At 46.5% G+C, this 57671-nt stretch carries 52 protein-coding genes, 1 pseudogene and 1 riboswitch (1 of these 54 running past the window's edge); of the genes and pseudogenes, 20 read left to right on the forward strand and 33 right to left on the reverse strand.

Features of this window, described 5'->3' with window-relative positions; all coding sequences use genetic code 11:
- Positions 1-170: 170 nt before the first annotated feature.
- The gene (locus AC6ESP_RS19815) at positions 171-488 is read right to left on the reverse strand and encodes a phasin family protein (RefSeq protein ID WP_497098469.1); all 318 of its coding nucleotides are present in this window, start codon (positions 486-488) and stop codon (positions 171-173) included.
- Between the two features lie 176 nt (positions 489-664).
- Here AC6ESP_RS19815 and AC6ESP_RS19820 point away from each other — a divergent pair, with 176 nt between their 5' ends.
- Both AC6ESP_RS19820 and AC6ESP_RS19825 read left to right on the forward strand, forming a co-directional pair.
- Complete coding sequence (locus tag AC6ESP_RS19820) at positions 665-1246, forward strand: Crp/Fnr family transcriptional regulator (RefSeq protein WP_497098470.1); 582 nt, start codon at positions 665-667, stop codon at positions 1244-1246.
- Between the two features lie 60 nt (positions 1247-1306).
- A complete protein-coding gene (locus AC6ESP_RS19825) occupies positions 1307-2152 on the forward strand; it encodes an SDR family oxidoreductase (protein ID WP_497098471.1) in 846 nt (281 codons plus the stop codon).
- On the opposite strand, the gene AC6ESP_RS19830 is transcribed toward AC6ESP_RS19825, so the two are convergent.
- Positions 2046-2897 carry an ATP-dependent DNA ligase gene (locus AC6ESP_RS19830; RefSeq protein ID WP_497098472.1) on the reverse strand — a complete coding sequence of 284 codons (852 nt, stop codon included), beginning with the start codon at positions 2895-2897 and terminating at the stop codon, positions 2046-2048. The genes AC6ESP_RS19825 and AC6ESP_RS19830 overlap by 107 nt on opposite strands.
- Before the next feature lie 152 nt (positions 2898-3049).
- Here AC6ESP_RS19830 and AC6ESP_RS19835 point away from each other — a divergent pair, with 152 nt between their 5' ends.
- Together AC6ESP_RS19835 and fabV are read left to right on the forward strand one after the other, a co-directional pair.
- Positions 3050-3259, forward strand: a complete 210-nt coding sequence (locus tag AC6ESP_RS19835; protein WP_497098473.1) for an alpha/beta-type small acid-soluble spore protein — start codon at positions 3050-3052, stop codon at positions 3257-3259.
- A gap of 197 nt (positions 3260-3456) precedes the next feature.
- On the forward strand, positions 3457-4653 hold the full coding sequence (fabV, locus tag AC6ESP_RS19840; RefSeq protein WP_497098474.1) for an enoyl-ACP reductase FabV: 1197 nt from the start codon (positions 3457-3459) through the stop codon (positions 4651-4653).
- Between the two features lie 71 nt (positions 4654-4724).
- Here fabV and AC6ESP_RS19845 read toward each other — a convergent pair whose 3' ends face one another.
- Positions 4725-5480 carry a DUF3891 family protein gene (locus tag AC6ESP_RS19845; protein WP_497098475.1) on the reverse strand — a complete coding sequence of 252 codons (756 nt, stop codon included), beginning with the start codon at positions 5478-5480 and terminating at the stop codon, positions 4725-4727.
- A gap of 119 nt (positions 5481-5599) precedes the next feature.
- On the reverse strand, positions 5600-7978 hold the full coding sequence (locus AC6ESP_RS19850) for a glycoside hydrolase family 95 protein (protein WP_497098476.1): 2379 nt from the start codon (positions 7976-7978) through the stop codon (positions 5600-5602).
- Positions 7979-8124: 146 nt separating this feature from the next.
- Between AC6ESP_RS19850 and AC6ESP_RS19855 the strand changes: the two genes are divergently transcribed.
- Positions 8125-8952, forward strand: coding sequence for a helix-turn-helix domain-containing protein (locus tag AC6ESP_RS19855; RefSeq protein WP_497098477.1), 828 nt, complete (start codon positions 8125-8127; stop codon positions 8950-8952).
- Between the two features lie 174 nt (positions 8953-9126).
- Here AC6ESP_RS19855 and AC6ESP_RS19860 read toward each other — a convergent pair whose 3' ends face one another.
- The 5 genes from AC6ESP_RS19860 to AC6ESP_RS19880 all read right to left on the reverse strand — a co-directional run bounded on the left by AC6ESP_RS19860 (position 9127) and on the right by AC6ESP_RS19880 (position 14554).
- Positions 9127-10152: an LLM class flavin-dependent oxidoreductase gene (locus tag AC6ESP_RS19860; RefSeq protein WP_497098478.1), complete on the reverse strand. Its 1026-nt coding sequence runs from the start codon at positions 10150-10152 to the stop codon at positions 9127-9129.
- A 129-nt stretch (positions 10153-10281) separates the two neighbouring features.
- Positions 10282-10602 carry an ArsR/SmtB family transcription factor gene (locus tag AC6ESP_RS19865; RefSeq protein WP_497098479.1) on the reverse strand — a complete coding sequence of 107 codons (321 nt, stop codon included), beginning with the start codon at positions 10600-10602 and terminating at the stop codon, positions 10282-10284.
- 823 nt (positions 10603-11425) lie between these two features.
- A complete protein-coding gene (locus AC6ESP_RS19870) occupies positions 11426-11560 on the reverse strand; it encodes a hypothetical protein (RefSeq protein WP_497098480.1) in 135 nt (44 codons plus the stop codon).
- A gap of 422 nt (positions 11561-11982) precedes the next feature.
- On the reverse strand, positions 11983-13725 hold the full coding sequence (locus AC6ESP_RS19875; protein ID WP_497098481.1) for a stalk domain-containing protein: 1743 nt from the start codon (positions 13723-13725) through the stop codon (positions 11983-11985).
- Positions 13726-13921: 196 nt separating this feature from the next.
- Positions 13922-14554 (reverse strand): nitroreductase family protein, encoded by a 633-nt coding sequence (locus AC6ESP_RS19880; protein ID WP_497098482.1) that lies wholly within the window; start codon positions 14552-14554, stop codon positions 13922-13924.
- Between the two features lie 403 nt (positions 14555-14957).
- Between AC6ESP_RS19880 and acnA the strand changes: the two genes are divergently transcribed.
- The gene (acnA, locus tag AC6ESP_RS19885; RefSeq protein WP_497098483.1) at positions 14958-17666 is read left to right on the forward strand and encodes an aconitate hydratase AcnA; all 2709 of its coding nucleotides are present in this window, start codon (positions 14958-14960) and stop codon (positions 17664-17666) included.
- Positions 17667-17812: 146 nt separating this feature from the next.
- Here the strand turns inward: acnA and AC6ESP_RS19890 are convergent, their stop codons facing one another.
- The gene (locus AC6ESP_RS19890; protein WP_497098484.1) at positions 17813-18505 is read right to left on the reverse strand and encodes a TerC family protein; all 693 of its coding nucleotides are present in this window, start codon (positions 18503-18505) and stop codon (positions 17813-17815) included.
- A gap of 236 nt (positions 18506-18741) precedes the next feature.
- Here AC6ESP_RS19890 and trhO point away from each other — a divergent pair, with 236 nt between their 5' ends.
- Complete coding sequence (gene trhO / locus AC6ESP_RS19895) at positions 18742-19671, forward strand: oxygen-dependent tRNA uridine(34) hydroxylase TrhO (RefSeq protein WP_497098485.1); 930 nt, start codon at positions 18742-18744, stop codon at positions 19669-19671.
- Positions 19672-19741: 70 nt separating this feature from the next.
- Here the strand turns inward: trhO and AC6ESP_RS19900 are convergent, their stop codons facing one another.
- From AC6ESP_RS19900 to AC6ESP_RS19925, 6 genes are all read right to left on the reverse strand, one after another.
- Positions 19742-20293 (reverse strand): GNAT family N-acetyltransferase, encoded by a 552-nt coding sequence (locus AC6ESP_RS19900; protein WP_497098486.1) that lies wholly within the window; start codon positions 20291-20293, stop codon positions 19742-19744.
- A gap of 232 nt (positions 20294-20525) precedes the next feature.
- Positions 20526-21512 carry an ABC transporter substrate-binding protein gene (locus tag AC6ESP_RS19905; RefSeq protein ID WP_497098487.1) on the reverse strand — a complete coding sequence of 329 codons (987 nt, stop codon included), beginning with the start codon at positions 21510-21512 and terminating at the stop codon, positions 20526-20528.
- Between the two features lie 112 nt (positions 21513-21624).
- A complete protein-coding gene (locus AC6ESP_RS19910) occupies positions 21625-23274 on the reverse strand; it encodes an ABC transporter substrate-binding protein (protein ID WP_497098488.1) in 1650 nt (549 codons plus the stop codon).
- A gap of 81 nt (positions 23275-23355) precedes the next feature.
- The gene (locus AC6ESP_RS19915; RefSeq protein ID WP_497098489.1) at positions 23356-23841 is read right to left on the reverse strand and encodes a DinB family protein; all 486 of its coding nucleotides are present in this window, start codon (positions 23839-23841) and stop codon (positions 23356-23358) included.
- A gap of 144 nt (positions 23842-23985) precedes the next feature.
- The gene (locus tag AC6ESP_RS19920) at positions 23986-25599 is read right to left on the reverse strand and encodes a response regulator (RefSeq protein ID WP_497098490.1); all 1614 of its coding nucleotides are present in this window, start codon (positions 25597-25599) and stop codon (positions 23986-23988) included.
- Entirely contained in the window at positions 25596-27431 is a 1836-nt protein-coding gene (locus AC6ESP_RS19925) for a cache domain-containing sensor histidine kinase (protein ID WP_497098491.1), read from the reverse strand. Before AC6ESP_RS19925 ends, AC6ESP_RS19920 begins: the two co-directional genes overlap by 4 nt.
- Before the next feature lie 123 nt (positions 27432-27554).
- On the opposite strand from AC6ESP_RS19925, the gene AC6ESP_RS19930 reads away from it, so the two are divergent.
- The 4 genes from AC6ESP_RS19930 (at position 27555) to AC6ESP_RS19945 (ending at position 31835) form a co-directional block, all read left to right on the forward strand.
- On the forward strand, positions 27555-28442 hold the full coding sequence (locus tag AC6ESP_RS19930; protein ID WP_497098492.1) for a carbohydrate ABC transporter permease: 888 nt from the start codon (positions 27555-27557) through the stop codon (positions 28440-28442).
- A complete protein-coding gene (locus AC6ESP_RS19935) occupies positions 28442-29275 on the forward strand; it encodes a carbohydrate ABC transporter permease (RefSeq protein WP_497098573.1) in 834 nt (277 codons plus the stop codon). The genes AC6ESP_RS19930 and AC6ESP_RS19935 overlap by 1 nt, the downstream gene beginning before the upstream one ends.
- Before the next feature lie 115 nt (positions 29276-29390).
- The gene (locus AC6ESP_RS19940; RefSeq protein WP_497098493.1) at positions 29391-30677 is read left to right on the forward strand and encodes an ABC transporter substrate-binding protein; all 1287 of its coding nucleotides are present in this window, start codon (positions 29391-29393) and stop codon (positions 30675-30677) included.
- A 198-nt stretch (positions 30678-30875) separates the two neighbouring features.
- On the forward strand, positions 30876-31835 hold the full coding sequence (locus AC6ESP_RS19945; protein WP_497098494.1) for a ribose-phosphate diphosphokinase: 960 nt from the start codon (positions 30876-30878) through the stop codon (positions 31833-31835).
- Between the two features lie 57 nt (positions 31836-31892).
- On the opposite strand, the gene AC6ESP_RS19950 is transcribed toward AC6ESP_RS19945, so the two are convergent.
- The 3 genes from AC6ESP_RS19950 to AC6ESP_RS19960 form a co-directional block, all read right to left on the reverse strand.
- Positions 31893-32456, reverse strand: coding sequence for an NUDIX domain-containing protein (locus tag AC6ESP_RS19950; protein ID WP_497098495.1), 564 nt, complete (start codon positions 32454-32456; stop codon positions 31893-31895).
- 542 nt (positions 32457-32998) lie between these two features.
- Positions 32999-34033, reverse strand: coding sequence for a Gfo/Idh/MocA family protein (locus AC6ESP_RS19955; RefSeq protein WP_497098496.1), 1035 nt, complete (start codon positions 34031-34033; stop codon positions 32999-33001).
- Between the two features lie 20 nt (positions 34034-34053).
- A complete protein-coding gene (locus AC6ESP_RS19960) occupies positions 34054-34938 on the reverse strand; it encodes a sugar phosphate isomerase/epimerase family protein (RefSeq protein ID WP_497098497.1) in 885 nt (294 codons plus the stop codon).
- Between the two features lie 121 nt (positions 34939-35059).
- Here AC6ESP_RS19960 and AC6ESP_RS19965 point away from each other — a divergent pair, with 121 nt between their 5' ends.
- Together AC6ESP_RS19965 and AC6ESP_RS19970 are read left to right on the forward strand one after the other, a co-directional pair.
- A complete protein-coding gene (locus AC6ESP_RS19965) occupies positions 35060-35950 on the forward strand; it encodes a helix-turn-helix transcriptional regulator (RefSeq protein ID WP_497098498.1) in 891 nt (296 codons plus the stop codon).
- Between the two features lie 88 nt (positions 35951-36038).
- Positions 36039-36590 carry a general stress protein gene (locus AC6ESP_RS19970; RefSeq protein ID WP_497098499.1) on the forward strand — a complete coding sequence of 184 codons (552 nt, stop codon included), beginning with the start codon at positions 36039-36041 and terminating at the stop codon, positions 36588-36590.
- A 162-nt stretch (positions 36591-36752) separates the two neighbouring features.
- Here the strand turns inward: AC6ESP_RS19970 and AC6ESP_RS19975 are convergent, their stop codons facing one another.
- Positions 36753-36902, reverse strand: coding sequence for a DUF5662 family protein (locus AC6ESP_RS19975; protein ID WP_497098500.1), 150 nt, complete (start codon positions 36900-36902; stop codon positions 36753-36755).
- 17 nt (positions 36903-36919) lie between these two features.
- Complete coding sequence (locus AC6ESP_RS19980; RefSeq protein WP_497098501.1) at positions 36920-37453, reverse strand: GNAT family N-acetyltransferase; 534 nt, start codon at positions 37451-37453, stop codon at positions 36920-36922.
- A 284-nt stretch (positions 37454-37737) separates the two neighbouring features.
- Positions 37738-37883: riboswitch (FMN riboswitch) on the forward strand.
- 137 nt (positions 37884-38020) lie between these two features.
- Here AC6ESP_RS19980 and AC6ESP_RS19985 point away from each other — a divergent pair.
- The gene (locus AC6ESP_RS19985; RefSeq protein ID WP_497098502.1) at positions 38021-38965 is read left to right on the forward strand and encodes a DMT family transporter; all 945 of its coding nucleotides are present in this window, start codon (positions 38021-38023) and stop codon (positions 38963-38965) included.
- Between the two features lie 73 nt (positions 38966-39038).
- Here the strand turns inward: AC6ESP_RS19985 and AC6ESP_RS19990 are convergent, their stop codons facing one another.
- The 4 genes from AC6ESP_RS19990 to AC6ESP_RS20005 form a co-directional block, all read right to left on the reverse strand.
- Entirely contained in the window at positions 39039-39995 is a 957-nt protein-coding gene (locus AC6ESP_RS19990; protein ID WP_497098503.1) for an ABC transporter substrate-binding protein, read from the reverse strand.
- Between the two features lie 21 nt (positions 39996-40016).
- A complete protein-coding gene (locus AC6ESP_RS19995) occupies positions 40017-41027 on the reverse strand; it encodes a FecCD family ABC transporter permease (RefSeq protein ID WP_497098574.1) in 1011 nt (336 codons plus the stop codon).
- Positions 41024-42028: a FecCD family ABC transporter permease gene (locus tag AC6ESP_RS20000; RefSeq protein ID WP_497098504.1), complete on the reverse strand. Its 1005-nt coding sequence runs from the start codon at positions 42026-42028 to the stop codon at positions 41024-41026. Before AC6ESP_RS20000 ends, AC6ESP_RS19995 begins: the two co-directional genes overlap by 4 nt.
- Before the next feature lie 143 nt (positions 42029-42171).
- A complete protein-coding gene (locus AC6ESP_RS20005; RefSeq protein ID WP_497098505.1) occupies positions 42172-43788 on the reverse strand; it encodes a helix-turn-helix domain-containing protein in 1617 nt (538 codons plus the stop codon).
- A gap of 305 nt (positions 43789-44093) precedes the next feature.
- Here AC6ESP_RS20005 and AC6ESP_RS20010 point away from each other — a divergent pair, with 305 nt between their 5' ends.
- Positions 44094-44285, forward strand: a complete 192-nt coding sequence (locus AC6ESP_RS20010; RefSeq protein ID WP_497098506.1) for a Ger(x)C family spore germination C-terminal domain-containing protein — start codon at positions 44094-44096, stop codon at positions 44283-44285.
- Between the two features lie 38 nt (positions 44286-44323).
- On the opposite strand, the gene AC6ESP_RS20015 is transcribed toward AC6ESP_RS20010, so the two are convergent.
- Together AC6ESP_RS20015 and AC6ESP_RS20020 are read right to left on the reverse strand one after the other, a co-directional pair.
- Entirely contained in the window at positions 44324-45016 is a 693-nt protein-coding gene (locus tag AC6ESP_RS20015; RefSeq protein ID WP_497098507.1) for a 4'-phosphopantetheinyl transferase family protein, read from the reverse strand.
- 24 nt (positions 45017-45040) lie between these two features.
- Positions 45041-45985, reverse strand: a complete 945-nt coding sequence (locus AC6ESP_RS20020; protein WP_497098508.1) for an MBL fold metallo-hydrolase — start codon at positions 45983-45985, stop codon at positions 45041-45043.
- Between the two features lie 110 nt (positions 45986-46095).
- On the opposite strand from AC6ESP_RS20020, the gene AC6ESP_RS20025 reads away from it, so the two are divergent.
- The gene (locus AC6ESP_RS20025; protein WP_497098509.1) at positions 46096-47304 is read left to right on the forward strand and encodes an ROK family protein; all 1209 of its coding nucleotides are present in this window, start codon (positions 46096-46098) and stop codon (positions 47302-47304) included.
- Here AC6ESP_RS20025 and AC6ESP_RS20030 read toward each other — a convergent pair.
- Positions 47299-47493, reverse strand: a pseudogene (locus AC6ESP_RS20030) (hypothetical protein); the annotation flags it as partial. The gene AC6ESP_RS20025 and the pseudogene AC6ESP_RS20030 sit on opposite strands and share 6 nt — an antisense overlap.
- Positions 47494-47545: 52 nt before the next feature.
- Complete coding sequence (locus AC6ESP_RS20035) at positions 47546-48505, reverse strand: aldo/keto reductase (protein WP_497098510.1); 960 nt, start codon at positions 48503-48505, stop codon at positions 47546-47548.
- Positions 48506-48587: 82 nt separating this feature from the next.
- Here AC6ESP_RS20035 and AC6ESP_RS20040 point away from each other — a divergent pair, with 82 nt between their 5' ends.
- Complete coding sequence (locus AC6ESP_RS20040) at positions 48588-48836, forward strand: hypothetical protein (protein ID WP_497098511.1); 249 nt, start codon at positions 48588-48590, stop codon at positions 48834-48836.
- 137 nt (positions 48837-48973) lie between these two features.
- On the opposite strand, the gene AC6ESP_RS20045 is transcribed toward AC6ESP_RS20040, so the two are convergent.
- Entirely contained in the window at positions 48974-50050 is a 1077-nt protein-coding gene (locus AC6ESP_RS20045) for a YhgE/Pip domain-containing protein (protein WP_497098512.1), read from the reverse strand.
- Between the two features lie 182 nt (positions 50051-50232).
- Here AC6ESP_RS20045 and AC6ESP_RS20050 point away from each other — a divergent pair, with 182 nt between their 5' ends.
- Entirely contained in the window at positions 50233-51000 is a 768-nt protein-coding gene (locus AC6ESP_RS20050; RefSeq protein ID WP_497098513.1) for a FlxA-like family protein, read from the forward strand.
- 3 nt (positions 51001-51003) lie between these two features.
- Here the strand turns inward: AC6ESP_RS20050 and AC6ESP_RS20055 are convergent, their stop codons facing one another.
- The 3 genes from AC6ESP_RS20055 to AC6ESP_RS20065 form a co-directional block, all read right to left on the reverse strand.
- Positions 51004-51432 carry a MarR family winged helix-turn-helix transcriptional regulator gene (locus tag AC6ESP_RS20055; protein WP_497098514.1) on the reverse strand — a complete coding sequence of 143 codons (429 nt, stop codon included), beginning with the start codon at positions 51430-51432 and terminating at the stop codon, positions 51004-51006.
- A gap of 154 nt (positions 51433-51586) precedes the next feature.
- Positions 51587-54838 carry a M6 family metalloprotease domain-containing protein gene (locus AC6ESP_RS20060; RefSeq protein WP_497098515.1) on the reverse strand — a complete coding sequence of 1084 codons (3252 nt, stop codon included), beginning with the start codon at positions 54836-54838 and terminating at the stop codon, positions 51587-51589.
- A gap of 121 nt (positions 54839-54959) precedes the next feature.
- Complete coding sequence (locus AC6ESP_RS20065) at positions 54960-55367, reverse strand: transposase (RefSeq protein WP_497098516.1); 408 nt, start codon at positions 55365-55367, stop codon at positions 54960-54962.
- 1284 nt (positions 55368-56651) lie between these two features.
- On the opposite strand from AC6ESP_RS20065, the gene AC6ESP_RS20070 reads away from it, so the two are divergent.
- Entirely contained in the window at positions 56652-57152 is a 501-nt protein-coding gene (locus AC6ESP_RS20070; protein ID WP_497098517.1) for an RNA polymerase sigma factor, read from the forward strand.
- Positions 57142-57671: the 5' portion of a hypothetical protein gene (locus AC6ESP_RS20075; RefSeq protein WP_497098518.1), read on the forward strand. The gene runs 109 nt beyond the window's last position; only the first 530 of its 639 coding nucleotides appear in the window; its start codon is at positions 57142-57144; its stop codon lies off the right edge, out of view. Before AC6ESP_RS20070 ends, AC6ESP_RS20075 begins: the two co-directional genes overlap by 11 nt.

Consider the following 57671-nt stretch of genomic DNA (forward strand, 5'->3'; position numbering starts at 1 on the left):
CTTATTTAGATTAAAAAAGACGGCTCTATTCCCAAAAACTGGGGGTGAGAGCCGTCTTTTTATTCGTGTCACTTAGCTAATCCGAAAAACTACAAGTTCTTCAGTGGCCTCGCAATTTGCCGATATCTTTTGAGATGCCGGAATTTGAGCCCTACTCTCATGAGAAGGCCTTAATGATCCGAGGCTGCAAGGTTCTGGTTCTCCAGCTGCTTAATTCGTTGCTCCAACCGCTCAATATCTGCCTTCATCGCGAAAGGCTGCTCGGATAGCGCCAGCTGAACTCGTTCCCGAATGATGCCCTCTATTTGATCCCGCATTTGATTCCCTTTATGGAGCAGTTCATTCACGTAATCAGTTGATTCCGCTTTGCTAAGCTCCCCTTTCTTCACCCAATCCTCTGCAACCTTCTCAATCTGCTCCTTGCTTGTTATGGCAAATCCTAGCCCCAACGAAATCGCTTTGTCGAACACATCCCTTACCTCTTTCATGACTATCCATCTCCTTGTGCTCATTTTCTTTATAGACAGTTTACGCAATTCGCCTGAAATACAGTCAAATTCACTGGAGCTGTGCTGCTCCCTCCCTGCGACAGCGAAATAAAGGTCAAGACGATGCCAATAACGTATATATAGAGACGTAAGCTGACAAAGGAGACGGATAGTCTATGGAGAATACGCTGCGCAGCTATGTTTCGCAGTTACAATGTTCTATTCCTGATACGGAATGGCAATGGTTTGTTGCAAGTTGGAAGTCTCAGAGGCTAAGCAGCAATGATTATTGGGTTCGTTCAGGTGAGCAAGCAGACTCGATTGGCTTTTGTACACAAGGGTTATTTCGGTTCTTTTACGTTACTGAGAATGGGGATGAGCTTAATAAAAGCTTCTGTGGAGGAGGAGATTTCGTAGCTGCATTCAGCTCGCTTATTCGGAGACAGCCCGCTTCCTTATCGATCCAGGCGCTGGCGGACAGCGAGGTATGGGTCCTTTCCTATGAGGAGCTCGAAGCCTTATATGACAGACATGTGTGCTGGGAGCGCTTCGGTAGAAGGCTGGCGGAGAATCTGTTTATCAAAAAAGAAAGCAGAGAACGAGAGCTGCTCCTCTGCACGGCTGAAGAGCGGTATCGATTGTTCCTGCAGGAATATCCTCAGCTGCATCAGGCTATCCCGCAATATCATATTGCTTCCTACCTGGGGATTACACCTGTTGCTCTGAGCCGAATACGCCGCCGAATGAACCGAGGTTAATGAACCGCAGCTATCCTCTGTTGTATAGTTGTGTCATCTTTTACTTAGGAGATGAAGCGAATGAGGAAATCAGGTCATACCATCTTAATTACAGGTGGAACTTCAGGAATCGGCTTAGCCTTAAGCCGACGATTCGTTGAATATGGGAACACGGTTATTGTTGTAGGAAGAAGTGCTGAGAAACTACACCGAATTCGACAAGACATACCGCAAATAAAGACGCTCCAATGTGAGCTAAGTGATCGCCGTGAGCGGTTGCAGCTTGTGGAGATAGTTCAGGAGCAATATGGGGATTTAAGCGTTATTGTGAACAATGCTGGCATCCAATTCAATTATAATTTGCTGGAAGAACGTAATCCTCCGATTGCAGAAGAGATTGAAGTGAATCTAACGGCCCCAATTGAGCTATGTGTTCATTTCCTGCCGCTGCTAGAAGCAAGAGATGAAGCAGCTATCGTCAATATAACATCAGGCTTGGCGCTGATACCCAAAACCTCTGCCCCCGTCTATTGTGCGACCAAGGCCGGATTACATTTGTACAGCAAAGCACTGCGCAATCAGCTGGAAGGGACCTCGATCCGAGTATTTGATGTCCTCCCAGCGCTGACCGATACGGATATGACCCGGGGACGTGGCCGCAACAAAATGACTCCTGAAGCGCTGGTAGATGAATTCCTCCCCGCTTACTTCCGCAATCAGGGCGAAATTCCGATCGGACCCTTAAGCTGCTCCAATGGCTGCTTCGGCTATCCCCTAGAATGGCCGATCGTATGTTCAAAAACAGCTAGCCTTATAATCCTTATGATCCGATCTTCACAGCATTGGACAGATCATGAAGTGCAACCAGCTCGGATCTTCTCATCATCCCGTTCCGGCTACGACTGCGGTATCGCACAGTTGCCGTGAGTCCAGGCTCCACATAGACGAAATTTCGATCCTCACCACGAATAACAGCATTAGCCGTCAATTGCCTGCGCTGGGCGGGTGTGATGGCATCCTCAATAATAGCTACCGTCGTTCCGTCCAATTGACCAAGCCAGCCCAAACGGTCTTTTCGCCAACCCGCAATCTGGATATCCTCATAGCGATAGTTAATGATTTTCAGCCAGCTTGCACTATGTCCCTCTTCATATAGGCTATCCTTGCGCTTGCCTGCAATTCCTTCCAGCTGCCTATCCCTGATCATATTGAACAAAGCTTGTCCTTCTGCTTCTATATATATCATTTTATGAAAATAAGCATTATTGTCTAACAGCTCATGGAGCAGCTTCTTACGCTCGATTAAAGGCCGCTTCCGCATATCGACGCCATTATAATACAGAATATCGAATATAAAATATCGGACGGGCCATTGAATCGAGCCTTCACGAATACGAGGGGCTCGATTCATCCGGTAACGCTCAATGAGTGTCTCGAACTGTGGAGCTCCTGTTACCGGATCGATATAGGCAACCTCTCCGTCTAGAATAACGTCTGCCGGCCTCTGAAGCGGAACCTTAAGCAGCTCCGGATACTGCCTCGTTACATCGTTGTTGTGCTTGGTGAACAAGCGCGCTTTGCTATTAATGAAGGATAACAATAATCGATGGCCGTCAATCATGGGCTCGAATATGTACTGCGAGTCGTCAAAGGGCTTTTCGTGCTTACTCATGAGCATCGGTGCCATAAACATATCCCCTTCACCTCCGTCTAACGATTTTACCACGGAAAATTCATTTGCGAGGACGGTAAATAAAGGTCAAATTAACGAATAATCCTTATTTCCATTTCGCATAATACAAGCAAGAAGGAGGCTGAGAACATATGGCAAGATCTAATAATCAACTACTCGTCCCTCAAGCTCGCGCCGCTCTTGAACAACTGAAATATGAAGTGGCTCAGGAGCTTGGAATTTCACTCCCTGCTGACGGCTATTACGGACATATGACAACCCGTGATATGGGATCGATCGGCGGTTCTATTACCAAGCGTCTCGTTCAGATGGCTGAACAGCAAATTGCAGGAAGATTCTAGATTAACTGCCAGCACGAATGCTATGAAAGGCTGTCCCGAAGCGGTTTTTTTCGCCGAACAGGGTTCAGCCTTTTCTCCTTTAGAGGGGAACCGATAAGCGAACCTTTCCTTTAGCGCTAAAAATAGGTAAAATGAGATAGAGTTGTCCTCATCATGCATAATACTTACGAATTTTATAGTAGAGAGGAATATCCCATATGAACATTCAACCCAAAACACGCGGCTTTATTTGCACAACCGCACATCCAGAGGGCTGCGCACAGCAGGTACAGCGTCAGGTAGAATATGTGAAAGCGCAGCCAGCGATTGCTGGTCCCCGCAACGTCCTTGTAATTGGAGCATCCACTGGCTATGGATTAGCTTCACGCATCGTCTCTTCGTTCGCGGCTGGCGCCAACACGATTGGCGTTTATTTCGACAAAGCGGCTGAAGGTGCGCGTACGGCATCTGCAGGCTGGTATAATTCCGCAGCATTCGAACAGGCTGCACAAGAGGCAGGGCGCAAATCCTACAGTATCGTTGGCGATGCCTTCTCTGACGAGATCAAAGCGAAGACGATTGATTTGATCCGTAGTGAGCTTGGTACAGTCGATCTTGTTATTTACAGCGTCGCTTCTCCTCGTCGTACGCATCCTAAGACAGGCGAGACCTTCTCTTCCGTTATTAAGCCTATCGGAGAGACCTATTCGAACAAAACGGTGAATTTCCATAACGGAGAAGTGTCGGAAGCGACTATCGAGCCAGCAACAGAAGATGAAATTCGCCAGACCGTTGCCGTCATGGGCGGCGAGGATTGGCAGATGTGGATCGATGAGCTTGGGCAGGCAGGCGTGCTTGCTGAAGGTGCAACTACGGTTGCCTATTCGTATATCGGTCCCAAAATTACGCATGCTGTCTATCGTGAAGGAACAATCGGCAGAGCGAAGGATGATCTGGAAGCAACGGCTCTTCGCCTGAATAAGCAGCTCGCTGCGAGCAGCGGCGGCCGCGCCTTCGTATCCGTCAACAAAGCTCTTGTCACGCAATCAAGCTCAGCTATTCCTGTTGTGCCTTTGTACATCGCTGCATTATACAAAGTCATGAAAGAACACGGACTGCATGAAGGCTGCATTGAGCAGATGTACCGTCTGTTCAGCGAGAGATTATACGGACCTAACGAAGTGCAGGTGGACGAGAAGGGTCTTATCCGGATCGACGATTGGGAGATGCGTGAAGAGATTCAAGCGGAGGTTGCAACAGCATGGGCTGAGCTCACTACAGAGAACGTATATGATCTGTCTGATCTCAAAGGCTACCGCCGCGAGTTTTTCCAGCTGTTCGGCTTCGAGACGGATGGCGTTGATTATGAGGCGGATACGGATCCAGCAGTGGACATTCCGAACTTAGTTAACTAATAAGCTGTGTAAGCTGCAATAGAAACACCAAGAGGAGAAGGCCTACCGCCGTCTCCTCTTTTCTTGTCCTTTTATTGGCTGGCAAATGTTATCCTTCGCTGCTTCTGCTTCTCCTCGCTGTAAGCATGTGCAATTCCCAATCGATGAACGGCTTCCTTGCTTACATCCTTGTAGACCAGCGACAGCTCTATTGGTCGGATGAAAGGATATGCAGCAAGCTCAATTCTGTCGGTTCCTCTCCACTCGGCGAATATACGGCTGTTGCCTTGACCATCCATCGGATAAGTGAAGCCTCTAGCGAACCATTCATATTGGCTGGTTGGTGTGCCGGGCTCCTTCATGCAGGCGAATAAAGAGAGCTCATCACACAATATAAGCGCTTTCATCAATAAACTCAGCTGTTCCTCATTCACCTTAAGCTGCTCTTTAATTCGATTCTGCCTCTTATATTCTTGGGCTAGGAACAGCTTTGCATCGTCATTATCGAATTTCTCAACAAGTGACGTGTACAAGCCGCTGCATAACAATGCCGAATACGGGTTGATCTGCTCGATCTCATTTAACCCTTTGGTATAATACATAAACCGAATTTTGGGCGGAAAATCGACAAAGGTAAACGGCTGCCTTGCAGCATCATTCCACAGCGGCCAGTTATCCAGATCAATCCAGCCTCGGTCATGCTCGTAAGCTGCATAGATAACATTGCCGCTCATCTTGTCTCCGATCATTGGCAGTTGATCCCATGCCGACATCAATTGACCAGATATTCGAGCATGCTCATGCTGTTCAATACAGACATAAGCATCTTCTTTCTCGTATACGATCATGAGATTGCCTCACCCTCTTTCTCCACTTATTTTACTCCATTTCATGCTAGCATGCTACCAATCAGCAGCAAGACAATAGCCCCCCATCTGCTCAGATGAGGGGCTGTATGGTCGCAAGCTTAACTCAGCTGCTTCTTCACAGCCTTCAATACATAACGTTGACCTGCTATTGTATTGAACGTTAAGTCAGCTTCTTCGTTCCGAGAAGCAGTATCCGATTGAGCTAGTACAAGTTCTAGCGCTGAGGAGGCTGCAATACGGCAATGTCCTCCTTGTGTGGATACAATTTCAGCATACTCTATGCAGCCATTGCTCCAAGACATGCTAACCTCGAAGCCTCCACGTGCTCTCAGACCTCGCACTTCTCCGGTATGCCAGCTGTCTGGCAGAGCAGGCAACAGACGGATAGCTCCATCATGTGATTGCATTAGCAGCTCTGCAACACCTGCGGTGTAACCGAAGTTGCCATCAATCTGAAAAGGTGGATGAGCATCAAATAGATTCGCATATACTCCTCCTCCAACCACGCTCGTGTGATCACTATCCACTAACCGAAGCAAATTACCAATTAGCTTATGTGATCGGTTGCCATCTCCGAAGCGGGCCCATAGATTAAGCTTCCAGGCAAGACTCCAGCCCGTTCCCTCATCACCCCGCCGCTCAAGTGATTGTCTCGCTGCTGCGTATAGAGAAGGGGACTGCTCCTCCGTCAGCTCAGAGCCCGGATATATCCCGAACAAATGCGAGACATGTCGATGATGCACATCCTCATCTTCGAAGTCTGATGACCATTCCTGAAGTTGTCCATATTGACCGATCTGATAGGGCAGTAGACGACCTCTTGCCTCCGTCAACTGTGCACAGAAGGTCTCATCCTCGCCAAGCGTCTTCGCTGCTTGGACACAATTGCCGAATAAGTCTCTTATAAGTGCCATGTCCATCGTTGTTGCCTTGCTCACAGCGGCAAGCTTACCATCTGGTCCGATGAACTTATGCTCAGGCGATGTTGATGGAGAAGTAACCAAGTATCCATCTGAATCCTCGATAAGAAAGTCCAGACAGAATAATGCTGCCTCCTTCATAATCGGATAAGCCTTCTCACGTAGATAATTCGTATCTCCGCCGAATAGATAATGCTCCCACAAATGTGAGCACAACCAAGGCGCTGCCATGAACCAGCTCACCCATATCGGATCTCCATGACCATAAGCTCCCACAGGAGCCGCTTGACACCAAATATCACTATTATGATGCGCCACCCAGCCCTGAAGGCCATAATTCTCCCGCGCGACGACAGCTCCCGACTTGGCTAAATTACCGATAAAGTCAAGGAGTGGACTGTGGCATTCTGCCAGATTGCAGGTCTCAGCCAGCCAATAGTTCATCTCTACATTAATATTAAGCGTATAGTTACTGCTCCATGGCGGCCTAGTCTCTTTATTCCATATCCCTTGTAGATTAGCCGCCTGTGTACCTGATCTAGAGCTTGCAATGAGCAAATATCGGCCAAATTGGAACAACAGCTCGACTAGATGAGGGTCAGACGAGCCATACTTAGCCACTCGCTGATCTGTAGGCATATCGGGAGATATATCCGATTCGCCCAGCTTCAGCTCTACCCGCTGAAATAACGGCAAATAATCCTCCACATGTCTAGCATATAAGTCTGGGTAAGCTGCAGCTAGTGCAGCTGCAACATGACCTTCGGCAATAGGTGCCGGCTCGCGTCCATCCTTCGCCGGATCACGGTCGAAGCCATTGAAGCTTGTTGCAGCACTGAACACAAGCGTTGCTGACTTCGCCCCATCAACATGAATGCCATCATGATCCGTATACTGCTTGCCACCCTCTAAGGTTAGAGCGAGTCTGCCTTCGAACGCCATTCCTTGAGACTCCTCATATACGAATGGATTGTCCGTATGGTAATAGCTAGGGTCTACATGCGAAGGAGCACGCCCAGTCATGATGAAGTGCTCAGCATCTGTGCTGGTTGTATTCTGAAGTTGACTATTCAGTCTCGTTGTGAACGCAAGGGCTCCCTCCTGACTCGCTTCGAGCCTTACTATGATCACTTGATCGGGATAAGAAATGAACGCTGTCCGCCGATATTCAACCTGCCCAATCGTATAGCGAGTAGTCGCTACCGCATCATTCAGATCAAGGCGACGTTCATAGCCGCTTGCTGTGCCGCCGTGATGGAATTGAATGGTCCAATCTCCTAACGGCATGTAAGACTGCGTGTATGGCCCCATCATTTGCTTGCTTAGCTTATCTGCATCGCTATATTTCTGCTCATCGATGAGTCTTCGAATGTCAGGCAGCAGCGTCTTGGCATTCGGATTCGTTCCGTCCTTCGGGCCGCCAGAGTACAGTGTATCCTCATTCAATTGGAGCAGCTCCGTCTCAAGCCCGCCGAACACCATTGCACCCAATCGGCCATTGCCAAGTGGCAATGCCTCTGTCCATTTCACTGCCGGTTTATTATAAAATAATTCCATCAGAGCTCTCCCCCGTACTTCTCAATAGTTATTGTAGTAACTCGAGCCTAGGTACAATGAAAACTTTCTATTGTCTCCTCGATCCATTATGATAAAGACATAACGACAGAGACTTCTGAAAACTAACCGAATGCAGGTGAATACTCTTGATTATCCAGCGTGAAGAAAGCGCTTTAACGGATCTGTTGCAATCCCTGCACATTGAATTACTCACCGCTCATAAATCCCAGGTTACGATTCACTGGGCAGAGAGTGACAGTCTCCAAGAATATAATAAATTCTATTTCATTCGTGGAGGCGAAGGATGGCTGAAGATTGGAGAAGAACAATTTCACCCGAAGCCCGGCCAGCTTTGTCTGCTGCCCGCTCATACGCCGCATTCCTTCTCTGCCATCAATGACCGTCCATTCTTGAAGTACTGGTGCCACTTCTCAATAACCGTAGGTCCCTTCGATCTGTTCCAATGGATACGAGTACCGTTGTGCATCGATATTGCAAATACAGACAGGCTTACTGAGCTCTTCCAGAGAATGATCGCTTACCATGAACAGGATTCCATATTAGCCCGCTTAGGTGAAAAAATGATTCTGTTAGAGATCGTTTCGCTATTTCTTGAGCTTGTACCTATACGTGTGCTTCAGCATCGTACGGAAGAGATGAATCGTCTCAGTATTATTCAGAATTATGTTGAGAACCACCTGCAATCGGGCATCAGAGTAGAACAAATGGCAGCAGCACTCCATCTGCATCCGAACTATTTCATCGCTTATTTCAAGAAACATTTCGGCGTACCGCCGCTTAAATATGTCAATCGCAAACGAACAGAGAGAGCCAAGCTGCTATTAACGACAACATCGCTCAGCATCAAAGAAATTGCTGATTTAACCGGATTTAAGGAGACGAACCATTTCACTAAATTTTTCCGCAAAGTAACGAGCCTGTCTCCAACCGATTACCGCTCTTCTTTCACTTAATGCCAGCATAAGCTGTACCATGTTCCCTCTCTTCGATTATAGAAGCACCGTAGAAGCTAAGCGATGGAAGAAACTAAGGTTTACCTGCAAATAAATAACGTTATCTAGATGATGCCTAAGTATGTTAAAGGGATGAGCAGCCCTCTGCTCATCCCTTGTGTTCTTGCTCTATTATTATTGAATGCCCATCTGTGCAATAAGCTCATAAGATTTCAAGCGCTCTTGATGATCAAAAATATTGGATGTAATAATAAGTTCATCTGCCTGCGTCTCTTCGATAAAAGTATTCAAGCGCTCCTTGACTGTATCCGGCCCGCCTTTAATCGCTGTCCGCAGCTGTTTCCGCACAGCCAGCTCCTCATATTCATTCCACATATTCGTCATATCTCTAGGCGGCTGGATTAGTCTTGGCGTCCCGCCACGAATCAGATTCAAGAACTGCTGCTCCAGCGTACTTCCTAGAATTTCTGCACGCTCGTCGGTGTCAGAGGCTATTGCATTAATACCGACCATTGCATATGGTTTCTCCAGATATTCCGAAGGTCTGAAGCTGCTGCGGTACACTTGCAGGGCCGGCATCGTATAATCCGGAGAGAAGTGACTGGCGAATGCGAACGGAAGACCGAGCTGTCCGGCCAATCTAGCACTGAAATCACTGGAGCCAAGCAGCCAGATTGGTACGTTAAGCCCTTGTCCTGGCACTGCAATAACACGTTTATCAGCCGTATCCATACTGAAGTAGGATCTCAGCTCCTCTAGCTGCTCTGGGAAATTCTCACCGTGATTCATCTCTCTGCGTAATGCCATCGAGGTTAAGCGATCACTGCCTGGAGCACGCCCCAGACCGAGGTCGATTCTGCCCGGATACAAAGATTCCAGCGTACCGAATTGCTCTGCGACCATAAGAGGTGCGTGGTTCGGCAGCATAATACCTCCTGAGCCAACCTTTATCTTCGTAGTTCCTCCTGCAATATAACCAATAACGACTGAAGTAGCGGAGCTTGCGACTGCCGGCATATTGTGATGCTCAGCTAGCCAGAAGCGGTTATAGCCCCACTTCTCAACATGCTGAGCAAGATCAAGACTATTACGAAGAGCCTGCCTTGGATTGGAGCCTTCCGTTACCGGAGCGAGATCAAGAACGGACAACGGGATGTTGCCTAATTTTTTATTGGAGGTTGTTGAGTTAGCTGCAGCCATTGTAGTTGTATTCTCCTTTTCATTCAAACCCATTAGTGTAATAACAAATATCTAGATATATAGATTAATATATGTTAAAAACGAGCATCCATTCACGAACATGCCAGCCTATTCACTCAAGGCTATTCCTTAGAGCTCACGCTGGACATATTCGTAAAATTGACGAATCGTTTCCTCGTTTCTGCGGTAATACGTCCACTGCCCTACGCGCTTCGATTCAAGCAAGCCCGCTTTTTGCAGCGTTTTTAAGTAGCTGGATATGACGGATTGCGCGAGTCCTGACTTTTCTTGAATAAAACCTACGCATACCCCATTCTCTAGATCACATTTGAGTGGGATTTGTTGGTTGTCCACCAGATCCTTCAAATGTATCGAAGGGTCCTTGAGCCACTCCAAAATTTGCAGGCGTGTTTCATTCGATAGTGCTTTATAAATGAGTAAAGGTTCCATGACGCTATTATATATCTATTTTTATAGATATGTAAAGCCATGACAATCGTAAAGCCTGGTTAACTAGTACCTGCTATATGAAATTGACTATTTCAACTGTCGTTTAAGAATATATGTATTTGGGCTTTCTTTGACTACCAGTTCCCAGCCTTGATCACCAAGAATATTTAGAACTCTGATGAGGGAGATATCATTGAATTTGGGAAGATGCTCCTTTTCGTCCAAAAAGTATCTTACGCCGTATATATCATCCTGCTTTCTCAAGACCGTATATTCAAACTTCATGACCTTCACCTCTTATTCTTTTTTCGAGTTCAAGCTAGGTCTTTAAAATCTCACCGTTCATCTTCCATACTATTGAAATGTTCCATCGCTTCAAGGCATATTTTCCTTGTAATTTCAGTTGTCGGCGAATAACTCAAAAAATCGCTCCACCCACGGTTAATTTTGATACACACCATGCCAATTCGATTAAATTTATAATCAATTGATCCAAAGTCGATATGAGAAGTGTCTTCAAATATACAACCCTCCTTTAGCTTAACGGGAACTTAGTTCAACGTACTTATTCTTCACCGTTCATGCCATATGTACTGAAGCGACAATGCCAGCCATCCTCGGTGAATAGTTCCCCTTGCAAGCCGTCACTAACTTCTGCTACATTCACTCCATCTACAATTACGGCGATCTTTTCATCAAGATCATGAGCCTCTTGTAATCCAAATAGTAAGTCATGTATTCCATTATCTATACAGCTAACGACTACTTTTCGAATGATAGCTAGTTGTTCTTCACTGAAATGATTCAGCCCAGCTTGAATCTGCTATAACGAAGGAGTCTTGTACTTTCCGTTACTGAGCATATAATAATGATCAATAGCTCTGTCTCTGCTGTTATCCATCAAAAACTTCCCGAATTTATCAAGTGTTGGAATGGTAGAGGAATTGTTTTCAGACATAAGAGCACCCTTCCTTAATTCAAGCTTAGTTAGTTCATCAGTTCCAGCCGACGCTGGACATAATTATCCATCAGTGCATAAACAACACCAACAGTCCCGAAGATTAAGATAGAGCTGCTAATGTTCAGATGATAGGTCTGAATGAAATGTTCATACAATTTATGGAATATGAATATCCCTCCCATTGCACCCAATACAAAGTATATAAGCACTCGCGCAATTGAAGTTGTTGCAAATTCGCACCTCCATTGCCAGCAGTCGCCTTATCGATAGGTATACATAGAACCTGCTCGTTATTTCAAATTTTCACAAAAAATACACCTCTTATGCATCATCGGTTTCCCATATGGGTTGTTCCAATGTCTACACTAAGAGGTGTACTACCAAACAAGTCTAGCATATGCTCTAGCTATGAATAATCTTTATTTGATCGTCAGCGGAAGGAACAGCATGTTAATAGGAAGATTGCTTCCTGACGCTGGGGAGAACTCAATCGTAACGCGCTCCTCCTGACTTCCTGTTCGATAGAGCACACCGGCATCATTCGCATCAGTCAGAATGTTGGCGTTCGTCATATAAGTGAGCTTTCCGTTGACAAGAAATGCCCCGCCATAATGGCCGCCACGTGCATTAAGTGCGATTAGCGTATTCGGCTGTACGCGCTCAAGCGTTACAGTATAATTCACTCCATAATTGCCGCTGTTTATAACCTCTGTCCCTAGTGTAGCATCAACACCTGGCAAGTATGAGTCGAATGTTTTGTCCGCAAGAACCATTCGCGAGCCTGTACCTCCGAGGGAATCAGCTATCGTAATCGAACGATCGGCATTCTCGAACGTACCGCGGGCATGCTTACCGTCCCAATCTAGAACAGATAAGTCCGGAAGAGCTTGGAATACATCTTTATCCGCATCTACGACTACTACGCTGAATTGAATAGGAGCTGAGGTTTGAACATCAGCATGAACCGTAATCACTTTCCCCGTCGATAGGACAGTATTGCTGATCTCACTCAATACAATACGGCTTTCACCTGCCGGGATCGTGGTCGTTAGATTCGACGCTGTGCCTTCCAGGTATCGTGCAAGTGCTGCTTTGCCTGTTGCAGATACGTAAGTAGACGGACCACCAATACCGATGCGGCCGGCTTGGACAGATGCTGCCTTTGCATTGACGTTCGTTGCCATAATATAAATGCGGGCAGGCTTAGTACGATTGTTCTGATTATGAATGAGGAACCGTACATTACCAGATACAGTATCGGAATAATAAATGCCCTCTTCTATTATCGTCTCTGGGCTATTCGCTCGAATGAGCGTCTGCTGCCCTATGCTTGCAGCTGTATATGCAATGGTCGGCAAGGTCAATACACTGCTTGATACTATCGGGAATTTATCTCCAATAGGAGTATACAGACGATTGAACTCATCTTCCGAATACAATTGTTCGCCAGTAATTACAATAGTTCGGGAATATTCAGCAACAGCCCCATTCGTATCCGTCACTCGAAGTGTTACAAGCTGCTCCCCGGAAGTGAAGAAGCTCGACTTGTTATTGGTCCACTCTGTCTTGGCAATCCCTTTATCATCTGTACTCTGATCTGTATATTCAATCCGTTCACCCATCTGATAAGATTCTTTGTCCGTTACAAAAAAGGCTGTCGGAGCATTGTCCGGTTCCTGCACAGGAACTGACTCGCTCCAGGTTAGTGTAATTGTCTTCGCCTTGGTATTCAGCTTAAGCGTCATTGCAAGTGGGCTGACAAGTGAACGAAGCGGAATCATAAGGGAGCCGCTCTTCTCATAAGGAACACCAGAGGCTATTGAGCTGACACCATTAACAGAATAATATTTCGTATTCAGCTTATAGACTAGCTTGATCTTTGCGTTAGACAATATGTATTCCTTCTTAGCCGAATTATAAGCAACCTTAAGACCAAGTCTTTCGCCAATCGAGCGTGCTGCCACATAAGTAACACCTTGCTTCTCTGTCATCGGCTGGCTAGCTGTGTACAAGATTCCACCGTCATACATTTGTTTCGATTGTTGAATAAGAGTGAGCTGCCTCGTGGCGTTAGCGGCACTTACATTTGCTGTCTGCAGCGGAATTGTAATTACGCACAGTAATATTACGATCATTGCGGGGATACCCAATCTTTTAAACATCATAATCTCCTTTTGCTCTGTCTAGTTGCTCTATCTCAATCATAAACGCTAGATTAGACAAAAAGTTGCTCTAGTTTGCGAATGGAATAACTTGGCTTATGCCTTACCGCAACAAAAAATAGCCATGCAGCAGCTGCACAGCTATTTCTTCCAATCTATCTACTGATCACCTATAGTAGAGCTGCCTCGAATGGAATCAATGACCTGAGAAGGTATTGATGCTAATGTACTCGTTAATCGGCTTCCGATACCCGCGCGGGCGAACCTTGGCTGGATCACTTTTACCAACGGTAATCAGCATAGTTGGTACATACTTCAGAGGAATCTCGAACAGCTCCTGAAGCTTATCCGGATCGAAGCCGATCATAGGACAAGTATCCCAACCCAAATCCTTCGCAATCAGCATGAGCTGCATAGCAGACAGGCTTGCATTCCTAATCGCCTCGTCACGTTGGAACACTTCCCCGCGCCCTTCGTATAACTGGCGAACATCCTCATTCTGCCGGTCATAATCGAACTTGCTCAGCATACCGAGAGCAAGCATGCCTTCATTCATTTCAGCTACATGCTCATACGCCTTCGTATCTCCAAGCACAATAATAACAGCAGATGCTGTTTTGACTTTATGCTGGAAGGAAGACTCATACACTTTATTCTTCGCTGCGGGATCTGTAATGACCAGATAATGCGCATGCTGCAGATTAAAGGCAGATGGCACGAATCTATTCAATGAGAACAGCTGATGAATATCTTCTTCGGTAAGAGGTACCCCTTCAATAAAGTTCATTGCCGATCTTCTTGTCTCAATAATAGTCTGTAATTCTGCCATGATGTGTCTCTCCTTCATCGGTTATGTACCGTTTATGTATGGTTCGGAAGTTGCTGATATTAATGATTATTATAATATATTTACTTTATAATTGTAAGCATAATTTCAATAAAGTAATGGCGTCATAGCCGCTGCAACGGAATACATCACTCTATCATTCAAAGATAGTAGTGGTAAAGTCTGGATAATGGTAGATTTTCCAGCTTATTTCGTGTATAAAAATCCATCTTTATCCCTGTGTTTTCCCTTTACGAACAGCTACTTTTAGAGCTATAATAGAGATATCGCGATTTTGAAATAGTGTTTCACAGAATGAAACAATGGTAAATGAACGTCTTTTTATACTCTGTGGCAAGCACTGAAATCGTCTAATTTAATCATTCAAAGGGGGAGCTCCTACAACATGGCAAACCAAGATCATTACTCTGTGCGTTCCAATCTTGAGGTTGGAGGCAAATCTTATGGTTACTACAGCCTTCAAGGACTAGAAGCACAAGGGCTAGGCGAAATTTCCAAACTTCCATTCTCCATTAAAGTATTGCTCGAAGGCGCTGTACGTCAATTCGATGGACGCGCAATTACGAAAGAGCATGTGAAACAGCTTGCTACTTGGGCTGTTAGCCGCGATGATAAAGAAATTCCTTTTATCCCTGCACGTATCGTATTGCAGGATTTGACCGGCGTACCGGTCGTAGTTGACCTCGCAGCTATGAGAGAAACAGTGAAAAAAGCCGGTGGCGATCCGAAGAAGATCAACCCGCTCGTTCCTGTCGATCTCGTTATCGACCACTCCGTAATGGTTGATGCATTCGGTTCACCTGATGCACTAGAAATTAACCAACGTATCGAATTCGAACGTAATGCTGAACGTTACCGTTTCTTCCGCTGGGCACAAACAGCGTTTGACAACTTCCGCGCAGTACCGCCGGATACAGGTATCGTTCACCAAGTTAACCTTGAATATTTGGCATCCGTTGCTGCTACGAAAACCATTGATGGCGAAACCTTCGTCTTCCCTGATTCACTCGTAGGCACGGACTCACATACAACAATGATCAACGGTCTTGGTATCGTAGCTTGGGGCGTTGGCGGTATTGAAGCTGAAGCTGGTATGCTCGGCCAACCGCTATACTTCGTAACACCGGAGGTTATCGGCTTCAAGCTGACAGGCAGCCTTGCAGAAGGCGCTACAGCAACTGACCTTGCACTAACGATTACACAAATGCTTCGTAAAAAAGGTGTTGTCGGCAAATTCGTTGAGTTCTTCGGCTCGGGTCTATCCAACATCAGCCTTCCTGACCGTGCAACTGTTGCCAACATGGCTCCAGAGTACGGCGCAACAGTCGGCTTCTTCCCTGTCGATGCAACTACACTGGACTTCCTGCGTCAAACAGGCCGTACAGAAGAGCAGATCGCTCTGGTTGAAGCTTATTACAAAGCACAAGACATGTTCCGTACTGACGCTACACCAGATCCTACATTCAGCGAAGTGGTTGAGCTTGACTTGTCGACTATCGTACCGAGCCTTGCTGGTCCGAAACGTCCACAAGACCGTATCGAGCTGACTTCGATGAAGGATTCATGGAATGATATCGTCCGTACTCCTGTCGATAAGGGCGGCTATGGCCTGTCCGATGCGAAGCTTGAAGAAGTTATTGAAGTGAAGCATGTGAACGGCAAAGTAAGCAAAATGAGCGCAGGCGCGGTCGTTCTAGCAGCTATTACAAGCTGTACGAACACTTCGAACCCTAGCGTTATGATCGGTGCCGGTCTCGTTGCGAAGAAAGCTGTTGAACGCGGACTTGTTAAGCCTGATTATGTGAAAAGCTCGCTGACACCAGGTTCACTCGTTGTTACAGAATACTTGATGAAATCCGGACTTCTAGAATCTCTAGAAGCACTTGGCTTCCACGTTGCAGGCTATGGCTGCGCAACTTGTATCGGGAACTCGGGTCCACTTCCTGAGGATGTAAGCCAAGCCATTGCGGACAACGATATGACTGTTGCGGCAGTTCTGTCTGGTAACCGTAACTTTGAAGGCCGTATCCATGCACAGATCAAAGCGAACTACCTGGCTTCACCTCCGCTTGTTGTCGCATATGCGCTTGCAGGCACTGTGAACATCGACTTCGCAAGCGAGCCAATCGGCTTCGATCCGAACGGCGAGCCTGTATTCCTGAAAGACATCTGGCCAACGAACCAAGAAATCTCGGATGCAATGGGAGCTTCCCTGTCTCCAGAGATGTTCCGCGCGAAATACGAGAATGTATACACGCAGAACGAGCGTTGGAACGCAATTCCAGTACCAGAAGGCGAGCTTTACGAGTGGGATCCGAACTCCACTTATATCGCGAACCCTACCTTCTTCGACAACCTTGCTGATGGCATTCGTGACGTAGAAGATATCAAATCGATGAAAACCTTGCTCTTGCTAGGCGACTCAGTTACAACTGACCATATCTCCCCAGCGGGCAGCATCAGACCTGACGCTCCTGCCGGCAAATACTTGATCGAGCATGGCGTTGAGAAAAAAGACTTCAACTCTTATGGCTCGCGTCGTGGTCATCATGAAGTAATGGTACGCGGTACATTCGCTAACATCCGGATTCGCAACCAAGTTGCACCTGGTACAGAAGGCGGCTTCTCCACTTACCAGCCTACTGGCGAAGTAACATCCGTGTATGATGCTTCTATGAAATACCAAAAAGACAAAACGAACCTTATCGTTATTGGCGGTAAAGAGTACGGTACAGGAAGCTCACGTGACTGGGCAGCCAAAGGTACTTTCCTACTCGGCGTAAAAGCGGTTATTACAGAAAGCTTCGAACGTATTCACCGCTCGAACCTCGTGGGCATGGGCGTTCTTCCGCTTCAATTCCAAGAAGGTCAAGGCTGGAGCGTTCTAGGCATTACTGGTCGCGAAACCTTCGATATCGTTGGTCTGAGCAATGATGTGCAGCCTGGTGATAAAGTAACCGTTGTTGCAACTCGTGAGGACGGTACGAGCTTCGAATTCCAAGCGATCGTTCGTCTGGACTCGCTGGTAGATGTAGACTACTACCGTAACGGCGGTATTCTCCAAACTGTACTCCGTCAAATGATCAACGGCTAATGAATAGCTAATGATTAAGGGGATGTGCCAAGGATAAGGTGAACAACCTTCCTTCGGCACATCCCCTTTTTAACACATTCATCTATGCTAATTAACGACTAAGGGGCGTCGCACAGGTCAATTGACCTCTCACGACACCCCTTGTATTATGCGTTGCTATGCTTGCCTGCGACCTTCTTCTTCATTGCATTCGTCCACAAGCCTGCCGCGATGACTACTATAACGGCAAATGCCATGAATGAGTAGGTAAGAGCTGGATTGCCTTCGAACCAATGCTTGATTTGCGGTTCATGCGTGATCATCTTAGAAGCGGTATAAGCAAGAACAGCCGAACCTACGTAGATGATCCAAGGCACTTTGGTCATTAATTTAATGAAGAGAGTGCTGCCCCATACGACAATGGGGATACTAATGAACAATCCAATTACGACGAGCAGCAGATTGCCGTGTGCAGCTCCAGCTACCGCAATTACATTATCTAGACCCATCGCTGCATCAGCAATGATAATGGTGCGAACTGAGGCCCATATCGTGTTGCCAGCCTTAATGTCTGAATGCTCTTCCTCTTGAACGAGAAGCTTGTACGCAATCCAGAGCAGCAAGAACCCGCCAACGACGAGCAGCCAAGGCACCTTAAGCAAATAAACGACCAGCACAGTTGCGATAATCCGCAGGACGACTGCCCCTGCAGTCCCCCATAGTATGGCTGGCTTCTGTTGATTCTTCGGCAGTCTTCTGGCTGCCATGCCAATGACGATAGCATTATCGCCGGCAAGAATCAGGTCAATGAAGATGATCGACAACAAGGTTGAAAAAAAATCGACTGAATATAAATCCAACGTGTTTCCCTTCTTTCTTCCAATTAAGGCGGACACAGCTTCATCATGCAAACCGTCGTACATCCTATAATTATAGCCCATTTTCTTAACAAAAAAAATTAACGTTCCTATTCAAGCTTCTGCATCCTCAGCTTATACTTTCCTCTTTTTCAAGAAAGTGTCCGACGCTTACGCGTTGACTAACGCTTCTAAGTGGTTTAGCATAGTAAGATAAAACTATTCATTGGAGATATGTCATGAGCGAAAATAAACCTTACCACATTTTGTTATACTACAAATACGTACACGTTGACCAATATGAGCAGTTCGCTGCCGAACACCTCGAATACTGCAAGTCGCTAGGGGTAAAAGGGCGTATTCTTATCGCCGAGCAAGGCATCAACGGTACATTATCTGGCACTGATGAGCAGACTGAAGCCTATATGGAGCATATGCGCAGCAATCCGCTATTCTCTGATATGGTGTACAAAATCGATGAATCAGATACCCATGCATTCAAAAAATTGTTTGTTCGTCCGAAGAAAGAGCTCGTTACACTGCGTTATGACAAGAAGCTGGATCCTAACGTAGTTACCGGCAAACGTCTCTCTCCTAAGGAATTTCATGAGCAGCTGCAGCGTGATGACGTTATCGTCCTTGATGGGCGCAATGACTATGAATACGATATCGGTCATTTCCGCAATGCGATTAAACCAACCGTTGAGTCTTTCCGCGAGTTCCCCGAGTGGATTCGCGCTAACTTGAGCGATGCCAAAGACAAACCAATCCTGACTTACTGCACGGGCGGTATCCGCTGCGAGACGCTGACTGCTGTACTCATTGAGGAAGGCTTCAGCAATGTCGCTCAACTGGAAGGTGGCATCGTTACCTACGGTAAAGACGAAGAGGTTAAAGGCAGACTGTTCGATGGCAAATGCTATGTATTCGACGAGCGTATCTCGGTTCCAATCAATAGTACGGATGAAGACATCGTCGTTGGCAAATGCTATCACTGTGGCAAGCCTGAGGACCGTTACATCAACTGTGCCGATGATCTGTGTCATCGCAAGCACATCTGCTGTGAAGCTTGCGAAGAGGAGCATGAGAGCTATTGCTCGCCAGAGTGTAATGAGAATGATGCTCCTAGACGTATCCTGAAGGTACTCGCTAACGTATCTAACAACTAAGCTTTCATTTGCCATACTGAATAGGGGCAAACCACAGCATGAGAAATCATGCTCTGGTTTGCCCCTATTGTTATTTGTTGCTCGATTCCCATTCGTCCTTCAGTAGTCCATAGATTACTCGATCAAGGTATATATGATGAAGCTTCTCGTAATTTCGAATGGTCCCTTCCTCCACAAATCCAAGACGTTCAGCAATAGCACGGCTTTTCAGGTTATGGACCGCTGCGCCAATCTCGATCTTGCGTAGATCAAGCTGTTCAAAAGCATGCTTAACGAATAATTGACAGGCTCTGGTCATTATTCCTTTGCCCTCATATTGCTCCCCTAACCAATATCCGATCTCTGTTCGTCTGCTATCCCAATCCATATGCAAGTATCCAATTGATCCTGCTAGATTCCCCTTATGCCATATCCCCGCCCAATATCCGTTATTATTCGCGAATCTAGTCAAAGATCTTCTAACGAACGCCTCAGAATCTTCTACGCTATGTGTCTGATCAGGGAATGCGAGCCATTGCCTAATGGATTCCCGGCTATCATTGATTAATTCGTAGATTTGACTTGCATGTCTTACTTCAAAAATAGAAATATAGGTATCCTCATCAATTATCGCTTTGTACAACAGCTCCAGCCCTTTCTATTTTTCAAAATACACTATTGTCATTTTGTCATTTATTACTTTTGTTATTCCCGTTCTTTTATAACCTAATTATTCATACAAGTAACAATTCCCATTACATCTATACCTCCTATTAAATCGATAATACCATAAATATACAAATCATCCATACAAAAAAACGCGCAGCCTTTGTCTGATTCACTCAAGACATAGGCCGCGCGTTTTTCATATTATTTTATTGCTGCTCGCCTGACAGCCAGGCTGCCAGCTCCTCCGTCTGCGACAATACCGCAATCGGATCATAATACCAAGAACGTTCTTCCTTCCATACATAGACACGGTTATTCTTAACAGCATCTAGTGTATTCCAGACCGGATCCTTCTTGAAATCTTCCAGCGTACGAGTATTCGAAGTGATGATGAGATAATCACCAGCATACTCAGGAAGAGCCTCCAGAGACAGCTCCTTCCACTGCTTCTCCATAATTTCATCAGCAACCTCAGCTCGCGGTTTACGGCCTAGCGCCTGATAAATTGGCTGTCCACCACGGCCAAAGTTGTCACCATAGGTGTATACTACTTTTTCCATGTCTTCAAAAATCGTAAAGGTTGCATCCGCTGGAATCGCTTGATCAACCTTTGCTTTAGCTGCCGCAATACGTTCGTCATATTGTTTGAGCCATGCTTCCGCTTCTGCCTGCAGACCAAGCAGCTCACCGAAATAAGTTAATTCCTCATGGGCATTTTTCAAGTCACCGTAAGGAATCGTTAGCGTTGGAGCTACCTTCGACAGCATTTCATGACGGGCTGCATCATCATTCCCCGTGATGATCAGATCCGGCTGCAGAGCTACAATTTTTTCAATTGAGCTGTCTCCATATGTACCAATATCCTCAACCCCGGCCAGCGCTTCAGAGAAATATTGATTCTCAAGCTGAAGTCCAGGTGTGCCGACTGGCTTAACACCAAGAGCAATCAACGGACCCAAATAATCATCCGCAACAATTCGCACCGGTTTCGTTGGAACCTCAACATCACCGAATTTAGTTGATACGGTCTTCGTAGTAGCTTCTGGCTCAGTTGTTGGCGCTTCTGTTGCTGCCGGCTGATTCGTAGCTGCAGCCTCCGTATTGTTCTGATTGGCTCCACAAGCTGTCAATAGAAGCATGAATAGAAGAAGACTAATCCCCCATCCTTTATTCAACCCTTGCTTTCTTTTCATATTCGTATTCCCCTCTGTCTAATATTCAAGAATGATAATCATTCTCGAATATTACTTTAAACGTAATCACATGAAATGACCATGTCATAAAATGATCTGCTCTCATAGCATTTTATGATGTGAATCCCTCCATCAGCAGTTCAAGCTGCTTCTGCGTAGATAACGGGTCGAAGCCATAGAACAGATCCAGGCAGCCAAGTGTAACTACCCTGCCCAGCCTGACTGCCTGCATCGCTTGCCAACGAGAGGAATTCATCATTATCTCCACTGCAGGTGATGAAGACTCTTTCAAGATGACAATGTAGTCTGCCTCATAGGAAGCCATCTGCTCCACAGATGTACACATGTAGCCTTGTGTATCAATGCCTTTATTACTCATCTGCTCTGGCATATGGAAGCCAAGATCATCGTATAGGACGTGCCCACCCCTGCCGAATCGGTTGCCGAAGGCATAAGCAACATCCTCGTTAATCTCCCAGATAATGAGACTTCCTCGACCACCAAGCTCTTCATCGAGCCGAGCATTCGCCTGTTCTACCTGCTGGCTATACTGTTCCAGCCAGTTTTCAGCGAGCAGTCTTTTGCCTGCCACCTCTGCGATCATTCGGAACTGCTCACGCCAATCCAGCTTCATGAAGGGCAATGCGACAACAGGGGCAAGAGATGTAAGCTTCTTATCCGCGGCCAGCCAGTCATAGCCGATAATGACATCGGGATCAAGTGCCTGAACTTGCTTATAGGAGCCGTAGCCAGAAGCCCATACCAGCTCATGCACTTGATCATTTGGTAGATTCGCTCTTTTCTCTATCATCCATGAAGAATACGCCCCAAGAATCGGCTGTACCTGTAGGGCAATCAGCATCGCCGTATAATTATAATTCGCTGTTACGATACGTTTGGGTTTACTAATAAAGTTCATTGGTGCTATACCGACCACTTGCTTGAATTTGCGGCTCAAATAGTATCCATCCTTGTACCCCACACTTATGGCCAGATCCTGTAGGCTATTCTGCTTGCCTGTCAGCAGCCGCTGCTGTACATTGCGAATCCGGAGTGTATTCATATATGAACTGAAGGTACAGCCCATATTTTTATGAAATACACGGGAGAAATGCTCAGGCGTCACACAAGCAAGTGCTGCCACTTGCTCACGCGTCAGCTCCTCCCGATAATTCTGATGAATATGCTCTAGAATATTCGGGAACCAATCGCTCTGAGAGCTGCTTGCAGGGTCTGGTTCAAGGTAGATCTGCTCCAGCAGCTCTAGGAATAACCGATGCGCCAGCAACGGCTGATCTGACCTTTGCTGCCATGCAGTCTCAAGCTCCTGTGCCAGCGTAAGAACACGCTGAGAGCAGGATTGTACAGCAGCTGTGCTCGATAGAGCCTGTGGAGCAGTGTGGTTCATTGTCATACTGCTGTATTCGATGACCATGCCCCAGAGCGCTTGCATGTCCAGCAACTGAAGGCCCGTATGGCTTCCACAGCATAACACAGAGCTCGCTTGCATGATCTGCTCTACATCATTCACCTTCCATATAGCAGTCCCTCCCATGACTACGATAACTATGGCATTCTTACTGTAGTACTCCTCTGTCAGGTAAGAAGCGGCACGAGAGAGATTAGATAGTTGTATTGGAAAATAATAGGTTAGGTTTCCAGCTTCATCACTAGCATTGTTGATATTCATCTTTTGCCACCATCCGAACTCTGCGATAATCATTCTCAATTGATTATAACGGATACTGCCGTTTAACGCCATTGAATATAGGACAGCCCCTCAGAAGGTTAGACAAATATAGTAAGTTTATCATAGCGGATAGCACAACTAGGAAGCCTGTCTTTAATTCTCGACAGGCTTAATTAGACCTTTCCCTATGACGTTCGCAGATACTGGCTGCTTGCCCACTTCTCTAGCCCATACTGACAATTGACCGCAATGATGAATGTGATGGGCTATGATATGCCGTATAACCTCTCCCCATGTATCAATAGCAACCCTGCCATCAAGCTGGGTATCGTACAGAGGACGTGCCTCCATGCCTTGCTCCCACGCTTGCACGAATTCCTCCACCTCAGGACGAAAAACACGATCCAGCTGTCTAACTTTATCCAAAGAACGATACTCATCGAAATTCTCCTGAAAGTCTGGTTTGCCTTCCAGAACACGGATCCAGCTCCACTCCACATCGACAATGTGGAAGAGCGTTTGCAGAATGCTCCCTACTCCCCCAGTTCTAGAAGCAAGAAGCTCTTCACTTGATAGCTGCTCGCACCACTCATACCATTGCTCCCTAATGATCCAGTTATAATGAAAAAAGGTTTGCATGCGATTCATTCTCCTATTCTTAGCTTGGATTCCTATTCTTAATAGTAGCATCAAATAGGTGAACAAGTGTACTCATACAACGATCGAGCATAACCTTACTTTTTCTTCTTGAGCCAATAATGAAGAGGGCGCAGACAAGATGGTCTACGCCTGTTTGCGGAATTGATTAGGAGACATACCAACGAATTTCTTGAACACCTTGCTGAAATATTTCTCATCGTCATAGCCGACCATTTCAGCGATTTGGGTAATTTTTAAATTTGGATTTTGGAGTAACAGCTTGGCTTTGTCAATACGAATACGTCCCAAATAATCGAACACATTCTCGCCCAGCTCCTGCTTGAACCTTCTCGAAATATATTCTCTGCTCAGGAAGAACCGCTCTGAAATATGCTGCAGCGTTACCTCACGGTCATAATGCTGCTCCATATATTTGGCAATTTCCTGCATGATCGTATGGTCCTTGCCGCGATCATGCCCTAATCCGGCAGTGAATTGGGTCAAGCTACCGAGCAGCTCCTGTCTCCATACCGAGAAGGATAAGCAGCCCTCCTCATCCAACAGGTCTGCAATAACCATCGAGGGTGGCTGCCACGCTTCAATATGCTGCTGCTCTTGCCCATTCATTCGTTCGTTATACCAGCGCGTCAGCAGGTTCTCATACTCATAATGCCATAATTCCATCTGCTCCAGACTTATCGATGGCAGCTTCTGTACCTCTTCTATCCAGGCATGCACAGTAGCCTGAATATCCTTCTCCCGTCTTCCCCATACACTATTGCGGAATCGCTCCTCGTAAGCATTCATACTGATCGTATTCAGCCCAGCCTTCACCTTCGGATCATGCTGATGGAGCCAGTTGTTCGGTGTGAGAATATTCCGCTGTCTAATGGCTGCACGAGCAGTCTGATAGGAGATGGAGAGCCCTTTGGGAAAGGCCTGCCGCGTTCCGATTCCATAATCGAACCTGCTGTTTATTGTCGCCCGCAAGCCTCTATTGATTGAACCCAAAGTCTGCTCCCATTCCTCCAGCTTGTTCCACAGCAGGATGACGATCTCATCGTCACTGTTCCAATATCGGAAGGCGAAGCCTCTATTCTGCTCCTTCAATATCTCATTGCATACGTTCGTAAGTGCGAAGAACAGCAGGTCCCGATTATACCGGAACTTCTGCGACACCTTGCGCTCCATCGACAAGGTACTGAGCACGAACGCCTGACAATATTCGACATTCATCAAAGAGAATTGTTCACATAACGCTTCAGGAATAACTACAGCATGATTGGAGGCGCTGATCAAGTTAGAGAACAGCTTATCCCAATAGACTGGCTTGATTTGATTCATTTCTATATCGTTCTTCTGACTCAGCTTGCGGGCGCGATCCTCGTTCTCCCAGCTTGACTTCGCCCTTAGCAGCGCTTCCGTTAGCTGCTCAGGATCAATAGGCTTAAGAATGTAATCTTGACCCCCATATTTCATGGTGCTTCGGACAAGCGTGAAGTCATCATAGCCGCTTATCACGATCGTTTTGCATGGATGCCCCTCCTCTTGAAGCCATGCCAGCAGCTCTACACCATCACGATGAGGCATCCGCATATCGGTAATGACAATCTCCGGCTGCTCACGCCCGATAAGCTCTGAGGCTTCCAGCCCATTCTCCGCCTCATGAATATGCTCTATACCTAACTGCTCCCAATCGATGAGCAGTCTTATCGCTTCCCGAACATGCTGCTCATCGTCCACAATTAATAGCTTCATTCTTGTCCCTCCAGCTTAACATGAAGCGGTATGCTTAGAGTCACACGGAATCCGCCTGACGGAGATGACTCTACTCTCATATCTGCCTCATCATTATAATAGAGCTTCAGTCTCATCCATACATTGCTAATACCGATATGCTTCTGCTCATCCAATAGGACAGCGGAGGATCTCAGCAGCATCTGCTGCAGCTCGCGAAGCTTATCCTGCTCTATTCCACTGCCGTTATCCTCAATGCGGATCGTCAGCCAGCCATCTCTCGTAACCTCCGACAGGATGTGAATTTCACCGCTGCCGCTAGCTGTCTCATACCCATGCTTGAAGTAATTCTCTATTAATGGCTGCAGCAGCATCTTCGGTACATAGATCGGCAGAGAAGCTGGATCAATATCGTATTCGACAGTCAGATGCTCATTGAAGCGCTGCTTCTGCAGTTCCAGATACGCCTTGGCATGACTAAGCTCCATCGTGAATGGAACGATAGCCTCGTTCGTATTCATGTTGTATCGCATCATCTTGGCGATAGCTGTAATAAGATTATATACCTTAGGTGCCTGTGAATGCAGGGCTAAAGTACCAATCGACTGCAGCGCATTGTATAAGAAATGCGGATTGATCTGTGCTTGCATTGCCTTCAGCTGATTGGTTTTATTGGCAATCTCGAGTCGATATTCCCGGTTAATGAGCTCTCTTACCGTCTGGATCATCGTATTGAACCGTCTTGCCAGTATGCCAATCTCATCCTTGCTTTGAACAGGCACGACGACATCGAAGTTGCCGGATTGCACCTGATTAATATGGCCGATCAGCCGTTTGATTGGATTCGTGAAATGGTAAGCAACATAGATGCTAGCTATGACGACAATAACCATGAAGATGGCTAGAATAAGGGAGTTGATCGTTAGAATCGCTTGCGCACTCTCATACAAATAAGAATACGGCAGCTGCTTCACGACGATCCAATCCATATAATTCGCACTAAGCGTGTCATAAATGACGATGCCGGAGAAGGAATCATCCTTCCACTTGATCACTCCGCTATCTGAAGCAGACGCTAATACATTAGCGGTCCACGGCATATCCGCAAGCTCCTTCTCCGGAGCGGACTGACTGTGCCCTGAGCAAATAACGTTCTGATTACGGTCGATGATATAGAGCTTTTCCTGTTCGGACAGTGTTAGCTGCTTGCATATTTTGTTCAATTCGGCAGACTTCACATCAATCGATAAATAGCCAATGACCTCATCGCTTGGCGTACGAATAATAGGACGCTGCAGTGTGAATACGCTTTCCTTGGGAATCGCTTTGCTCCAATCCAGTGAATATTGCTTACTGATGTGCGTAGCATCCAAGAATGGCTCTGAGCCTGTCCCATGCTCCGGCCAGTCCTTCTTAATGTACGTTCCGCCTCTAAAAAAACCGCGGCTTAGCAGATAAGACATCCGCTGCTCGCCGATCTGCAGATAAATCTGATGAATCCCCTTCGTCGATTGATACAAGTTAAGCATATGAGAGTAGATCAGCATGCGGTTCTTCACATCGAAAGCGTTTGCATCCACATTCGCAGATTGTCCACGCTCGATGAGCGCATAGAGTGAACTCGATGAGTTCAGCGAGTTATACACATCAAGGGATGAGTTATTGATGATATCCATATAGCTGATGATATTGTTTTTACCGAGTGACAGCAGGTTCTGGTTCTCAAGGATCGACTGGTCGGTCACCTTATTCTTAATATAATTGTTGGACACCAGCATGGAGATCGTAATCGGAATAACCGTTACAGCAAGCAGCAGCATCATCAGCTTTCTTCGGATGCTCGTCTCGAACAACTGGGGTCACCTCATCCATGTCAATATATTACACCAAACCCATCATATCTATCAGTGGTCGTAAAAACAATATCTGTTTATATTTTAGTTATACTATTGTTGCTATTGAAAGGGGATAACACCATGCCTTTGCGCAGAAAAGCTAGTGGATGGATGCAGCAGCTTGTGTTCGTTGGACCTGGATTGTTGGCATTCTCGATCATCGTCCTTATTCCATTCCTCCTCGGCTTCTACTACTCCTTCACGGAATGGAACGGGCTTGATTTGGACAAAGCCAAGTGGGTTGGTATGGATAACCTGCAGCGTATTTTTACGAATGACGATAAATTTTGGACCTCTCTCCTCTTTACTCTCAAATTCACTGCGGTAACGGTTATTGCCACGAATCTATTCGGATTTTTGCTAGCTTTGCTGCTGACTCTTCCTCTTAAAGGCAGGAACGCGCTGCGAACGGTCTTCTTCTTGCCCAATGTAATCGGCGGAATTCTGCTCGGCTACATCTGGCAATTTATTTTCACCAAAGGCTTCAAAACGATTGGTGAGCTTACAGGGTGGTCCTTGTTCGAGCTTCCATGGCTAGGAACGCCAGAAACCGGATTCTGGGGATTAGTTATCGTCTTTGTATGGCAGACGACCGGCTACATGATGATCATCTACATCGCAGCTATTGTTGGTGTGCCGAAGGATCTGATGGAGGCTGCTACGATCGACGGTGCAACCTATTGGCAGTCAATTCGCAAAGTGACGTTACCGCTCATTATGCCTGCCATTACGGTCTGCTTATTCCTCACTACCTCGAATGCCTTCAAGATGTTCGACCTTAACCTCTCATTAACCAAAGGCGGCCCCGGCACCTCTACACAATCGCTTGCTTACAACATCTATGCGGAGGCGCTGGTCAACAATCGTTACGGTCTAGGCACGGCCAAAGCCATGCTGTTCTTCTTCGCCGTATCCCTTATCGCAGTTACACAAGTATGGTTAACCAAACGCAAGGAGGTAGAAGCTTGATGCAGACAGCATCCCGTATACGCAAGGCCAGCATCCTGACACTTGGCATTGCACTCGCCCTATTGTTCCTTGCTCCCTTCTACTTCGTACTCGTCAATTCCGTCAAAGCGCTGGGAGAAATTATGATCGATGCTGCTTCCCTGCCGCTGGAATACCAATTCGCCAATTATTCTAAGGTATGGGACATTATCCGGTTTCCGAAGGTGCTTGGCAATTCCATTCTTATTACAGGAATAAGTGTCGTCGGAATCGTCATTATCAGCGCGATGACCGGCTATCGGCTCGTTCGCAAGCCAACTCTGTTCAACAAAATCCTATTCACCTGCTTCATCGCATCGATGATTATTCCGTTCCAATCCGTTATGCTTCAGCTCGTTAGAGTAACAAGTATTCTGGAGCTTCGCGGCAATCTGCTCGGCATCGTCGTGTCCTATCTTGGCTTCGGTCTTTCCTTATCGGTATTTCTGTTCCATGGCTTTATCAAAAGCGTACCGCTCGAAATCGAAGAAGCAGCGGTTGTTGATGGATGCACGCCATATGGCGTATTCTGGAAAATCGTCTTCCCCCTGCTGCGCCCTATTATGGTTACGGTCATTATCTTGAACGGACTGTGGATCTGGAATGACTATTTGCTTCCTGTCCTTATAATTGGCTCTAACAAAGACTTAACGACCATTCCACTAGCCGTTACGCGGTTTTTCGGTCAATATACGAAGCAATGGGATTTAGCGCTTGCCGGCTTGACCATGAGCATAACGCCGATTTTGATTGCATTCCTGATGCTACAGAAGTATATTGTGGAAGGTATTTCTGCAGGCTCCTTAAAGGGGTAATAAACAATATTTTACACTTTATTAGACAAAAACGTCAGTGTTTCATCTTCCAGCTCTTTTTTATAATCAAGTTGTAGCCGAAAAAAACAAATATACTGTGGGAGGTCACAAAGCAATGAAACGTTTATCCCTATTAGTAATGTCTGCTCTTCTTGTTCTCGTAGCTGCGTGTGGAAACGGTAACAATGGTAATGGCAATACACCAACCAATACGACCGAAGGAGAGACTGCAACAACGACTCCGAAAAAAGACGTGACTATTAAAGTGTTCCAATTCAAAGTAGAAATTGCCGATGCCTTGAACCGTATGGCTGAAGAGTATGAGAAAGAGACTGGCGTTAAGGTAGAGGTAGAAACGCATGGCGGCGGCGAGGATTATAATGCTCTGCTCAAAGCTGAGATCGCTTCCGGCTCAGAGCCAGAAATTTTCAACTCCGAGGGCTTTGCTGCTCTTGAGCCTTATTACGACAGAGCGACTGACCTCTCCGGCGAGCCTTGGGCCAAAGATGTAATCGAAGCTGCTGCTTCGCCAGCTCAAGTCGACGGCAAGCTGCTCGGCATGCCGATGAACATCGAAGGCTATGGTATTTTCTACAATAAAGATCTCTTCACACAAGCTGGAATTACTACACTTCCAACTACGCTTGCTGAGCTGGAGGATACTGCCAAGAAGCTTGAGGCTGCTGGCATTACGCCGTTCTCCACAACGAATGAATGGTGGTCCATCGGTCAACATACCATTAACATTGGTCTTGCTGAGCAAGCTGATCCTGTTAAGTTTATCGAGGATTCCAAAGCAGGCACGGCTTCCTTCAAAGGCAATGAAGTATTCAACAACTGGATTAATTATGTAGATCTCGTGTTCAAATACAGTCAAAAAGACAAGCTAACAACAGACTATGCTACTCAAGTTGCTTATTTCGCTTCTGGCAAAGCAGCAATGATTCAACAAGGGAACTGGATTCAAGGTGATGTTGACAAAATCGCACAGCTTAACATTGGCCTGCTGCCAATTCCAATCGACAACAACGGCAAATCACGTATCTACACAGGTCCAGCTAACTTCTGGATCGTGAACAGCAAATCCAAAAATGCGGAAGAAGCAAAAGCCTTCTTGAACTGGATGGTTTCTTCTGAGACTGGCAAGTCTTACTTGACCAAGGAATTCAAGTTTATCCCCGCTCTTACTTCTATTCATGCAACGAGCGAGGATATCGGTCAGATGGGCGCAGCCGTATCCGAGCAAGCAGCAACGGCTGGCGGCTGGACTTGGGGCCGTTACCCAGATGGCATCATCCAAGGCTGGGGCGCAGCGATGCAAGAATACCAGGGCGCTACGATCGACAAGGATACCTTATTCGACAAGTTCGACAAAGCTATTCAAGATATCGTGAGCAAATAAGTATTCTATATGAGCACGAAAGGTACTGCATGCAGGTCTATCGGACCTCCTGCAGTACCTTTTTCAATACCCTGGACTCACATCTTAATGGCTGTCCCTCCCTTACGCACTTGAATATGGATCATATGAAGGTATAATGAAAGAATCAAGAGTGATTGAAGAACGTTATTCTCGTCACATGAACCCTAGGAGGTCTACATGCAAAAGGTAAAAATATTTTCCGGCACGTCGAATAGGCCGTTCGCAGAACAAATCTGTAAGCAGCTAGGCGTACCGCTTGGTGATGTGGCGCTCTCCCGCCTGCAAAGCGGTGAAATTCATGTGTCTTATGAGGAGCCAATTCGCACCTGCCACGTCTTCATCGTGCAATCGCTCTCCCATCCCGTGAACGAGCATCTTGTTGAGCTGCTTGTTATGATCGATGCGGCGAAGCGTGCTTCCGCCAAGACGATTAACCTCATCATGCCTTACTACGGTTATGCTCGCCAAGAACGAAAATCGGCGCCGCGCGAGCCGATCTCAGCGAAGCTTGTTGCTGATGTTCTCACAACTGTCGGAGCTAACCGTCTGATTACGGTCGATCTTCATGCAGATGCGATTCAAGGGTTCTTCGATATCCCTGTCGATCATCTGTCCGCGCTTGATCTGATTACGGATTACTTGAAGAGCAAGAACATTAGCCAGCCTGTCGTCGTCTCTCCTGATGCTGGCCGAGCTGCTATGGCCGAGAAGCTGGCTAACTATCTGGACTGCCCATTTGCGATCATGATCAAGAATCGCCCTGCGCACAACCAGACAGAGATTACACATATTATCGGTGAAGTAGAAGGTAAGACACCGATCATTATCGAGGATCTTATCGATACAGGCGGTACGATCGTTAACGTCGTGGAGGCGCTCAAAAAAAGAGGCGCGAACGATGCCTACATCTGTGCGACACATGGCTTGTTCTCCGGCAATGCGCTTGAGAAGCTCGACCACCCGTTTATCCGTGAAGTAGTCATCACAGACACGATTGCACTTGATGAGAACCGCTCGGATAAGTTCATTGTCCTCCCTATGTCGCCGCTGCTAGCAACGGCTATCAAGATTATTAATGAAGGCGGCTCGATCGATACCCTGCTTAATTCGCGCCACTGTGCTTCAGCTAACTCATAAGTAAATAAGCGAGCTCGCCTATTGCAGGCGCAGCTCGCTTTTCTATTGTGCATTCAATTATAGAGAACGATAAAGTCCGTATTTGGATAGCGAGGCGCTGGCATTCTCATCCACAGCAAGCCCACCTGTACCGCTCTGCAGGGCAATCTCAACCAGCCACTTGGACAGCTCGGCTACCTCCATTGTCTGCATCTCCTCCAGACTGAAGAAGCCAGCACCGTCCACTTCCACTTGATCCGGCTGCGGATCACCGTCAATATAGTCCATAGCAAAGCAAATATATACATCATGAACGGCATGAGGACGATCACGAATCGCAATGATTTTGCGAGCCTCAGCTTGAACGCCAGCCTCTTCCATTACCTCGCGTTCAATTGTGCTCTTAATGAGCTCCAGCTGCTCCGTGTATCCGCCTGGGGTAGTCCATAGGCCTTTGCCCGGCTGCTGTGCTCTCCTAACTAACAGAACTTTATCTTCCTTAACCACACAAGCTCCTACCCCAATGCTATAGCTGCCCCAATGAACAAAGCTGCAATCTGGGCAGGCTCTTCTGTCTTCCCCACCTATATTTCTCGTCTCCAGCTTACCGCCGCAGGATAGACAATAATTAACGTTGCTCATGCTGTTTCATTCTCCTTAGACCATATTCAGATCGGCTTTCCTACTATTTATAGTATAAGGGAGCTGCAGCATGAATGAAAAGCCTTCCGTAGGGAACAAGGCGATTGAGCGGAACCAGTTGCTCGAGTTGAGTACCTGGTTACTCTAAACCCCTGTGCTGCGTGCGAACAGCGTGCATTCGCGAAGCGGGTTGCGCCAATTGAGTTGGTTTCTCTAATCCCCTGTGCTGCAAGTGAATGGAGTGCATTAGCGAAACGGGGTTCACCAATAGCGTAAGAGATTTCTCTATTGGTGGACGTATGACGCGAATGAGTCAGGTTAGTGAAATGACTTGCCTTATTAGCGCAACGAGGTGCGCGAATAGCGTAACTGGTTACTCTAAACCTCTGAGCTGTAAGCGAACACGGTGCATTAGCGAAACGGGGTTCACCAATAGCGTAAGGAATTTCGCTGATTGACGGTAGCGTCAATCATCAAACTATTGAACGACAATAAAAAGCATGCAAATAGTCCATCCATTTGCATGCCATTTACTATATTTATCACCCGATAAAATCAGCAATCTTAAGCTTCGCACCAGATTTTGCGCTTTCAAGTGCTCCGAGCACCATTGCCATGCTGTAGCGATTGTCACGTGAGTCCGTCTCTGCTGGACGCTGTTCCTCAAGGGAGGCGAACATTTCATCCAGACAGCCATGGTGGAAGGTGTTCACCAGCGTAACAGTCTCTGCCTCGATTCGAGTGTACTCCTTAAGGAACTTGCCGCTCTGATCACCGTCTGCAATTATTTCCGCATATGGCTCGCCATGTCCATCCCATACTGCCGTTCCCTTCTCACCCGTTATCCGCCAAGAAGCTTCCCACGACGTTGGAGCACCTTCCGCGCACCACGAGCCTCTATAGCAGAATACCGACCCATCAGACATTTCATAGATGCAGATCGCAGATGCGTTCCCCTCATACCAAGAGCCTGGAGGGTTGAACTCCTGACAATATACCGATACCGGATCTGCGCCTAGAATGAGACGTGCTTGGTCGAAGGTGTGAATAGCCATATCGAGCAGCAGCGGGCTTGCCATTATATCTCGGAACCCGCCGAAATGTGGTCCAAGGAAGAAATCTGCTCCGACATAGCCCGGTTGTCCGATCGTTCCATCAGCAATTAGCTTGCGTAATGAACGAATGCGCGGATCGTATCTGCGATTCTGCATGATCGCATGGGAACGGCCTGTAGCCTCTGCAACACGGACGAGCTCATTGCAATCCTCCATGGTCTCGGCAAGCGGCTTCTCACCGAACACATCACAGCCGAGCTGCATGGCCGAGGTGCCAATGGTGAAATGGCTTGCAGGAATCGTCACGTCAAACACGAGATTCGCTTCTGTCTCTGTAATCGCTTGCTTCACATCCGTGAACGTGCGGCATTGCAGCCCATGCTTATCAGCCATCGCCTGAGCGAATTCCAGCTTAATATCGACTAGAGCGACGATATCCGTATCTGGACGCTTAAGCGCATAATCGATCCAAGTGTTCGCCATTCCTCCGCAGCCTGCAACAACAACCCGATATTTCACCATTGTAGGTAACCTCCCTAGAGCTATACCGGATTCGGAATAAAGCTTCCGCCGCGGCATTGCTTCAAATAATTCAACGCATGAACCTGACCAGTCATCTCAAGCTCATCCTTATAGACAGGATCATGCCAGCCTTCGATGTCAATCGTGCCTTGGTAGCCTCCTTGACGAAGAATGGTAATGATGTCGGACCAGTTGCTGTCTCCGAAGCCCGGTGTACGATGCCAGACAAAAGGCTTCGGCCCATGGATACCATGTTCTTTGACAATATCCCAAGCAATCGTCGCGTCTTTGCCATGCACATGGAACACCTTGTTCACCCATTTGCGCAGCTGTGGAATCGGATCAATAAGCGACACCATCTGATGGCAGGGTTCCCATTGCAGACCTATGTTGTCCGATGGGATCGCATTGAACATTTTCTCCCAAGCGGCAGGGTTATGCGCAATATTCCAATCCCCTCTTGCCCATGTGCCGTCCATATCACAATTCTCGAATGCGATTCGAACGCCTTTATCTGCCGCTCTTCTCGACAGTTCACCGAACACCTCCGCATATCTCGTAAGCGATTCATCAATCGGAGAGTCCGTGATACGACCAGTGAAGCCTGATACGATATCTGTACCGAATAGATGGGCATGGTCAATAAGTCGCTCCCAGCTAGCAATTGTATCGGCATTGTCGCCAGTGCCTGTCAGTGGGTTGCCGAATATACCAATCGTCGAAATGATGAAGTCATGCTCGTCTGCAAGCTCTCTTACCCGCTTCGCTGTCTCGATTAAATCTGTATTCCCAGTTGTCTGCCAGAACGTCAAGCTGTACGATTCGAAGCCGTGCTTCGCGATTTGAGGAATGACCCGCACAGCATCTCCCCCGCCAACTAATGTACCTATTCTCAAATTATTCATTGTATACCACTCCAATATTGGCTTATAGTAGGTTTAACAACTACATTATAGCTTCGATAAACAGCGATATCTCTTATAATCTTGTGTATTAATAGTCCAATCTTGTGGGAGTTGACCGGAAGTGACGTATCCGAAGGAACTAAGAGAAATAACGAGTCTGGAAGAAAAAACATACCCTTTCCAGCTGTTCAGCAATACATGCACCGACGCAAAACTTAATCAGAATATCCTCTATATGCATTGGCATGAGCATTTCGAGATTATTATGATGCTCTATGGAAGCGCTATCTTCCATATTGACAGTCAGCCTTATGAGGTGCAGGCTGGCGAGGTTCTAATCGTGCCTGCGGGGGGGCTGCATGTCGGATACAGTATGGTTGAAGGCGATCTGCACTATATTTCCCTCGTGTTTAATGGATCGCTGTTCAATGACTGGGTACATGATCCGGTTCATGCCGAATTCGTAGCTCCGTATGTCGAAGGCCGATTGCAATTCCCAGTCAAGCTCGAGGTGCGGGGAGATAGAGCCGTACATTATTCACTGCTTGAGAAGACAGTCGAAGAATACAAATCCAAGAATCCCGCATATCAGCTTGTCATCAAGTCACAGCTCTATCTGCTGTTCACGCTGCTCGCGAGGGATTGTCTGCCCCAGCAGCTGGCTAACAAGCCCAAAGAGCATTATTCGTTGAATCGGGAGAGATTCAAGCCCTTCCTTCAATATCTGGAGAACAACTATGCGGACAAAATATCCGTCGAGCAAGCTGCCAAGCATGTCAATCTGAACCCCTATCATTTCTGTAAAATGTTCAAAAAGCTGACCGGCCGCACCTTTGTAGAGTATGTGAACGTCTGCCGCATTAATGAGGCTGAGCGGCTGCTCATACAAAGCGATCTGACTGTAACAGAAATTGCCGGCAAGGTCGGCTGCGATAATCCGAACTATTTTACCAAGCTGTTCAAGCAATATAAAGGAATGACGCCTTCTCAGCTGCGCAGCACTAAGCTCTGATTCTCGTTCTTGGTTTTCAAATTGGGCTTGTTAGGGTAATAGCCTAGTAAGACTTACTTAGACTACCAATCGATCAGGAGGGATTAAGATGAGCAATGAGAAGAAAATCGTCGGAGTATTCGAGAATGAGCAGGCAGCGATTAACGCCATTGAAAGCTTGAAAAGCCACGGCTACACTGCTAGTGAAATATCTGTCGTAGCGAACAATAAAGAGGATTATGAATCACTCGAAGCCAACACAGGTACTCAGGCACCTGATGGTGTAGCTATAGGAGCTACAGCAGGCACCATACTAGGCGGAGTCACCGGACTATTAGCGGGAGTCGGCGCATTAGCTATTCCCGGTATCGGTCCAATCATTGCAGCTGGCCCCATCGCTGCCGTGTTGACCGGAGCTGCTGTAGGTGCAGGAGCAGGAACATTAGTCGGAGGACTTGTCGGACTTGGAATGACAGAGGACGAAGCAATCATCTATGACCGCTATGTCCAAGAAGGCTCCATTCTCGTCTTGGTTGATGCCGATGCTGAGCGGAGCAAGCATATCTATGACACTTTCCGTACAAATAATTCCCAGAATGCGTCAACATACACCTATGAGCCGAATACTCAGCAAGGCGTCCCGGATCATATTATTAAATAAATATAAATACTTAAAATGCAGGATTATCACTCCAGCTACGTGCTGTGAGTGATAATCCTGCATTTTCTACTTTTTCATCAGAATTTCAAGTTCTTTTTTCGTTTCGGGATGCAGCAATATAGTATCCGTAAGGTTCAAAGTCGGTTCCTTCACTTTTCTCCCTCATTTTCTTGAAAAGGAGCGCCAATCACAAACCATTTCTATCAAATATTTCCGAGGCATTGGTAATGCTTGTTTTTCATTTGGACTGATTACCCAATATTCCCAGTGGTGTTTATTTGCATGCTGATGATGAAGCCAAGCATATTTCAAACTGTTTATTCCTGTTTTTAACCTAACATCTTCTCATAAATACGAAAGCCATCTACTTCCCCCATGAATTCGTACCCGATACCACTGTAGAACTTATTCAAGGTTGGATTATTGCCTATGCAGTCCAGCCGAATGCGATTCTTGTTCTCGAAGCGAATACTGGAATCGATAAAACGCATCATTTCCTCACCCAGACCTGTGCCTGCATAATCACGATTAATCGCAAGTCTATGTAGATAGACAGCTGATTCCATGTGCTGCTCATGCTTGCCCCACAGACGTAGATCCCAATCGCTTGGGCTCTGCATGAGTATGACAACGCCAGCCAGCAGCTCATCCTGCTTGAAGACCACGACCTCTCCCTTGGATACATAGCCAATCATATTATGGTGATCTTCACCGGTGAGCAGGCCGCCCCATTGCGTAGAGCCCTTGCTCTTAAGCCAAGTGGCGGTACGAATAAGCAGCTCCATGATGAGTGGAGTATCCTCCACCTTCGCTTGGAACGCTTGAACAGCGGAATTAACTTGAGAATGGGGAATGGTGAACATACCTTACTACCTCCGATATTTGCTGGTTGATTGATTTTATATAAAACTAACGTTTTATTCAGACTCGTTTCAGGTTCGAGCCATACAATACGAATAACTCCTATTTCGATATAGTTTTACTCTCTGGTCCGCCCCTGCTAGGCGGGCTATTTTTTTTGGCGCTATCCCACTTTATAATGTTTCGAATAGTCTATCAAGCTTTTTTGTCTGGATTAGAATTGGATTGGAACTAGACAACTCGGATAAATGGGAATATAATGAGCAAATCTATTAAAAAACGGAATAACGATCTTCGGGGTAGGGTGTAATTCCCAACCGGCGGTGAATGCGAAGAGCATAAGCCCGCGACTCTCTGAGCCGACAACGGTACGGGGACTGACTTGGTGCAATTCCAAGGCCGACGGTATAGTCCGGATGGTAGAAGATCATCATTGAATCAAGAGAGGACTGTGCGCTACAGGTCTGTCCATATTGATTTATTTGATTTGCCCCGATTCGCTGCAATTCGCGAATCGGGGTTTTTATTTGCATACCCAGTCGTTCCCGTAACAAAAGGAGCAAGTCGTCATGAGTAACATTACAGCATCACCACTCGTCAAATTCAAGCCGATTCGCATGGAATTCTGGCTTGTCGTGCTGGGAGCAGCACTATGGGGCATTGATCCTCTTTTCCGGATTATTTTGCTCAAATCACTTACTTCCACTCAGATTGTACTGCTGGAGCATGTTATTCTATTCGTTGTAGCATTTCCGGTCCTTTGGAAGAATCGTGCAGAGCTTCGAGGCATTAAGCTTCGTCATGCAGGAGCACTATTATTCATCTCATGGGGTGGTTCAGCACTTGCCACCATCTTATTCACGCTTGCGCTAAGCCACGGCAATCCCAATGCCGTATTGCTGCTGCAGAAGCTGCAGCCCCTATTCGCTATTGTCCTTGCGAGGCTAATGCTCAAAGAAATTTTGCCTAAATTTATCAGCCCCTTCCTCGTGCTTGCGTTGGCTGGGACCTATCTTCTCACCTTCGGATGGACGATTCCATTCGGACATGTGAACGAGTTCGTTCAGATCGGCAGCCTGCTGTCTCTAGGAGCTGCGGTGCTATGGGGCGGCTCGACCGTCATGGGCAGATATTTGCTCGGATCGATGAAGTATGAGACGGTTACTTCCTTAAGATTCATTCTTGCTCTGCCTCTGCTCCTTGCTATTACGTTCTCTGAAGGTCAGAGCTGGCATCTGCCGGCTGGTGCATACAATACCAGCTTGGTCTTCCTTAACCTGATTCTTCAAGCGCTGCTTCCCGGACTACTAAGCTTACTGCTCTACTATAAAGGCTTAAGCGCGATCAAAGCCTCCTACGCAACGCTAGCCGAGCTTAGCTTCCCGCTTGTCGGCGTGCTGCTCAACTGGGTCGCCTTCGGACAGATCATTACACTCCCACAGCTTGCAGGATTTATTATGATCTGGATTACACTGTTCTTCATCTCACGTCAGACTGATACTGGGCGGCCATGACCCCGAGCAGATAATTAAACAAAGGTATCCTAGAGGCCATATGGCCTCTGGGATACCTTTTTGTTCAACCTTTTTATTTACTGAACAGCTTTACTGCGTCATCCAAGGCCATTCTATGTCCGAGAGATGAATAATCCAGCCATTTCTGTCCATCCAATACGTACACATGATTGTTTTTGACGGCCTTCAGATTTTGCCAGACCGGGTTGCTCTCAAGCTCCTCGAAGTTGCCCTTCGCTTCATTGCCTTTGCTAATAATTACGAAGATGGCATCCGCATTGAAGTCAGGCAGCACCTCCTGTGAGATGACAGCATACGGCTCGTCCACGATTTTCTCAACGCCATCTGCCTGCTTCAACTGAAGATCCTCATATAGGATCGGTCCTACAGGACGCTTCATTCCCATAACACGCAGCTCTTTGGCGGTCATCCGAATCGCCATCACCTTAGCATCTGCCCCAAGCTCCTCATTAATTAAGCCCTTAACCTGCTTCGCCTTCGTCTCATATTCTTGGATAAAAGCTTCGGCTTCCTTCTCGCGTCCAACGTTCTCAGCAATGCGATTCAGATGATCCCGCCAAGTGCCAGTGTCCATATCAATGCTGATCGTTGGAGCGATTTTCTCGAATTTGCTGCTATCATTGCCCGTATACACTTCATCGATATAGATCACATCTGGCTTTAACGCCAGCACGGATTCCATATCAGGATCTGTAACAACGCCTAGCTTCGCTGTTCCTTGCAATTGATCAGCAACATGCGGTAAAAAGTCCTTCACATCACCGCCAACAACTGATCCGGCAGGTGTAATGCCAAGTGCGAGCAAGTTGTTCGTCATATGGATGGACATGGATGCAATTCTGGCATTCGGATCATGTATAATGGCTTCTGAATCCGCTTCGGCCGGCGACGCTGTACTGCCAGTTGTAGCACCCGGGGTATCCGTGCTATTATTCTGGGCTTGTCCGCAGGCGGATAGTAGAACCATCAGAACCAAGCTGACTATCCCTAATATTCTTTTTTTATTCATCACGTAGATATCCTCCAACAATTAGGTTTTTCGAAATAGTAAATACAAAAAATAAGGACCGCCGATAGCGGCTACCACGATTCCCGCAGGAATGGAGTTGGGCTGAAAGATCGATCTTCCTATTGTGTCGGCAGTGACCAATATGACCAGGCCCACAAGAGCAGCCACCGGCAAGAAATGCCGATGCTGAGGACCTGCTAATCGCTTCGCGATATGAGGTGCTGCAAGGCCGATAAATCCAATGCCTCCGGCCATCGATACACTGGCACAGGACAGCATAATGATTCGATTCCTTGTGACGAAGCCGCCCACACCACTCGCAATTTCATCTCCAAGCATGAACAAATCCAATGTTCTAGATTTGGAATAGATGAATGGAACAAGCACAATAACCCAAGGCAATAATGCCCACACATTGGCCCAATCCCTTCCCCATACACTTCCCGCCAGCCATCTTGCCGCGAATGTGTAGGTATCCTCATCTAATCGTAAGGACATGAATAGCGTAACAGCGCTTATTCCCGCCTCAATCGCTATTCCTACCAGTATAAGACGAATTGGCAGCAGCCCTTTATAACGGTCATACGCGAACAAGAAGATAATCAAGGCTGTTAACAGCCCACCTAGGAAAGTGAACAATGGAATAAGCAGCGCGACAGAGCCTTCCATTGAACGAAAAAAAGAAACAAATACAATTAACCCGAATGCCGCTCCGGCATTCAATCCGAGAATGCCCGGATCAGCAAGCGAATTGCGAGAAACTCCTTGCATAACTGCACCAGAAACCCCTAGCCCGATACCTGCCAGCATCGTAATGACGATCCGCGGCATCCGATAATCGAATAGAATCATCGTGTCCTCTGGAGTACCTGCTCCGAATAACGTAAGCCACACAGTCGAAGGACTTAGACGTATCGTGCCTGTATTCAAGCTTATAGCGATGACTAGCAATGCAATTAGAAGCAGAACGATGCTTGCGATGACCGCTCTTACTGATCTTCTTCTTTCTAGGCTTGCGATCCTCGACACTATAGCTCTCTCCTTTCTTTACGTGCCAGATAAAGAAAGAAAGGCACTCCCACTAAAGCGACCATTGCTCCAATAGCGAACTCTCTAGGCGGATTAACAAGACGAGCTGCAAAGTCTGCCCACACGAGCAATATGGCTCCCAATAGACCTGACAGTGGAAGGAGTATTCGATAATCTCTTCCTGCCAAGCGTCGTGCGATATGAGGAATGATCAGGCCAACGAAGCTGATTGAACCGGCAGCAGATACCGAGGAACCAGCAAGAATAACCGCTGCCGTCATGCCCAGCAGCCGAATTATAGCGATACGAACACCTAGATTCGCAGCAGATTCATCACCGAGCGACAGAAAGGTGATGGATCGTCCCATCCATATAGCCCACGTGACCGTTATGAGAACGATAGGAATAAGCAGCTTCAAGTGCATCCACTTCACGCCAGCTAACCCTCCAGCATACCAGAATGCCAGATCTTGACTCAGATCGTAATAAATGGCGATACCGCTGCTGAAGGAATGCAGGATAGCTGCTACGACAGCACCCGCTATAGTTAATTTAATGGAGGATAAACCTCCCGGCGTGACCGTTCCCAACAGGAAGATAAGTAAGGTACTCATTGCTGCCCCTATGAAAGAAAAGATCATCAAGCCCGAATAAGAAAGACCAGGTACAAAAGCAAAGCAGATCGCTACGACAAAAGCAGCCCCCGCATTCACACCCAATATACCGGTATCGGCCATTGGGTTGCGCGTTACCCCTTGCATAAGGGTGCCCGCTACAGCGAACGCCATACCTGTAATGACGGCGCCTAACACACGCGGCAATCTTAGTTCATGGACAATTTGATGAGAGGTTAATGAAGCATTATAGTGGAATACCGCACTCCACACCGTCTCCAGACTCAAGCTCTTAGCGCCATAGGATACCGCCATAAATATGGACAACAGCAGTGCCGCAATCGCCCCTGCAAAACACAGATAAATCGAGTATGTTCTCTTCCATTTCATAAGCGGTTTGTTAACGATGCCTCCTCATTCAAAAGCAATATTGATAATCATTATCAACTTTATTCATTATAAAGCTTCCTCCACACACGTACATGACATTATTCAAGATACCAGAATGGATTTTTCCAAGATTGCTATCTCTCCTAACGGAATCGATGCTCGATTTCATCCAGCTGCTGATTAAGCAAATTAGGCGCATATGCAATCCATTTATCCCATTCCAACCAATAAACCCGCTTATGGAGAACCGCAGCATGCTGAGTCCAGGCTGTACGCAGTAGATGCATGGCAAGCTCTCGATCAGACTCCGTCTCTCCCGCTATGAATAAGAAATCCGAATGATAGTCCTTCAGCAGCTCATTCGGTGTAATCTCACTCCAGTTATAGCCTGCTCCTCCCGGATGACAGTCCAGCTGTTCACGAACCCTATCTGGAGGCGTCAGTTGCAAGGATCGATAGAACACATGCCCTATATTCCTCTGGCCGTATATTCTCAGCTGATTTTTTTTGACAGCCAATAATGCAACCGTACCTTCTCCGAAGGTTTGCTCTACCTTTTGTCGAACCTGCTCTGATTTCTGTTCATGTTGATCTATCCATTCCAACGCTTCCTTCTTCTTACTCACAAGCTGAGCAATCTCTAGCAAATGCCAGAAGACATCATTGCGCGTCCAGGGTATCGAGATAATCGGAGCGATATCGTTAATATGCTCTCTCGCCATGGATAATACATTATCCTTGCATATAATGAGATCCGGCTTCATCTCGATGAATGACTGACGGCTAATGATCCATGGCTCGGAGGCGTGATTCGGAAGCGATAAAGCATGCGTAGCCATAGGCAAATAGCGATTCATCTGCGCTGCACTAGGTATAATGCCAAGTGTATACAAATGATCCGAGTAAGGAGCAGATAAGGATATGATCTTAATATCATTCTTCTTAATATAGATACTTGGAGAGTAGCCGCTTGTCTCCTTGAAACGCCGGCTGAAGTAAAATTCGTCCCCATAGCCAACATCAGCTGCAATATCGCGAACTGGCTTATCTGTAAGAAGCAGCAGCTCCTTGGCTTTGTTCATCCGAAGATGAGTGAGGAAGGAAACAGGGGTCTTATCCATCGTTTGTTTGAATAGCTGCGAATAGTATGAAGGATGCAGCTGTGCTAATTCCGCCAGCTGCTCCACACGGATCGGTTCCCGATAATGATTCTGCATATAGTCAATCGTCAGCTTCAGGCGATCCTCCAGTTCATTGCGAATAACTGGAGCGGTAGAGAGCAGCAGTCCTTCCAGCACATCATGCAAGTACTGCTGTCCCAGAAAGCGATTGCGGGCCCCTTCCAGCTTCCATTCATCCATAAGCTGCATAAGCGGGCGCTTGAGGAAGCTTCCTTTTATACGAACTGGCCCCTTGAGCGGGAGCTCCTCTTCACGTTCGAACGTACGGCTGCTGCCTGTTTGCTCAGCTTTGCGATAGATATCAAAAGAAACCCAGATCAGTTCACTCCTCTTAGCAGCAGTCTGTTGAAGCTCCAGTATCGACCCCGGAGAATACAAATATACGCAATCATGCTCGATAGATGCCCATCTACCATCTACAAGGAGCTCACATTCTCCTTGTCCGGCGTATAGAAGCAATTGATGAACTAAAGGCAGCTTTCCATCAGCCCAACCGGGCACGTCACTCCCTCGATACACATCTATAATTTCGAATATCGTATCCTTCAAATAATCTGATGTTGTATGGCCTTGGCTCATTCCGGCTGCCTCTCTTCCTATTCCCTGTTATATCCGATCTTACTTCGTCTATTTTCACTAGTATAACAGAAAATTTAACTTCCACTCGCTGCATAGCCCACACGTGCATAGTCCAGTTATAAGTTGGTATAAATAGCTGCGACTCATTCGATATTATCGCATCCCTATGGGCAAGGAGAGATTCCTGCTGATTTAACAGCCATTACAGACTATTTACAACATATTTCACAGATACGCCCGACTTAATTGTACGCAAGCTGACGATCAAGCAGACTGGTAAGAAGCCAGCATAAGTGTCGGAGCAAATGAAGCTTCAGCTGGAGGCACTTGTTCGTCGAATCCATAAGCATAAGATTGATCCCATTGGTCTGGGGCTGTATGCAAGAGCTTTTGAATATGAGGCTTATAAGAAGGATGAAGATCATTGGGGAGAAGCTCTGGCGGATGCCGAGGTTGCTATTAAGGTAGATCGACGATCGGGGCTATGGGGCCAGTAAGGTAACGTAAGGCTGCTGATGCGCAAAAGGAACCCTATTCATGATGGCTCCAGCTCCTGCATCAGCTCCTGATAGTCGACGATAAGGATGTCCCTAGGCGCCTTACTGCCTCTCGTGCAGACAGCAACCTTGTAATTGGACTCGATAGAATACGTATGGAAATATGGAGCGTCCCCTACCTGATTCAGCAAGCCAAATTGCAGGCCTGAGCGGATAATGGTGAAGCTGTCGAGTGGGATCGACAACCCTCTTCCATCCGCTTTTATATAGCTCTCCTTCAAGGTCCACAGCGTGTAGAAGTATTCCATTCTATGCTCTTCACTCTGCTGCATCAGCTGCTCGTACTCTTGAATAGAGAAGGCATGCCTTGCGATGTGTAAATCGACTGGAGCCATTAGCTCGACGTCAATGCCTACAGAGGCATCATCTAATGCCACAACAGCCCACTGCCCGGAGTGGGCGATGTTCGCGCAGACACCAGCGGGAGTAGCAATCGAAGGCTTGCCGTACTGTCCTGTTGAGAGGACAACCTCCTGATCTGTTCTCACCCTCCCTTCACGCACTAGCATCCTTCTTAACAGCAGCTCGGCGAACAAAGATCGCAGCCTATCCTCTTGTTTATGAAATCTGCTGATTCGTTCTCTTTTGAGCACATCTAGGCGAGCGAGGAGTCTGTCATAGTCCGTTCTTTCCAGCTGGTCCGGTATTTTCGTTGCGAACAATCTCAGCATGAGAGATCCTCCCCCGTTATCGTGCTAATCTTGCTGTGATGCGAATAAGACTTGCCCAGCAGCTACTCTTGAAGACAACTCGCCTTGTGCCCGCAAATACGTTAATCGAGCAAGGGTCGACTGAATTTCCAAGGAATAGGTGTAAGCTGGATCTGCATGTGGATATATGGCTCTACTGATGTCACCAGCGGTCATTTCATTCGAGCCTAGCACATCTAATATCTGATATAGACGCCGATCGTGTCCATCCTTTAGCTCCGTCACACGCTGCTTCAGATTAGGAGTGACCTCGCCATGTCCAGGCAGTACCAGCTTCACAGGCAGCTCTGCAACCCGCTCCAAGGAATGAAAATAATGCTGCAGCGGATTGCCGTCCTCTTCTGAGGTAAAGGTAAGGACCGGCGAGAAATCGGCAATGATATGATCCCCTGCAAGGAGGTAGCTGCTATTATAATAACAATAATGATCAGGAGCATGACCGGGAGTCCAGATCGCCTCATACCACTCATCACCAATTCTGATCTCATCACCATCCTCAATAAGCTCATCCGGGACCAAATACTGCTCTGCTGCTTGCTTCAGCAGCTGCTTATAGGATATAGCAGCGCCACCATGCTTCAACAGAAAGCCATATGGCTCATCCTCATGATGCTTATGGGTCACCCATTGCAGCTTCAGGTTATGTATTCTTTTGTATCCGATCGCTGGCATCGCTACTGGAACCCCTAACCGCTTCTGCAGCCAGCCTGCCATCCCAATGTGATCCGGATGCGTGTGCGTCAATACGATCTTCTCTATTCTAAGTCCGTCTGTAATAAGCTGCTCCCACAGGAGAACGGCCTGCTCGGAATATACACCTGTATCCACTATGGTATAACCATTCGAGCCCTTTATCACATACACATTCACATCCCCTTTCGGGAATGAGATGATCAGCTTCTGAATGGAGCTATCTACTGGAATCAGCATCTGTCTCTATCGTCACCCTCCTTCATCACCTGCTTACTATCCGTGTCCAAATAAGCTATAATGAACTGACCTCATTCGAGGTCTGAATTCTAATGAAAGGAAGCGTTCAGGTGGACAAACGACCGCATCCTATGCCAACAACCGAACGGTTAATATATGATCTGGTTGCAAGCAAGCCATCTATTAGCAAGGCTGAGCTCTTGTCGCAGCTTCCACTGCTGAGCAGTACCACATTATCACGACTCCTAGATGAAATGACGAGCAATCGACTGCTTATCGAATCCGGGCTTGGCCAATCCAGAGGCGGCAGAAAGCCAATTCATTATCAGATCAACCCGCATTACGGTTACATATTTGGCCTTGAAATTTCTAGAATGTATTCTACACTTGCCCTATTCGATATGCAGATGAACGTGAGATCGAGCACCCGTTGGCGGATGGACGAGACGATGACAACCGAGCAATTCATTGACTACGTACATAAGTATATCAAAGCTTTTCTAAGTGACCATCAGATCCCCTCCGAGCAAATAATCGGCATCGGTATAGGCTCAGTAGGACCGCTCGACAGAGAGAATGGCATTATATTGAAGCCGCATCATTTTCTTGCCAATGGCTGGCTGAATGTTGAGATCTGCAAGCTGCTCGAAGAGAAGACTGGGTTCCAAGCGAAGCTGGACAATGGCGCCAACATGGCGCTGCTAGGTGAGCATTGGTCTCTGCACCGCCATGTTGGCGGTGCCCTCAATCTGTTGTATGTCCATGCTGGCACAGGACTTCGCTCAGCGATGATGTCTCATGGCCGTATTATCTATGGCTCCAATGACATGGAGGGCTCTATTGGTCAAATGATTATTCAGATGGACGGGCCGAGGCTGCATGATTACGGCAACTATGGCGCGCTTGAAGCGTTCGCCTCCGTTCAAGCGCTTGTGAAGACTGCACGCACCCATGCCAAAACAGGCCGGCATCATCTGCTGGAGAAATACAATGTGCCGCTGGATCATTTGAACTATGATATTCTAGCCAGAGCCTTGGCAGATGAAGATCCATATACGACCGAGCTATTCCTCCAATCGGCTGCTTGCCTCGGCATTGGATTAGCGAACTTCATTAATATGTTCCATCCCGATACGGTTATTCTTGGCGGGGTTCTTATCAATTCCTCCGATCTGTTCTTCCGGATGGCAACAGATATCGCTAGGAACAATATTTTCTATTATCCAGAGTATGAGCCCAAGTTCACGAAAGGGCATCTCAAGGAAGATGCCATTGTGACTGGCTCGGCCATCATGATTCGCAATGCATTTGATCTATAGCTTAATGGGATAGCCATCCACCCAGGATTGGTATCCCATTGCTCTACATTCTATAACATGAAAAGTGGTCCCCGCTCCATAGCCATCCTTCACTTCGTGAACGACAATATATTCGAACCCATTGGACGTAAGCGTACGTTCAAATTCCTCTATTTGGTACAGTCGAAGGGGGACATCCATCAACTCCGTCTTCATGACTTGCCCATCGCGAATGGATTGATTTCACTAACCTCTATTTCGCTTATGTAAGCTTGAAGCTGCTAAGCTCCGCTATTTCCCCCGGCGTCAATTGGAACCGCATAGCATTGCACATTTCGGTCGCATGATGCGGCTTGGATGCGCCAGGAATAGCGAAGACGGTATCGCCATGTGCATGAATGAGCCAATTAAGAGCAATCTGCGTAGGCGTAGCATCGTACAGAGCCGCCAGCTTATCCAATTGTTCGATTAAGGGTCTCGTTCGCTCTAGTGCTGAAGGCTTAAACCCTCCCATCCGCTTACGTATAGGCGACAGTCCTTGCAGCAATGCAGGATTATTATGGAATTTACCGCTTAGAATGCCTTGCTTGAGAGGACTGTAGGCAATAATCGCGATTCCCAGCTCCTGCGCCGTCTCAAGAACGCCATTATGCTCGATCCGCCTGTCTAACAAGCTGTATGGCATCTGATTGGAGGCGAGGCGCAAGCCGTGCTCCCTCAGAGTCCGATCTGCTTCACGCATTTTGTTCGCAGAGAAATTGCTTACCCCAATATGGCGAATCTGCTTCTGGTGCACAAGCTTCGCCATCTGCTTCATCTCACTGGAGGCGGAGGAGAATGAGAATGGCTGATGCACCTGATAGAGGTCAATCGGTCTGCCTTGAAGCTGCTTCTGCCGTTCTGCTATCGTCTTCGGTATATTCGACGCTGCTCGGAGCATTGGCCACCATTTGGTCGCAATCCTCGCTCCATCGCTTATCGAACCCAGCTTGTTAAGTGCCATCGCCAGCACTCTCTCTGATTCCCCGCCTCCATAGACCTCAGCTGTATCGAACCAATTAATGCCGCCTTCCAAGCTGATCTGAATAATCTGTTGTACGAGTGTCTCATCCAGGGAAGCCCAATATTTGCCGACCATGCCTTTGCCGCTGCTGAATTGCCAAGTACCTAGTCCTATCGGAGATAGTTCCAGATCAGTACTGCCTAATTTGCGAAGCTGCATGCAGGGGCCTCCCTCGTTTTTCCATATTTGAATCTATGTCCTTATTGTACTTTTAACATAGCCCAATGTATAGGAGACAGAAATGAGTGAGGACGGTGAGAAAATAAGTATGAAAAATAGTGGTACAGGGTGCTATACCTGTACCACTATTTTTGTTCTGGTCGATGGCACTCCTGGAGACTGCCGCCATTTATTCATTATGAATGAAGCAAGAGCATCACTTGACCAAGCTGCTGATAAAAACTGCGATTGTACATTCTTTTTCTCCACAATCCATCCTTGTTCAGAATTAGCTGCGAAGCTGCATTCTTTTCCTCATCCTATTCCCTAATAGATTCATCGAAGCTCAAATACCTGCATAATCGCAGGTCTCTCTCTCCAATTGGAAGCACATCCGACAATAACTGTATATCCGCATTCTTTTGCTAAGAGCTAACTACTCTTTCGAGACTGCCCATTCACAAGAGATTAATGAGCATTAGTAGCTGCTGGGCTGCTGGCCAATGCCTTTTTCTCCGCTGCTACCCTGATAAGGGTGATTGCCCAGGCAACAAGAGCGATGAGAATAAGATTGATCACATATACCGTTACCGATTCTCCGTTGTAGATCAGCTTCAGATAGCCTTGGATAGCGTTCGGTGCAGGAAGAAAGCTTCCGATATGTCGGTAAAAAGGAGCCAGCATGGATTGCGGAATGATGTTCCCCGCCGTCATTAATTGGATAGGCACAAGCGCTACATTGAACAGTGGCCCTGCATTACCGAACAGAGCGAAGCTCATCTGAGTCACTGCAATGCTGGCTGCGAATACGAGAACATGGTAGCTCCACATAGCTAGGAATGAGCTTGCAACCTCGGTGAACAGCATGGCAGCACCTGTAATAATCAATGGCACGAATACAGCCACTAGAGCAAGCAGAATCTGTCTGCTCCAGAAAATCTCCCATTTGGAATGGTTCCTTTTCATCATCATGGAAGAGATGTTGAACTGAATATTCATCGTCATCATCGCAATATAAGAGATGAAGCCAAGCAGCATAGGAAGCATGGAAGTTGCGAAATCTGCGACTACGTTCAGCTTCACAACATTCGCTTGCACGGCACTGCTCTGCACCTGCTGCCCAAGCTGATCCGTTATTTGCAGCGCCGCTTGCTCCAGCAAAGCTATGGCTACCTCTGAGCCTGCTTGATTCACATAAAAGGTCAGCTCCGCATGTCCTTCACCCATCAATTGTGTAAAGTTCGCAGGAATAGCGATAACCATCGAGTAGTCTCCCTTATCCATGCGAGCCTTTGCTTCCTCCAGCTCAGAAGATACTTCTAATTGAAACGGCGCATTGTCAACGATACCTTGTTGAACGGCCTCTCCTGATGCACCATCTTCATTCACGATAGCAACTTGCAATTGATCAATCCTGTCCGTCGCACCATGGTAACCGGTCATCCAGACGATGACGAAAAATAAAGGAACAAAAATAGCGAATACGAGTCCAATCTTCGTCTGTGTGATTTTCATTAGATCTTTGAACGATTGCTGTAAATTCAATTTCATTCTCCTCCGATTTACATGCATATCACATAGTAGCATATGCATGTATTTAGTTAAAAAAAAAACCTATGCTATGAGTTAGCCTTTAAGATTAAATACACTTAACAAAATAATCCAAAATTCCGATATTATGAGGTAAGGTCCAAATCATACTCAATTTAGTTATAGGAGGAATCCACATGCTTTCTGTTTCATCAGCTAATCATGCAACCCCACATTCTTCTCGAAACACAGAATCTACTTCTAGAACGGATAAAATGATTCAAAATTTAATGAAACAAAAATCAAAAATAAGCGAAGAAATCCAAGCCGTGAGAATCAATGAAAAGCTGGACTCCAAAATCAAGAACCAGCGTATCCAAACCTTGACCTCCAGCATGCAGGAAATCGATGCTCAGATTGCTCAGATTAAGGCTGAAGAAATTCAGGAAAAAACGCGTAAGAAAGAGACGGAACGTGCTCCGCAGCCCGATCAGCAAGATGATATTCACTCGCTTGATTCAGTCATTAAGAATAGCAATACATATGAGCACTTGGGAAAAATGGTTGCCTTACGTGAAAACTTGAAGGGTAAAATTACAACTCTTGAAGGTGGGGTCCGCTTCGATCGCACTATCATGGAGAATGACTCCAACAATGACAGCGGCAAATCTCAAATGCTTGAGAATGCAGAACGCACTGTTTTCAAGATGAAACGTGAAATGGTTCAAGATGTACGATCGCAGCTGATCCAAACGGATATGAAAATTGGCGAATTGCTGAAGGACGTCCAAGAGACTGTATCTTCGGATAACAAGCTACCAAACCACTCGAATGTAGACAAGGTAGAAACAGATACCGAAACCGACAGAAACAAGGCTGCGCATAACAATAAAAATGCGGATGCACCATTAGATCAGCCAGCCCCTGTTCAAACCGAGCGTGCACCAATCGACATTCGAATCTGAAGCTTAGGATAAATTAATAAATATTTTATCTAATACATGAACGAACTGGTTAATCTCATCTTCTGACAAGTGAGCCCTCGCTTTCTCAAGAACAGGCTTCAATACAGGTTCAATCTCATTGACTAAAGCACGCCCCTCTGCAGTCAAATACAGCAGCACGGCTCTGCGATCTGAATTATCTGGCGCACGAACGACCAGCTTTTTTTGCTCCAGCTTATCAATGATTTTGCCTGTGGAAGTCTGATCTCTAGAATTGAGCTCAGCGAGCTTCTTCTGTGATATGCCGTCCTTGAAGCTAAGACGGTGAATCGTCCCATACTGCTCAGGTGTAATATCATAAGCGCTTATGGCTCGGCTAATAGCCTTGCTATAGGCGAGATATGTCCGTGAGAGGATAAACCCTAGAGGGTTTTGTTCAAAATCTAATGTCATCGCGGTTATCCTCCTCTCTCAATATAGTTGCACGTGATATAGTAGCATGTGATATTATATCGACATTATTATGTGCTGTCAATCACTAACACCCCGACGCCTATTCGACATCGGGGTGTTAGACATGTTATGAATATCCGCCGTATCTTTTCTCTTATGGTGTGCCTTGTGTAATAACGCCATTATCAAACTTCCAGACGCCCGGCGAGAACAAATAATTTTGTCCATAGCTGCTGTCCCAATTGTTGTTGCCATCGTTGAAGCAAGCTTCCAATTGCGTTAGCGTTCCGATATTGATCGTTATTGTATTATAGCCAGCCACCTCAGATGTTGGCATAGCAATGCCTGGAATAGCAGTCCAGTTATTATCTGCTTGGCGATAATGGATATAAGGCGTAGCGAATCCTCTCTTGTAGTAAATAGTCACTGTATTGCCTACTGCTGGGTTGGTTGTCACGGACAGCGATTCGCTGGCGGCTGACGTGTTGCCCTTCGCATCATAGGCTTTGACTGCAAAGGAATAGCTTGTGCCGCCACTAAGTCCTGTTGCTGTATAAGAGGCAGTCGAAGTCGAGCCGATCTTCACCCCATTCTGGTAAATATCATAGCCAGTTACTCCAACGTTGTCAGTTGATGCCGACCATGACAATCCAATCGTTGTATCCGTTGCCGTAGTAAGGGTTAGATTGGAAGGCACGCTCGGTGGCTCGCTATCTGGCGCTCCAGCGGTGATGCTGCCATTATCGAATGTCCACACTCCTGCCGAGAACCAATAGTTGGCTCCATTACTACTATCCCAATTGTTATTACCGTCATTGAAGCAGGCCTCTAGCTGCGTTAATGTGCCAATATTGATCGTAATCTTCGCATAACCATTCACCTCTGCTGCTGGCATCAAGACACCTGGAACACTGGTCCAATTGTTATCTGCTTGCCGGTAATGGATATAAGGCGTGTTGAAGCCTTTCTTGTAATAGACCGTGACGCTGTTGCCTGTCGTAGAATTGGTCGTTACAGTTAACGGCACACTTGCCGAAGATTCATTGCCTGATGCGTCATACGCTATCACGGTGAACGAATAAGTCGTATTGCTAGTTAACCCTGTTGCGTTAAAAGAGGTAGAAGCTGTTGTTCCAATCATTACGCCATCCCGGTAAATATCATACCCGCTCACACCGACAGTATCAGTTGACGCAGACCATGACAGTGCAACGCTTGTATCTGTCTTAGCGGACACAGCTACATTCGTTGGAGCAGTTGGCGGTTCATTGTCTGTAATAGGTGGCAGAGCCGGGAAATCACTGATTATCGTTCCGGCATCGAATGTTGATACTCCTATATAGAAATAATAGAGTCTGCCATCATTATCATCCCAATAGCCATTCCCATCACCTATTTTAACCATAACGCCGTTGGTTTCCTGACCTTTGGGAATGATGACCTTGCTATAGCCTGGGAACTCTGACTGCTCCATAGGCAGAGTGCTCCAAAGCTCATCAAATTGACTACGATATTGCACATAAGGTGTTGCATAACCTTGCTTGTAATAGATAATTGCACTATTTGGTGTCGTCGTATTTGTTGTTACAATATTGCTTAGCGGCGACTCATTACCTGCTGTATCAATCATACTGACGGAATAGTTATATACGGTGTTCGCATTCAGAATATCATTGATTAAGGTCGTCTTGGTCGTATTGCCAATCCATGCTCCATTACGGTAGACAATATAAGATTCCACGTCATTATCCGCCGGAGCGTTCCAAGTGAGGCCAATACTGTTCATCATCTCATAAGTAAATTGCAGCCCTGTGGGAGCCGATGCCGAGTAGTCGCCATGCACATTAACATTCATGCTGCTGGAATTAGAACTCGTTACATTAACGTTCACACCTGAAGGTTTCTCTTCCGCGCCATAATATCGATAGCTGTTCGGATTTGTCACAGAAGAGAAGCTGGATCCATTCTGTGATGTAAAATAAGGAGTTGTGAGTGACACCTCTTCCAGATCGACAAGTCGGTGATAGTCATCATAATTGCCCGTCCGGCTGTCATCGATGTGCCAGATCGCTATGCCTCCGGCATAATTCAAGCTGCGGTCATACCCTTCGAGCTGTCTATTCTCCAGGAGGAAATATTGATTAGGGTCCGATGTCGGAATCTGTACAACATTATAGGCTCCCGTACTAATCGATTTCAGCGAATAGGATTGGCTGCTCTCATTGCGAGCAATGGTCGGCGTAACGTATCCAAGCTTTATTTTACTCCAAGCATCCAAGTGCACTGGTGTTGACCCAGCATACTCGTTAACCAGACTTCCCCAGCTTCCATACCCCATCAGACTGTGGATGCCTACACCGCTTGAACTTCCATCGATATCATACAAATCTGGAAGGCCAAGTGTATGTCCAAGCTCATGCGCTAGAATGCCAATCGTCGCTTGATGATCGCCTTGGCGTTCCCCTTGCTGGGTGTAGCTGCCTCCATGCCAGCCTTCGCATAACTGGACTCCATCAAGCACAGGCGCATTTTCTCCAAATAAGCTCGTCTTATGCCCCCATACGGATGGAGTCTGGCTGTCATACGAGGCTTCATAACCCGCTAATATCGTCACGACACGAAGCTCATCATCTTGTATGTATCCATCGCCGTCTGTATCATAGCTAGCCATGTTAATATAGGGATCGGCAGCAGCCAGAGCTTCTGCCGTTATTGTACTCCCAGATTCATGGGCACGATTGAGCGTTACTTTTACAATGCCGTCATTCGTCGTTCCTTTTGTCTCACTCGCAGGAACAAAATTCAGTTGATTGTCCGTGACTTCTTTGAAATAATGTTTGACGCTTTTATTGTTTGTGCCAAAGAAAGTCTGGTGCCACTGGCTATCCGAGTATTGAATGGACATATTCGAGAACTCAACTAGAAGCACCAAAATTTGCTGAGTACCCTTCGTATTCTGGTCAATCACAAGCGCTGGTGCTAGAGGAGCAGTGGAGCTCTTGCCTTCTGAGCTTAGGGGTGACTCCGAATCAGATTTCAATTGCTCGGGATTTTCTTCGATCCACTCCTCCAGTTCTACCTTGTCCACAGTGGATTGCGGCTTCTTATCAAGCCCATATACACTGCCGCCTGGTACAATCCCCTCTTCATTTATCGTGGCATAATTCCAATATCCTTCTGAATCTCTAACGATAATCTCATCTTGTTCCGTTAACGCCCAGTTCAAATGCTCGTCTCCCTGCAGTCTTGCTTCGAACGATTCGCCTGTTGGCTGGTCGAAGGTCTGCATGTCAGGCCGGGCAGGTGCTGCGTTTAGTCGATCTCCTACATACATGCCTGCTGTTAATAGAAACACTACAATAAGTCCGATTCGGTACAGCTTGTTCACCTTATCATTCCTCTCCAATTGTCACCTAGTATTAGTGCAAACGTTTGCGCATTTTGCCCTAATACTAGAATAGCATGCCAATTGCTAGAATAAAATGATTATTTTGGATGGTTAATTAGTAGATCATGACTTATGCAGTTCACGAGATTAACTGGTAATTGTGAGAATCAATGCTTGAATAAACCGGCCACCAAGTCATGAGCAGATTCTTCGGCCAGTATGCGGAAATAAGACTCGCAAAGCGTCGTGCGTCTATGTCAAAATCAATATAGATTCGTTCAGTGCCCTTGTGGTTTCTAGTTCGAACCTGGCAACGAGTTTTGAAGAGTCCGCAAACCATTTCGCCGTGGGTGCAGCTCTCATCATTCGTTTTTTCTTTGTTTACTTGCCACAGGGCGTAAGCTAGAAAGGTCTCGGTAGCGAATAATAATTTCATGTGAGCATGCTGATGCGTTTCTGAAGTCGAGTGGCACTTTCCAAATGCGAAATCTTGCTTGACCATCCGAAAGAACACTTCGATGCGCCAGCGCTTTCTCAGGTGTATCATGACGATTGCTAATGATCATATAGGCTCCTTTGTATACGGCAGGGCCCTCCTCATTTTCTTCTAGAAGGATAATACCACCTTTATCTTCTTTCAATTGAATAGCTGTAATGGCAGCGATTGGCATGAATCGGAATTTTTTTGTTATCTGTCCCTTTCGTCCGATCGCTGTGTACGGGAATTTCAGGTAGACATCGGGTATAGAGACTGCTGTGAGTCCCGTTTTCCCCATAGAAACGAGTGAAGGATACCTCTCCCGAATCAATTGCCGAGCAGAGACGGGGATTTTCGCCCGGAACACGAGACTTTTCGATATAGGGCCGTGTTTCGTTTCGCTTTTATTACCCAGTCATATCCGTGTGATTCTAAGAACGCCATGAATTCTTTTTTCAGATACCACTGATTCATCGCTACCCAGAGACGACACTTCACCGATTCACGAAGCATTAGCAAGAGTTGCTGAGAAAGCTCGTACTTGGTCAAACCGGAATCGTCATCGATCTTCCGCCAGTATCGATAAAGCAGGGGATCCTCCAAGCCATTTTGAAGCACAGCTTGAATAACCACGGCATTCATATACTAACTGTAAACTTTGGAAGAGGAATCGAACAACCAACAAAGAAACGGAAGTTTTTTGGCATAAGGATGTGCAATATGCGTGTCATCCAAATTAATAATATCGCCTTCCCGAAGCATGGTGTCGCTATCGCATTGCAATCTTTCCACACACTTAAGACCGAATGTCAGCCAAGTAAACGGGGTAGTGAGAAATCGGCTTAGTGTATATTGCGCCAGTTTATAGGGCTTGAACATCATTGAAAGTAGCGCATCTTTAGCTGCCAAATGAGACATATGGTTTACTGAAGTACAGTTCGAAACGAGACCGATCATATACATAAAGCAGAGCATCCAAGAAGGTATACCGTTACGTTTCACAATGCCGGACTGCGTTAACAGCAAAGAATAGTCAAACCGATCCCAAAGCGAGCGCAAAACAGGTGTTCCCGCACATTAACCATAATTCAGATCACGAAATTGAGGTTGCTCCAGTGTTTTCTTCACAAAAATCACCTAAAATCCTCTAAGATATACTTGGTTGGATGGGTATTCTTCGTGATTAATGTGGTGATTCGAAAAAGTTAAGAGGTTTTTGGTTATTTTGTTCTCATCTTTATGACTATTGATTGATTACCGAGTTTTGGATTGAACTGCATAAGTCAAATTATTTTAATTAAATGAAACATTCTCCTGTGTGTTAACGTGTTATGGATGAAGGGAGAGGAGCCATTGGGGAGCAAAGAGATAAGTAGTAGAAATGAACACTTAACAATGCTGGTGAACAAGTACTGTGATATGGTGTTGCGCTTGGCGCTAACCCACCTTGGAAATCTGGCGGATGCGCAGGATGTATGTCAAGAGGTATACATCAAACTTTTCATGTATCAGCGTCCCTTTAATGATGCCGAACATGAAAAAGCTTGGATTATACGTGTAACAATAAATACATGTAAAGACGTAATCAGAAGTCCATGGAGAAAATTGTTCTCATCTCATAAGGAGGTACCTCTACCTAATACGCATAAAGAGAGCATGCAGGTCGTGACTTTTGTGCTTGAGCTCCCTCGGAAATACCGGATGGTCATTCATCTCTATTATTATGAGGGCTACAAAACATCCGAGATTTCCGAGCTACTAAACTTGAAAGAGAGCACAGTTCGGACACGACTAAAGCGAGCAAAAGGGCTTCTTAAGGAAAAGATAATGGGAGGGTTTGACGATGACGAATAGAACGAAGTATATAAATGGAATGAATGAAATAAAGGTGGACAATTTACTCAAACAATCAATCATTAACAAATCTGGAATGAATACTTCTATCCTTCACACAGCTCGAACATATAGGGTTGCCATGGTTGCAGTTTCCTGCATGATTATTTTTCTTCTTGCTATTGGAGGACGGTTTGTTCTTCACAATGGAGATCAAGCTAGTCTATCAGGATTATTTAGCGGCTTTGTTGTTACTGCTTATGCGGCAGACGGATCTCCTTTAGTGGTAAAACCGGACATAGACTTCCCACTTGGTCAATATTCTATGATTATGAGCAGTGTACCGGGTTTTCCTATAACGATTGCTTGTAAGGATACAGAGATAATTATTGTCCGATCCTCAGAGGGGCAGCTGTTATTATGGAATCCAGCGGATTCCAAGGTGAAACATCTGGGGAAGCAAGTGACAGTTAGGTCAGGCGATACGATTTACTGGTCTCCATTGGTAGAAGGATATCATTCGCCTACAGTGGCAACTCA

The sequence above is a fragment of the Paenibacillus xinjiangensis genome (assembly GCF_059686975.1).

What these genes read in the sequence shown, in the direction of transcription:
- AC6ESP_RS19815 (WP_497098469.1), bottom strand. Translation starts at nt 488, where the DNA reads ATGAAAGAGGTAAGGGATGTGTTCGACAAAGCGATTTCGTTGGGGCTA.
- AC6ESP_RS19820 (WP_497098470.1), top strand. Translation starts at nt 665, where the DNA reads ATGGAGAATACGCTGCGCAGCTATGTTTCGCAGTTACAATGTTCTATT.
- AC6ESP_RS19825 (WP_497098471.1), top strand. Translation starts at nt 1,307, where the DNA reads ATGAGGAAATCAGGTCATACCATCTTAATTACAGGTGGAACTTCAGGA.
- AC6ESP_RS19830 (WP_497098472.1), bottom strand. Translation starts at nt 2,897, where the DNA reads ATGAGTAAGCACGAAAAGCCCTTTGACGACTCGCAGTACATATTCGAG.
- AC6ESP_RS19835 (WP_497098473.1), top strand. Translation starts at nt 3,050, where the DNA reads ATGGCAAGATCTAATAATCAACTACTCGTCCCTCAAGCTCGCGCCGCT.
- fabV (WP_497098474.1), top strand. Translation starts at nt 3,457, where the DNA reads ATGAACATTCAACCCAAAACACGCGGCTTTATTTGCACAACCGCACAT.
- AC6ESP_RS19845 (WP_497098475.1), bottom strand. Translation starts at nt 5,480, where the DNA reads ATGATCGTATACGAGAAAGAAGATGCTTATGTCTGTATTGAACAGCAT.
- AC6ESP_RS19850 (WP_497098476.1), bottom strand. Translation starts at nt 7,978, where the DNA reads ATGGAATTATTTTATAATAAACCGGCAGTGAAATGGACAGAGGCATTG.
- AC6ESP_RS19860 (WP_497098478.1), bottom strand. Translation starts at nt 10,152, where the DNA reads ATGGCTGCAGCTAACTCAACAACCTCCAATAAAAAATTAGGCAACATC.
- AC6ESP_RS19865 (WP_497098479.1), bottom strand. Translation starts at nt 10,602, where the DNA reads ATGGAACCTTTACTCATTTATAAAGCACTATCGAATGAAACACGCCTG.
- AC6ESP_RS19870 (WP_497098480.1), bottom strand. Translation starts at nt 11,560, where the DNA reads ATGTCTGAAAACAATTCCTCTACCATTCCAACACTTGATAAATTCGGG.
- AC6ESP_RS19875 (WP_497098481.1), bottom strand. Translation starts at nt 13,725, where the DNA reads ATGTTTAAAAGATTGGGTATCCCCGCAATGATCGTAATATTACTGTGC.
- AC6ESP_RS19880 (WP_497098482.1), bottom strand. Translation starts at nt 14,554, where the DNA reads ATGGCAGAATTACAGACTATTATTGAGACAAGAAGATCGGCAATGAAC.
- acnA (WP_497098483.1), top strand. Translation starts at nt 14,958, where the DNA reads ATGGCAAACCAAGATCATTACTCTGTGCGTTCCAATCTTGAGGTTGGA.
- trhO (WP_497098485.1), top strand. Translation starts at nt 18,742, where the DNA reads ATGAGCGAAAATAAACCTTACCACATTTTGTTATACTACAAATACGTA.
- AC6ESP_RS19905 (WP_497098487.1), bottom strand. Translation starts at nt 21,512, where the DNA reads ATGAAAAGAAAGCAAGGGTTGAATAAAGGATGGGGGATTAGTCTTCTT.
- AC6ESP_RS19910 (WP_497098488.1), bottom strand. Translation starts at nt 23,274, where the DNA reads ATGGCGTTAAACGGCAGTATCCGTTATAATCAATTGAGAATGATTATC.
- AC6ESP_RS19915 (WP_497098489.1), bottom strand. Translation starts at nt 23,841, where the DNA reads ATGCAAACCTTTTTTCATTATAACTGGATCATTAGGGAGCAATGGTAT.
- AC6ESP_RS19920 (WP_497098490.1), bottom strand. Translation starts at nt 25,599, where the DNA reads ATGAAGCTATTAATTGTGGACGATGAGCAGCATGTTCGGGAAGCGATA.
- AC6ESP_RS19930 (WP_497098492.1), top strand. Translation starts at nt 27,555, where the DNA reads ATGCCTTTGCGCAGAAAAGCTAGTGGATGGATGCAGCAGCTTGTGTTC.
- AC6ESP_RS19935 (WP_497098573.1), top strand. Translation starts at nt 28,442, where the DNA reads ATGCAGACAGCATCCCGTATACGCAAGGCCAGCATCCTGACACTTGGC.
- AC6ESP_RS19940 (WP_497098493.1), top strand. Translation starts at nt 29,391, where the DNA reads ATGAAACGTTTATCCCTATTAGTAATGTCTGCTCTTCTTGTTCTCGTA.
- AC6ESP_RS19945 (WP_497098494.1), top strand. Translation starts at nt 30,876, where the DNA reads ATGCAAAAGGTAAAAATATTTTCCGGCACGTCGAATAGGCCGTTCGCA.
- AC6ESP_RS19950 (WP_497098495.1), bottom strand. Translation starts at nt 32,456, where the DNA reads ATGAGCAACGTTAATTATTGTCTATCCTGCGGCGGTAAGCTGGAGACG.
- AC6ESP_RS19955 (WP_497098496.1), bottom strand. Translation starts at nt 34,033, where the DNA reads ATGGTGAAATATCGGGTTGTTGTTGCAGGCTGCGGAGGAATGGCGAAC.
- AC6ESP_RS19960 (WP_497098497.1), bottom strand. Translation starts at nt 34,938, where the DNA reads ATGAATAATTTGAGAATAGGTACATTAGTTGGCGGGGGAGATGCTGTG.
- AC6ESP_RS19970 (WP_497098499.1), top strand. Translation starts at nt 36,039, where the DNA reads ATGAGCAATGAGAAGAAAATCGTCGGAGTATTCGAGAATGAGCAGGCA.
- AC6ESP_RS19980 (WP_497098501.1), bottom strand. Translation starts at nt 37,453, where the DNA reads ATGTTCACCATTCCCCATTCTCAAGTTAATTCCGCTGTTCAAGCGTTC.
- AC6ESP_RS19985 (WP_497098502.1), top strand. Translation starts at nt 38,021, where the DNA reads ATGAGTAACATTACAGCATCACCACTCGTCAAATTCAAGCCGATTCGC.
- AC6ESP_RS19990 (WP_497098503.1), bottom strand. Translation starts at nt 39,995, where the DNA reads ATGAATAAAAAAAGAATATTAGGGATAGTCAGCTTGGTTCTGATGGTT.
- AC6ESP_RS20000 (WP_497098504.1), bottom strand. Translation starts at nt 42,028, where the DNA reads ATGAAATGGAAGAGAACATACTCGATTTATCTGTGTTTTGCAGGGGCG.
- AC6ESP_RS20005 (WP_497098505.1), bottom strand. Translation starts at nt 43,788, where the DNA reads ATGAGCCAAGGCCATACAACATCAGATTATTTGAAGGATACGATATTC.
- AC6ESP_RS20010 (WP_497098506.1), top strand. Translation starts at nt 44,094, where the DNA reads ATGAAGCTTCAGCTGGAGGCACTTGTTCGTCGAATCCATAAGCATAAG.
- AC6ESP_RS20015 (WP_497098507.1), bottom strand. Translation starts at nt 45,016, where the DNA reads ATGCTGAGATTGTTCGCAACGAAAATACCGGACCAGCTGGAAAGAACG.
- AC6ESP_RS20020 (WP_497098508.1), bottom strand. Translation starts at nt 45,985, where the DNA reads ATGCTGATTCCAGTAGATAGCTCCATTCAGAAGCTGATCATCTCATTC.
- AC6ESP_RS20035 (WP_497098510.1), bottom strand. Translation starts at nt 48,505, where the DNA reads ATGCAGCTTCGCAAATTAGGCAGTACTGATCTGGAACTATCTCCGATA.
- AC6ESP_RS20040 (WP_497098511.1), top strand. Translation starts at nt 48,588, where the DNA reads ATGAGTGAGGACGGTGAGAAAATAAGTATGAAAAATAGTGGTACAGGG.
- AC6ESP_RS20050 (WP_497098513.1), top strand. Translation starts at nt 50,233, where the DNA reads ATGCTTTCTGTTTCATCAGCTAATCATGCAACCCCACATTCTTCTCGA.
- AC6ESP_RS20055 (WP_497098514.1), bottom strand. Translation starts at nt 51,432, where the DNA reads ATGACATTAGATTTTGAACAAAACCCTCTAGGGTTTATCCTCTCACGG.
- AC6ESP_RS20065 (WP_497098516.1), bottom strand. Translation starts at nt 55,367, where the DNA reads ATGATACACCTGAGAAAGCGCTGGCGCATCGAAGTGTTCTTTCGGATG.